Annotated in this window: 15 protein-coding genes and 1 pseudogene; 8 read left to right on the top strand and 8 right to left on the bottom strand. The window is 66.6% G+C overall.

What is annotated here, in order from left to right:
• The 6 genes from K675_RS33730 to K675_RS0121150 all read right to left on the bottom strand — a co-directional run.
• Window positions 1-7,097: non-ribosomal peptide synthetase (locus tag K675_RS33730; RefSeq protein ID WP_017905472.1), on the bottom strand; the 7,097-nt coding region annotated here is incomplete at its 3' end.
• A gap of 15 nt (window positions 7,098-7,112) precedes the next feature.
• Window positions 7,113-15,050, bottom strand: a complete 7,938-nt coding sequence (locus tag K675_RS0121170) for a non-ribosomal peptide synthetase (protein WP_017905471.1) — start codon at window positions 15,048-15,050, stop codon at window positions 7,113-7,115.
• Between the two features lies 1 nt (window position 15,051).
• Window positions 15,052-21,609 (bottom strand): non-ribosomal peptide synthetase, encoded by a 6,558-nt coding sequence (locus K675_RS0121165; RefSeq protein ID WP_026145401.1) that lies wholly within the window; start codon window positions 21,607-21,609, stop codon window positions 15,052-15,054.
• Window positions 21,610-21,646: 37 nt separating this feature from the next.
• Entirely contained in the window at window positions 21,647-29,479 is a 7,833-nt protein-coding gene (locus K675_RS0121160) for a non-ribosomal peptide synthetase (RefSeq protein WP_017905469.1), read from the bottom strand.
• The gene (locus tag K675_RS0121155; RefSeq protein ID WP_017905468.1) at window positions 29,476-32,889 is read right to left on the bottom strand and encodes a non-ribosomal peptide synthetase; all 3,414 of its coding nucleotides are present in this window, start codon (window positions 32,887-32,889) and stop codon (window positions 29,476-29,478) included. Before K675_RS0121155 ends, K675_RS0121160 begins: the two co-directional genes overlap by 4 nt.
• 167 nt (window positions 32,890-33,056) lie before the next feature.
• Window positions 33,057-34,040, bottom strand: coding sequence for a TauD/TfdA family dioxygenase (locus tag K675_RS0121150; RefSeq protein WP_017905467.1), 984 nt, complete (start codon window positions 34,038-34,040; stop codon window positions 33,057-33,059).
• 287 nt (window positions 34,041-34,327) lie between these two features.
• Here K675_RS0121150 and K675_RS0121145 point away from each other — a divergent pair, with 287 nt between their 5' ends.
• From K675_RS0121145 to K675_RS0121110, 8 genes and pseudogenes are all read left to right on the top strand, one after another.
• A complete protein-coding gene (locus K675_RS0121145; RefSeq protein ID WP_017905466.1) occupies window positions 34,328-35,536 on the top strand; it encodes a PepSY-associated TM helix domain-containing protein in 1,209 nt (402 codons plus the stop codon).
• Window positions 35,533-36,072 (top strand): hypothetical protein, encoded by a 540-nt coding sequence (locus tag K675_RS0121140; RefSeq protein WP_017905465.1) that lies wholly within the window; start codon window positions 35,533-35,535, stop codon window positions 36,070-36,072. The genes K675_RS0121145 and K675_RS0121140 overlap by 4 nt, the downstream gene beginning before the upstream one ends.
• Window positions 36,069-36,425 (top strand): hypothetical protein, encoded by a 357-nt coding sequence (locus K675_RS0121135; protein WP_017905464.1) that lies wholly within the window; start codon window positions 36,069-36,071, stop codon window positions 36,423-36,425. Before K675_RS0121140 ends, K675_RS0121135 begins: the two co-directional genes overlap by 4 nt.
• The gene (locus K675_RS0121130; RefSeq protein ID WP_017905463.1) at window positions 36,422-36,997 is read left to right on the top strand and encodes a DUF6162 family protein; all 576 of its coding nucleotides are present in this window, start codon (window positions 36,422-36,424) and stop codon (window positions 36,995-36,997) included. Before K675_RS0121135 ends, K675_RS0121130 begins: the two co-directional genes overlap by 4 nt.
• Window positions 36,987-37,968 (top strand): annotated as a pseudogene (locus K675_RS0121125) (metal ABC transporter substrate-binding protein). Before K675_RS0121130 ends, K675_RS0121125 begins: the two are co-directional and overlap by 11 nt.
• Window positions 37,965-38,717 carry a metal ABC transporter ATP-binding protein gene (locus tag K675_RS0121120; protein ID WP_017905461.1) on the top strand — a complete coding sequence of 251 codons (753 nt, stop codon included), beginning with the start codon at window positions 37,965-37,967 and terminating at the stop codon, window positions 38,715-38,717. The pseudogene K675_RS0121125 and the gene K675_RS0121120 overlap by 4 nt, the downstream one beginning before the upstream one ends.
• Window positions 38,714-39,613 carry a metal ABC transporter permease gene (locus K675_RS0121115; RefSeq protein ID WP_017905460.1) on the top strand — a complete coding sequence of 300 codons (900 nt, stop codon included), beginning with the start codon at window positions 38,714-38,716 and terminating at the stop codon, window positions 39,611-39,613. Before K675_RS0121120 ends, K675_RS0121115 begins: the two co-directional genes overlap by 4 nt.
• Entirely contained in the window at window positions 39,614-40,576 is a 963-nt protein-coding gene (locus tag K675_RS0121110) for a metal ABC transporter solute-binding protein, Zn/Mn family (RefSeq protein ID WP_017905459.1), read from the top strand.
• Window positions 40,577-40,635: 59 nt separating this feature from the next.
• Here K675_RS0121110 and K675_RS0121105 read toward each other — a convergent pair whose 3' ends face one another.
• Window positions 40,636-40,854: an MbtH family protein gene (locus tag K675_RS0121105; protein WP_017905458.1), complete on the bottom strand. Its 219-nt coding sequence runs from the start codon at window positions 40,852-40,854 to the stop codon at window positions 40,636-40,638.
• A gap of 83 nt (window positions 40,855-40,937) precedes the next feature.
• The coding region (locus K675_RS31195; protein WP_017905457.1) for an aminotransferase class III-fold pyridoxal phosphate-dependent enzyme at window positions 40,938-41,386 on the bottom strand (449 nt) is incomplete at its 5' end.

Genomic DNA, 41,386 nt, shown 5'->3' with positions numbered 1-41,386 from the left:
CCCCCCCCCATCCACTGCCGCTGCCACACGGCATAGTCGGCATATTGAATGGGCAGCGCCGGCAATTCGATCTCGCGATCCTGGCTGCAGGCTTCATACAACTGCACCAGCTCGTCGACCATGACCGGCATCGACCAGCCATCGGCAACGATGTGGTGCACGGTCAGCACCAGCACATGAGTCTGCGGCGCCAGGCGCAGCAGTTTCACCCGCACCAGCGGGCCGTGCTCCAGGTCGAATGGACGGCGGATTTCCTCATTGACGTAGCTGGCGATCTCCGCCTCGCCGGCCGGTTGCACGCCGGCATCGACCGCCAGCGAAAACGCGGCGGCGGGATGGATGACCTGCACCGCCTGCTCACCGTCCTGGTGGAACGTCGTACGCAGTACTTCATGCCGTGCGCACAGGGCCTCGAAACTGCGCCGCAGCGCCTCGACATCCAGCGCCCCCTCGAGCCGCAGGGCGGCCGGGATGTTGTAGGCGGCACTGTCCGGCTCGAGTTGCCAGAGGAACCACTGGCGCTGCTGGGCATAGGACAACGGCAGCGGCTGGTCACGCCCGATCGGCAGCAGCGCCGGTGCCCGGTTGAGCGTCCCCCGGGCAACCCGTTCGGCGAACCCGGCCAGGTTGTCGGCCTCGAACAGCGTGCGCAGGGGCAGCTCGACGTGGAGCCCCTGGCGTACCCGGGAAATCACCTGGGTCGCGATCAGCGAGTGCCCGCCCAGATCGAAGAAGTTGTCGCCCAGCCCAACCCGTTCCACCTTCAGCACCTCCTGCCAGATCCCGGCCAGGGCTTGTTCCAGCGGGGTCTGCGGCGCCTGATAGGCGAGCTGCGACAGGTTGGCCCGTGGAGCCGGTAGCGCCTTGCGGTCGACCTTGCCGTTCGGGGTCAACGGCAGCCGCTCCAGCAGGATCAGGTGGGACGGCACCATGTAGTCCGGCAGGCCGGCCTTCAACCAATCACTGAGCTCGCGCTGGAGCACGGCCTGCGCCGCCTCGTTCGCCTGGGCCAGGCTCGCCTCCTCGGGCACCAGGTAGGCGCCCAGTTGCCTGCCCGCCGGGCCGTCGATATCGATGACCACGGCCTCACGGACGCCGGCATGTTCCTGCAGCCGCGCCTCGATTTCGCCCAGCTCGATGCGGAAACCGCGGATCTTCACCTGGTGGTCCAGGCGTCCGGCGTACTCGATCACGCCATCGCCATGGTAGAGGGTCAGGTCGCCGGTGCGGTACAGCCGGCCTCCACCCACCGGGTCGAACGGGTCCGGGATGAACCGCTCGGCGGTCAGCCCCGGACGCTGGTGATAACCCCGCGCCAGGCCATCGCCAGCGATCAGCAGTTCACCCCGGGCTCCCGGTGGCAACACATCGAAATCGTCGCCGAGGATATGCAGGCGGGTGTTGGCGATCGGCCGGCCAAGCCGGATGTCGTCGCTCGAGGTCAGGTAGTGCCGCGCCGACCAGATGGTGGTCTCGGTGGGGCCATAGACGTTCCAGACATGCCCGGCCTGCTCGATCAGCCGCTGTGCCAGTTCTGCGCTCAGCGCTTCGCCGCCACAGAGGATCCGGCAGCCGGCCAGCCAGCCCGGCGGTGCACTGTCGAGCAACATGCGCCAGGTCGACGGCGTCGCCTGGATCATCGTGACCTGCTGCTTGCCGATGATCTCCAGCAAGGCCCGCGGGTCCTTGTTCTGCTGTTGACGCAGCAGCACCACGGCGGCACCGCGCATCAGGGTCAGGTACAGCTCCAGCCCGGCGATGTCGAAGGACAACGAGGTCAACGACAACACCCGGTCCGAAGACTCGATACCCGGCTGTTCGGCCATGCTGAAGAGGAAGTTCACCAGCGCCCCGTGGGGCACCGCGACGCCCTTGGGCTTGCCGGTGGAACCCGAGGTGTAGATCACGTACGCCAGGTTGCCCGGCTGTGCCAGATTGGCCAGCGGTGCGTCGCTGAACCCTTGCAGCCAGTCCTGCGACGGGTCGAGGAACAGGCTGCGCACTTCGTCCCCCACGGCCTGGTGGAGGCCCAGGTGGCTCTGGGTCAGCAGCAACGCCAGCCCGCTGTCCCGCACCATGTACACCAGGCGATCCGCCGGGAAATCCGGGTCCAATGGCACATAGGCGCCGCCAGCCTTGAGGATCGCCAGCAGGCCCACCAGCATCTGCGGGCCGCGTTCCAGGGCCACGCCGACCAGCACGTCCGGGCCGACGCCCAGCTCCCGCAACTGGCGCGCCAGTCGGTTCGAATGCCGGTCCAGTTGCTGGTAGCTCATGTCCGCATCATCGAACAGCAGGGCCGTCGCCTGCGGTGTTACACGGCTCTGTTCGGCGATCAGCTCATGAATGCAGCGATCGGTCGGGTAACGGGCCTCACTCCGGTTCCAGTCGACGATGATGCGCTGGCGCTCGTCGTCGCCCAGCATCGGCAGTTCGACCACGCGACGGTGGGCACCGCAGGCAATGGCCGCCAGCAGGTTGCGCCAGTGCCCGGCCATGCGCTCGATGGTCGAGCGGTCGAACAGTGCGCTGGAGTACGTCAGCGCGGCGCTCAGGCCCTCGGTATGCTCATGGGTGTCCAGGGCCAGGTCGAACTGGGCGACATGGCTGTCCCAGGACAGTCCCTGGACCGTCAGGCCGGGTAGCGTATGCAACTCGCCCGCGCCTTCGGCCTGGTGGTTGAACATCACCTGGAACAACGGGCTGTGGCTCAGGCTGCGCTCGGGCTGCAACGCCTCGACCAGTTGCTCGAATGGCAGGTCCTGGTGCGCCTGGGCCTCCAGGGCCGTCTGCCGGACCTGCTGCAGCAGCTCGCTGAAGGTCATGCTCGAGGTGAACCCGGCACGCAGCACCTGGGTATTGACGAAGAAGCCGATCAGGCGTTCGGTTTCGACCCGGTTGCGGTTGGCGATCGGCACCCCGACACGGATGTCGGCCTGCCCGCTGTAGCGATGCAACAGGGTCTGGAACGAAGCCAGCAGCAACACGAAGAGGGTGACCCCCTGCTGCCGGGCCGCGACCCGCAAGCCATCGGCCAGGCCGGGCGGCAGATCGATGGCCAGGCGCTCGCCGACTTGGCTGCGCAGGGTCGGTCGCGGACGGTCGGTGGGCAGTTCGAGCACCGGCTGTTCGCCTCCCAGTTGCCCGGTCCAGTAGTCCAGTTGGCGGGCCTGTTCGCCCTCGGCCATCCAGCGCCGTTGCCACTGCGCGTAGTCGACGTACTGCACCGGCAGGGCCGGCAGGTCGACAGCCACGCCCTGGTGGTAGGCGCTGTACAAGCGCACCAGCTCGTCGACCATGATGGGCATGGACCATCCGTCGGAGACGATGTGGTGGACCGTCAGCACCAGCACATGTTCGGTGTCCGCCACCCGCAGCAGGCGGACGCGCAGCAGCGGTCCCTGCACCAGGTCGAAGGCACACGCGGCTTCACGCTCGACGTAACCGCGAATGGCCGCTTCGCGCCCGGCCGCCGGGGTTTGCGCCAGGCGTTCCACCGGTAACTCGAAGGTTGTGGCCGGATGAATGACCTGCACGGTCTGCTCGCCCTCCTCCCGGAAGGTGCTGCGCAGGCTTTCATGGCGGGCGATCAGCGTCTCGAAGCTGCGCCGCAAGGCCTCGACATCCAGTGTGCCGCGCAGTTGCAGGGCCGCCGGAATGTTGTAGGCCGCACTGTCCGGCTCCAATTGCCAGAGAAACCACTGGCGCTGCTGGGCATGGGAGAGCAGCAGCGGCTGGCTCCGGTCGACCGGTTCGATGGCCGCGACCGCAATCGGGGCGGCGCCGCCATCCTCGACATTGCGCACAAACGCCGCCAGGTCCTGGGCCTCGAACAGATCACGCAACGACAGCTCCAGTTCGAGGCCCTGGCGAATCCGCGAGATGACCTGGGTCGCCAGCAGCGAATGGCCGCCCAGTTCGAAGAAGTTGTCGTCCAGCCCGACCCGCTCGATCTTGAGCACTTCGGCCCAGATCTGCGCCACCTGCTGCTGCACGGTGGTCACGGGGGCCACATGGCTTTTCTGCGTCTGCGCAACGTCCGGTGCAGGCAAGGCCCGGCGGTCCAGCTTGCCGTTGGCGGTCAGGGGCATCTGGCGCAGCAGGACCCAGTGGGCTGGCACCATGTAGTCGGGCAGCACGGACTTGAGGTGTTCGCGCAGGTCACGTCGCCATTGGCCCTGGACCTGCGGATCCGCCTCCAGCAGCGCCGGATCGCTCGGCACCAGGTAGGCCACCAGCTGCTTGCCGCCCGGGCCGTCGATATCGATGACGCTGACTTCCCGGACAGCGGCATGCTCGCGCAGCCGGGCGTCGATTTCGCCCAGCTCGATGCGGAAACCGCGAATCTTCACCTGATGGTCCAGGCGCCCGATGTATTCGATGCAATCGTCGCCCCGATAACGGGCCAGATCGCCCGCACGGTACAGTCGGCCACCGCCCTGCTCGTCGAACGGATCAGGAACGAAACGCTCGGCGGTCAGTGCCGGACGCTGGTGATAGCCGCGTGCCAGGCCGGCACGGCCGACATGCAGTTCCCCCCTGCAGCCCTGGGCCACAGGGTTGAAATCGGCATCCAGCACGTACCACGACAGGTCGGGGATGACCTCGCCGATCGGGCTGACGCCCGCCTGCAGCAGGTCTTCGCGGCTGATCGGTCGGTAGGTCACGTGCACCGTGGTTTCGGTAATGCCGTACATGTTGACCAGTTGCGGCTGATGATCGCCAAAACGCTCGAACCAGGGCCGCAGGCTGCCAACATCCAGGGCTTCGCCGCCAAACACCACGTAGCGCAAGGCCAGCGGCGAAGGCGACGGCGGTGCCTCGCAGGCCACCCGGATCAGTTGCTTGAACGCCGAAGGCGTCTGGTTCAGCACCGTGACCCCTTCACTGAGCAGCAGCGGGTAGAAATCCTGCGGCGAACGACTGATATCACGCGGCACGATGACCAGGCGGCCACCGTGCATCAACGCCCCGAAGATCTCCCAGACCGAGAAATCGAACGCATAGGAGTGGAACATCGTCCAGACATCCCGCGGCCCGAACCCGAACCATGCGTCGGTGGCCTGGAACAGCCTGAGAATATTGTGGTGCGGCAGCAGCGTGCCCTTGGGCTTGCCGGTGGAACCCGAGGTATAGATCACGTAGGCGAGGTTGTCGGGGTCGGTCAGCGTCGGCAGGTTCTGTTGTGGATAACCTTCCAGCCAGTCGCCTTCCTGGTCCAGGCACAGGCTGCGCACGCTGTCGGGGACCGGCAGGCGACCGGCCAAGTGGCTTTGCGTCAGCAGCAGGCGGATGTTGCTGTCCTGGATCATGTACGCCAGGCGATCCTCGGGGTAATCCGGGTCCAGCGGCACATAGGCCCCCCCGGCCTTGAGGATGGCCAGCAGGCCGATCAGCATCTCCAGGCCCCGCTCCACCGCCAGCCCCACCAGCACATCCGGGCCGACGCCACAGGCGCGCAGATGGTGCGCCAGCTGGTTGGCACGACGGTTCAACTCGCCATAGGTCAGGCTGCTGGCGCCATGGGTCACCGCCACTGCATCCGGCGCCTTCAGGGCCTGGGCCTCGATCAATTCATGCGCACAAGCACTGCCCGGGTAGGCCACAGGGGCCGGATTCCAGGCCTGGATGGTCTGTTGCTGCTGCGCCGCGTCCAGCATCGGCAGCGCGGCGATACGCTGCCGCGGATCCCGGCCGATGGCTTGCAGCAGGTTGCGCCAGTGCCCGGCCAGGCGCTCGATGGTCGCGGGGTCGAACAGGTCACTCGCATAGGTGAAGGCCGCTCCCAGACCTTCGTCGCTTTCGAAGGTGTCCAGGGTCAGGTCGAACTGCGCGGTACGTTTTTCCCAGGACAAGCCCTCGACACGCAAACCGGCCAGTTCGCGTGCCTCGCCACGCACCTGGGTCTGGTGGTTGTACATCACCTGGAACAGCGGCGTACGGTTCAGGCTGCGCTCCGGCTGCAAGGCCTCCACCAGTTGCTCGAACGGCAGGTCCTGGTGGGCCTGGGCATCGAGTGCGGTTTTCTTGACCTGTTGCAGCAACTGGCTGAAAGGTGCCTGGGCATCGATCTCGGCCCGCAGGACCTGGGTGTTGACGAAGAAGCCGATCAGCCCTTCGGTTTCCACGCGGCTACGGTTGGCAATGGCGACGCCAACGCGGATGTCGGTCTGCCCACAATAACGGTGCAACAGGGTCTGGAACGATGCCAGCAGCAACATGAACAGGGTCACGCCCTGCTGCCTGGCAACGGCCTTGAGGGACTGGGCCAGTTGCGGCGCCAGGTCGATGGCCAGGCTTTGTCCGGCCAGGCTCTGGTGGGTGGGGCGCGGTCGATCGACGGGCAGTTCCAGCACCGGTTGCTCGCCCCCCAACTGGCCCTTCCAGTAACCGAGCTGGCGTTCCTGCTCGCCCGCCTCCATCCAGTCGCGCTGCCACTGGGCGTAGTCGGCGTACTGGATCGGCAAGGCGGCAAGTTCGACCTCGCGGCCCTGGCGGAAACCGTCGTACAGGCGGACCAGTTCGTCGACCATGATCGGCATCGACCAGCCATCGGAAACGATATGGTGCAGGGTCAGGATCAGTACATGGTCTTGTTCGGCGATCTGCAGCAGCCGAACCCGCAGCAAGGGACCTTGCTCCAGGTCGAAGGGCCGCTGCACTTCGTCCTCCACGCAAGCGCGGATCTGTTCGTCGAGGTCTTCGCTGATCGGGGTCGCCAGGCGCTCCGGCGCCAGCGTGAAAACATCGGCCGGATGGATCACCTGCAGCACCTGTCCGGCGTCCTCGCGCAAGGTCGTGCGCAAGGTTTCGTGGCGCCGGATCAGCGCCTCGAAACTGCGTCGCAGGGCTTCGGTGTCCAGGCTGCCCTTCAGGCGCAGGGCCGTGGGGATGTTGTAGGCGGCGCTGCCCGGCTCCAGCTGCCAGAGAATCCACTGGCGTTGCTGGGCGTAGGACAGCGCCGAAGACGACTCTGACTCCCGCCTGAAAATCGGGGTCACCCCGTACAGGTTCACCCCTTGTCGCTTGAGCAACGCCGAGAGCGCCTTGCGCTCGCGGATGGACAGCGATTTTACGGAGTCGAGCAGCTCTTGCACTTTGATGTTCTCCCGCTATGCGATCAAATTATCGATTTCCTCCGCAGTAAGACGTTTGAGGGCAGCCAGCGATTTAGCCAATTCATCCTGTGCCTGGTCACTTTGGCCGGTTTTCTGCCGGACCGCGCGACTGAAGTCCGCCAGCACCGGCAGCTCGAACAACTCGTTGAGCGAGACCTCGACATGCAGTTGGTCACGAATGCGCACCATCACCTGCATGACCAGCAGCGAATGCCCGCCCAGCTCGAAGAAGTGGTCGTTCATGCCCACCCGCTCGACCTTCAGCACGTCGGCCCAGATAGCGGCCAACTGCTGTTCCTGCTCGGTCTGCGGCGCCACATAGTGGTGCTGCAACAGGCTGACGTCCGGCTTGGGCAAGGCCCTGCGGTCGAGCTTGCCGTTGGCGGTCAGCGGCATGCGCTCGAGTACCACCAGGTGCGTCGGCACCATGTACTCCGGCAGGTGCTCGCGCAGATGCTCCTTGAGCTGCTCGCGCAACGCCGGGACATCGTCCGCCGTCCAGCCGCTGTCCCTCGGCACCAGGTACGCCGCCAGCTGCCGGCCGCCAGGGCCGTCGATGTCGACCACCACGGCCTCGCGCACCGCGCCATGCTGCCGCAGGCGCACCTCGATCTCGCCGAGTTCGATACGGAAGCCGCGAATCTTCACCTGGTAGTCCGTGCGCCCGACATACTCCAGCACGCCATCGGCAGCCCGGCGACGAACCAGGTCGCCGCTACGGTAGAGGCGCTCGCCCGGCGTCAGACCGAACGGGTTGGGCACGAAGCTCAGTGCCGTACGCTTCGGATCGCCCAGGTAGCCACGGCCAACTCCCAGGCCGGCGATATGCAGTTCGCCCGTGGCGCGCTCCGGCATCGGTTCGAGCAGATCGTTGAGAACGCTCAGCCGGTTGTGATCGGTGTCCAGGCCGATCGGCAGGTAGGCACGCTCGCGGTCCTGCAACTGCACCCGGTGCAAGGCCACGTCGTCGGAACATTCGGCCGGGCCATAGGCGTTGATCAATGGAATATCCGGATACTGGCGCAACCAGCGCTCCGCCAGCGCCGGGGCCATCGCCTCGCCCGTGGTCAACAGATAGCGCAGGCTCGCCAACCGCGCCACGGGCTGGTCGAGCAGCCCCTGGATCAGGGCCGGCACCACCTCGAGCACGGTGATGCCCGTCTGCTCCACATGCCTGAGCAGGGCGGCCGGGTCCTGGACGATGGGCGAAGGCACGATCTCGACGCGGGCCCCGCAGAGAGCGGCGGTCAGCAGTTGCCAGACGGAAATGTCGAAACTCTGCGAAGCGGTCTGGGCGATCACATCCTGCCCGGTCAGTCCCAGGTAGGGCACCTTGCTCAACTGGTTGTTCAGCATCCCGCCCTGCTCCACCATCACGCCCTTGGGCAGGCCGGTGGAACCCGAGGTAAAGATCACATAGGCCAGGTGACGAGCCGTGACCAGAGGCAAGGCCGCCGGTGGTGCGGCGGGCGCATCCTGCTCCAGCACCTGGTCCCAGACCAGCAGCCGTGGCCGGGCCTGGTCGTCGATACGCGCGAGCAACTGCCCGGCCAGTTCCCGGCAACCATGGCTGCAGACCAGCACACGGCTGCCGCTGAGAGTGAGGATATCCGCCAGCCGTTGGGCCGGCAGCGCGGGATCCAGACCCAGGTAACCGGCGCCGGCCTTGAACCCGGCGACCACCATGCCCAGCAGGGGCAGGCCGCGCTCACCGAGCACCGCCACCAGGTCGTCGGCCAACACCCCGGCAGCCTGCAATGCCTGGGCCATGCGGGTACTGTGCCGATCCAGCTCGGCGTAGGTCCAGCCCTGCCCCTGGCAGGTCGCCGCCACCTGCTGAGGCACCCGCTGCACGGTCCGCTGGAACAGCTGTGCATAACCCAGGTCGAGATCGCCAGCGGGTGTGTCGCCCGCATCGTTGCCCGGCGCCAGCGGCGCCTGCAATGTCGCCACCAGGTCCTGGAAGTCCAGCTCGATACCCTCGGCAAACGCCTGGAGCACCTCACGCAAGTCAACGAGCAGGCGCTCGACGGTTGCCTGTTCGAACAGACGCTGGTCATAGGACAGGTGCAGGCCCAGGCTGGAGCCTGGGTAGATCACCACGGTGATCGGATAGTTGGTGTGGGTCCGCGAGGAACCGGACTCGATCTTCAGGCTATCGGCCTGTTCACCGATGCTGTCCTCGATCGGCGCGTTCTCGAACACGAACAGGCTGTCGAACAGCGCCTGGCCCTTGCCGACCTCGCTGCCACCCTGGATGGTCACCAGGTGCAGGTGCTCATGCTCGCGCAACTCGAGGTTGTGTTCCTGCAACCCCTGCAGCCAGGCCTTGACCGTCTGCGGGTTCTGCGCGCCGGGAATCCGCACGCGCAGCGGAATACTGTTGATGAACAGCCCGACCGTGGCCTGCATCTCGGGGAACTCCACCGGACGCCCGGAAACCGTGACTCCGAACAGTACGTCGCGATGACCGCTGTAGCGGTGCAGCACCACCGACCAGGCCGCCTGCACCAGGGTGTTGAGCGTCAGTTGGCTGGACTGGGCGACCCGGGACAACTGCCGGGTCTGTTCGTCACTGAGGCGCGTCAGGCAGTCACCGGTCGACGAGGTCCCGGCATCGCGACTGATCAACCGGTCGAACGGCAAGGCGGTCGGCTGTTCGAAACCGGCCAGCTCGCGTTCCCAGAATGTCCTGGAAGCCTGCTCGTCGTGCCCCTGCAGCCAGGCGATGAAATCCCGGTAGCGCGGTGGCAGCGGCAGGTGCGTGGTACGGCCCTCGACCTCGGCCGCGTACAGTTCGAAGAACTCCGCCACGATCCCCATGCGGCACCAGGCATCGAGCAGGATATGGTGATTGCTCAGGACAAAACCATAGCGTTGCGGCCCCAGCTGGATCAGCCGCAGGCGAAACGGTACTTCGCCGGCCAGGTCGAAGCCCTGTTGCAGTTCGGCGCTCAGTTCGGCCTTCAGGCGGGCCTCGTAGTCGGCGGCGTCCACGCCTTGCCAATCCATGAAGCGGATATCCGGGGCGACATTGCGCCGCACGATCTGCACGATCGTGTCGCCGATATCCCAGCAGAACGAGGTGCGCAACACCTCATGCCGTTCGACTACCGTGCACCAGGCACGAGTGAAGGCCTCACGGTCGATATCATGGTCGATCAGGTAGCAGTACTGCATCAGGTAGATGCCCGAACCGGCTTCGCGCAGGGTGTGCAGCAACAACCCTTCCTGCATCGGCGACAGCGGATAGATATCGGCAATGTCCCGCGCTGCCACCGGCAGGCGCTGCAGTTGCTCACGACCCAGGCGAACCAGCGGGAAATCCGATGGCGTCACGCCCTGGCCGGCAGCTGCGGCGCAGTGGACGATCAGCGCCTCCAGCTCCCGGGCATACTCGTCGGCCAGGTGCTGCAGGGTGGACGTGTCGAAGACCTCGCGACTGAACTCCCAGTGCAACTCCAGTTCGCCGCCCTGTACCTGGCCATTGATGCTGATCAGGCTGCCCAGCGGTGCGGCCTGGTCCTGGCCCTGGCCGCTGTCCTCGCCAGCGAGCTGGAACAGGCCATTGTCGCGATCGCCGCCCTGCTCGACCTGGCCCAGGTAGTTGAAGACGATGCTGCCCTCGGCCAGGCCTTGCAGGGCCTGGCGCGCCGACGGCGTACCGAGGTAGCGCAACAGGCCGTAGCCGATGCCCTTGTTCGGCACCGCACGCAGTTGTTCCTTGATGGCCATGATCGAGCCACCCAGCGAATCCTCGGGGCTCAACCGGACCGGGTAGAGGGTACTGAACCAACCGCTGGTGCGGCTCAGGTCCAGCCCCTCGAACAAGTCTTCACGACCGTGCCCTTCAAGGCGGATCAGCGCATCGGGCTGCCGCGTCCAACGGCTGATGACCCGCGCCAGGGCGGTCAACAACAGATCGTTGATCTGGGTGCGGTAGGCCGCGGGGGCCTGCTGGAGCAACTGCCGGGTCAGCTCGGCGCCCAGTCGCGTCTGCACGGAGGCGGCATGGCGCCGCTGCTGGCCGCCGTCGGGACGGTCGCAGGGCAAGGTATCACTCACACCGCGCAACTGCTCCTGCCAGTAGGCCAGTTCCTGCTCCATCAGCGGGCTGCGCACATGCTGGTGCAAATGCTCGGCCCAGGTCTTGAGCGAGCTGCCACGGGCCGCCAGTACGGGCGGCTGGCCCTGGGCAATGGCCGTGTAGGCCGTTTGCAGGTCCTCCAGCAACACGCGCCAGGACACGCCATCGACCACCAGGTGGTGGATCACCAGCAACAGGCGTTGTTCACCAGCCGGCAGGTTCACCAGCACCGCACGCAGCAACGGCCCTTGCGCCAGGTCCAGGCTGCGCTGTGCCTCGTCCAGCAGCCCGGCCAGTTCGGCGGACGACGACAGATCGCGCACCCACAGCATGCCGCCGGGCTGATCCGCCCGGTAGCGGGCCCGCCAGCCGTCGGCCTGCTCCTCGAAGTTCAGGCGCAGGCCGTCGTGTTGCCCGACCAGGGTCGACAGTGCCTGCTCGACATGCGCGGCATCCAGGGCTTCACGGGCCTTGAGCAGCACCGACTGGTTCCAGTGATGACGCTCGGGGATCTGCGTTTCGAAGAAGCGCATCTGGATCGGCAACAACGGCTGCTCGCCGCTGACCTGCCGCGGCGCCTCGACGGCGGCCTTCTTCTCGATCAGCTTGGCCACCGTCGCCAGCTGGGCGATGGTCTGCTTCTCGAACAACTGCTTGGGACTGAGCTTGATGCCCTGGCGCTTGGCCCGGGCGATGATCTGCAGGCTGAGGATCGAGTCGCCGCCCAGTTCGAAGAAATTATCCGTGCTGCCGACCCGCTCCAGCTTGAGCACATCGGCCCAGACGGCGGCCAACTTCTCCTCGATCTCGCCAACCGGCGCGACATAGCGCTGCTGGGTCGCGCCCGGCACGGGCAGAGCCCGCTTGTCCAACTTGCCGTTGGCGGTCAACGGCAGGCGCTCCAGCATCAGGATATGCGCCGGTACCAGGTATTCCGGCAGCCCGGCCTGCAATTGCTGGCGCAAGGTTTCGCCACTCAGGCTGGCGCCTTGCGCGGCCACGCAGTAGGCCACCAGTTGCAGGCGCGTGGCATCACTTTCCAGGGGCAGTGCGAGCACCACCGCTTCGGCCACGCCCGCAAGCCCCAGCAGCCACTGGGCGACTTCTCCCGGCTCGACCCGGTAACCGCGAATCTTCACCTGGTCGTCGGCGCGCCCCAGGTATTCCAACCGGCCATCGACCCAGCGCGCACGGTCGCCAGCCCGGTACAGGCGTTCGCCCTGGCGCGATGCGGGGTCGGGCACGAAACGCTCGGCGGTCATGGCCGCATGCCCCAGGTAGCCCTGGGCCAGGCCCGCGCCACCCAGGTACAACTCACCCGGCACACGCTCGGCCACCGGGTTCAGGTAGGCATCCAGCACCTGCGCGCGGTCGTTGGCCAGCGGCAGGCCGACCGGCACGCCGCGACAACCGTCCAGACGCTCATGCACTTCGTGGGTCAGGATGCCCACGGTGGTTTCGGTCGGGCCGTAGTGGTTGATGATCCGGCAGTCCGGCGCCAGTTGGCGGACCTGCTCGACCAGCGCCCAACTGCTGGCTTCGCCGCCGAGGATCAGCAGTTGCCGTGGCAGCACATCCGCCGCACGACCGGCCTGCAACAGGCCCTGCAAGTGGCTGGGGACGATCTTCAGCACATCGACCTGGTGTTCGCGCATGTAGGCGGCGAAGCTGTCCGGGTCGAAGGCATGCTCATGGGACATCAGGTGCAGCAACCGGCCGGTGGCCAGGGCACCGAACAGTTGGGTATGCCCCAGGTCCGCGGCAATGGTCGAAACCAGCGCCAGGCTCGCGCCGGGTGCCAGTTGCAGGCGCTGCAACACCGCCTGTACGTAGTTGGCCAGGCCACGCTGGCTGATCAGCACGCCCTTGGGCTGCCCGGTGGAACCGGAGGTGTAGATGATATAGGCCGGCTGCTCGGGATCGACCGCCAGGCCGAGTGCCGAATCGTCCTGCCCGGCCCACTGCTGCTCGACCGGAACCAGCGCCGGGCACACGCCCAGGCCGGCCGCCAGGCTATCGCCCGGAGCGTGGATCAACAGGGCCGCGGCACTGTCCTTGAGCAGTTGTTGCAGGCGCTCGACCGGCTGGCGGTTATCCAGCGGCAGGTACACCGCACCGGCCTTGAGCACCGCGAGCAGGCTGACCACCCAGTCGATGGAGCGTTCCTGGCACAGCGCGACCACGGCCCCGGCCGCAATGCCCTCGGCCTGCAGCAGGCGCGCCAGTTGGTTGGAGCGGCGCTCCAGCTCGTCATAGTCGATCACTTGCGTCCCGCAGCGCAGCGCCGGCCTGCCGTGGCCGGCCCGCAGGCCCTGCTCCCAGAGCGCGAGGAAATCGCCGCAGGGGAACGCTGCCTGGGCGGCGGCCGGGTAATCGGCCGCAACGCCTGGCTGCTCCAGCAAGGGTGCCTGGGCGGCATCGACCATCTGTTCCAGCACCTGCTGCCAGGCCTGGGCCAGGCGCTCGATGGTGCCGGCCTCGAACAGGTCGGTGGCGTAGGTGAACTCGGCCTCGATCCCCTCCGGGGTATCGGTGAAGTCCAGGGCCAGGTCGAAACGGGCATCGGCCACGCCGATGGCGAAGGCCTCGACGCTCAGGGCCGACTGTACCGGAGCACTTTTGCCGCGCGCGGCGAGCACGTTCTGGTTGATCTTGACCTGGAACAGCGGATTGTGGCTCAGGTTGCGCTCCGGGGCCAGGGCATCCACCAGTTGTTCGAACGGCAGTTCCTGATGGGACTGCGCACCACTGACCACCTGCTTGACCTGCTCCAGCAACTGTTCGAGGCTGTCACGCTCATCCACCTGGATGCGCAGCACCTGGGTATTGATGAAGAAGCCGATCAGCCCTTCCAGTTCCTCGCGATTGCGTCCGGCATTCGGCGCGCCGATGCGGATGTCCGCCTGGCCACTGCTGCGTGCCAGCACCACGGCCAGGGCCGCCAGGGCCTGCATGAAGACGGTCTGGCCATTCTGCCGGGCCCGGGCCTTGAGCTGGGCCGAGAGTGGCGGCGGCAGGTTGGCGTGGACGATGGCCCCACGATGACTGGCCACCGCCGGGCGCTCATGGTCCAGCGGCAGCTCCAGCAGTGGCTGCTCCTCGCCCAGTTGCTGCTTCCAGTAGGCCAGTTGGCGCTCACCCTCGCCGGCTTCCAGCCAGGCACGTTGCCAGATCGCGTAGTCGGCGTACTGGATCGGCAACGGCGCCAGCCCTGCCGGTTGGCCGCTGACTTCGGCCAGGTAGAAGCGGATGAACTCCTGCACCAGCAACTCGCCCGACCAGCCGTCCGAGACGCTGTGGTGCATGCACAGGGTCAGCACGTGCTCATGCTCGTCCAGGCGCCAGAGCCGGACCCGCAGCAACGGCCCCAGCAGCAGGTCGAAGGGGGTGGCCAGTTCGGCCGCCACCCGCGCCTGCAGGCGCGCCTCGCGGGTCTCGACAGGTTCAACGGCGATGTCCACGCGCTGCAGGAGCACCTGCGACTCATCGAGGATTTCCTGGTGGAACTCGCCCTCGACCGAGACGAAGCGGGTGCGCAAGGCCTCGTGGCGGTGCACCAGCAGGGCCAGGGCCCGGCCCATCGTCGCCTCGTCCAGGATTCCCGTCAGGCGTACCGCCATCGGCACGTTATAGGCGCTGTTGTCCGGGTCCAACTGCCAGAGGATCAACATCTGCTGCTGAGCGTAGGACAGTGGAATCCGTGCAACGTCGTGACGGGTTTCGGCGATCGGCAACAGCCGGAAGCTCTGCCCGGTCTCACTCATTTTCTGCAGGATCTGGCGGCGCTGTTCCAGCGGCAGGCCAACGAAGCGCTGGGCAATCCGTTGTGCTGTGGTCTTGTCCATCTCAGGCCTCCGCCATTTCGTTCATCATGCGTTCGATGTCGGACAGCCCGTCATCGGTCAGGGCCAGGCCTGCGTCTTCAAATGCTTGGGAAAATTCGTTCAATTGCGGTTTCTCGAAAATAAGTCGCAGAGGAATGTCGACGCCAAGACTCGAATGAATCCTGGAGATCACCTGGGCCGCCAACAGTGAATGGCCACCCAGCTCGAAGAAGTTGTCGTGCAGTCCCACCCGCTCGACCTGCAGTACCTCGGCCCAGATCGCGGCCAGTTGCTGCTCCCGCTCGTTGCGCGGTGCCACGTAGTCCTGCTGCCAGAGACTCGGGTCCGGCTTGGGCAGTGCCTTGCGGTCCAGCTTGCCGTTGGGGGTCATGGGCATCTGCGCCAGGACCAGCAGGTGAGCCGGGACCATGTAGTCCGGCAGGCCCGCCTTGAGGTAGTCACGCAGTTGTCCACGCAGGGCCTGCCGGGTAGCGGCATCCGCCGTGGCCAGCGCCGGATCGTGCGGTACCAGGTAGGCCGCCAGCTGCTTGCCGGACGGTCCATCGATATCGATCACCAGGGCCTCGCGAACCTGTGCATGTTCCCGCAGGCGCGCCTCGATCTCGCCCAGCTCGATACGGAAGCCACGGATCTTCAGCTGGTGGTCGATGCGCCCCACGTACTCGATCAGGCCCTCGTCGCGATAGCGGGTGACGTCACCGGTGCGGTACAGCCGGCCACCACCCTGCTCGTCGAACGGGTCCGGGATGAAACGCTCGGCGGTCAGCGCCGGCCGCTGGTGGTAACCACGAGCCAGCAACGCGCCGCCGATCAGCAGCTCCCCACTGCCACCCTGCACCGCGGGGTTGAACGCCGCGTCGAGGATGTACATGCGCCGCGCGCCCAGCGGCCGGCCGATCGGCATCAGCACCGGCCGGGGCCGCTCGCCACGCACGTAGGGCGCGCATTCCAGGTAGCTGGCGGTGATGGTGGTTTCGGTCGGGCCATAGGTGTTGAGCAGGCGGATGTGTTCGAGACCCGCCTGCTTCCACAGGTTGATGCCCTCGGCCGGCATTGCCTCGCCGGTGGCGCTGACCTGGCGCAGCGCACCGAAGTCGCGTAGCCCCAGGCGACAGAAGTCCTGGGCCAGCAGGTACCAGTAGGCCGTGCTCAGGTCCGCCACGGTGATACCCGAACGCAGTACCTCGCGCTGGAAGGTGGTGCTGTCCCAGACCTCGTTGCCCCGCACCACCACGCCCGCCCCACGGCACAGTGCCGGGAACAGCTGCTCGACGAAGCCATCGAAGTTGAGGGTGGAGAACAGCAGCACGCGGTCTTGCGGCACCAGGCGGAAATACTCGATCGCCACCGGGCAGTGGGCACTCAGGGCGTGGTGTTCGATAGCCACGCCCTTGGGCTTGCCGGTGGAGCCGGAGGTGTAGATCACATAGGCCAGGTTGTGCAACCGGGCCAGGCCTGGCAGTGGTTGCTCGTCGTAACCCCGCAGCCAGTCCGCGGCCCGGTCCAGGCACAACACCGGCAATCCCGCCGGCACCGGCAGTTGCGCCAGCAACGGGCTGTGGCTGAGCAACAGGCGAATGTCGCTGTCCTGCATCATGTAGGCCAGGCGGTCCTCGGGGAACTCCGGGTCCAGCGGTACATAGGCACCCCCGGCCTTGAGGATCGCCAGGAGCCCGACCACCATGTCCAGCCCGCGATCGACCGCGATCCCCACCGCCACTTCCGGACCGACGCCCATGTCCCGCAGCTTGTGGGCCAGACGGTTGGCCTGGCCGTCCAGCTCGCGGTAGCTCATCTGCAGCTCGCCAAAGACCAGCGCCACCGCATCGGGAGTGCGCCGCGCCTGGGCCTCGATCAGTTCATGCACGCACTGCTCGGCCGGGTAGTGACCCTCGATCCGGCTCCAGTCCTGCAGCACACGCTGTGTTTCCCGGGCATCGAGCAATGGCAGCTCGGCGACCGCCTGCGCCACGCCGCCGCTGACGAGGGCCCGCAGCAGGTTGCGCCAATGCCCGGCCAGGCGCTCGATGGTGTCCGCGTCGAACAGCGCGGTGGCATAGGTCAGCGCCGCGCGCAGGCCATCCTCGCTTTCGAAGGTGTCCAGGGTCAGGTCGAACTGGGCGGTATGGCTGCCGCTGTCCAGCGCCTCGATCTCGAGACCCGGCAGCGGTCGCACGGCCCCCTTGAGTTCGGTCTGGTGGTTGTACATCACCTGGAACAGCGGGCTGTGGCTCAGGCTGCGTTCCGGTTGCAGGGCCTGCACCAGGTGCTCGAAGGGCAGGTCCTGGTGAGCCTGGGCCCCCAGGACCGCCTGCTTGACCTGCTGCAGCAGTTGGTCGAAACGGGTGTGCAGGTCGAACTCGGCACGCAGCACCTGGGTATTGACGAAAAAGCCGATCAGACCTTCGGTTTCCACCCGGCTGCGGTTGGCCACCGGCACGCCAACGCGGATGTCGTTCTGTCCCGAATGCCGATGCAGCAGCGCCTGGAACGAGGCCAGCAGCAGCATGAACAGGGTCACACCCTGCCGCCGGGCCATACCCTTGAGTCCCTCTACCAGGACACGATCCAGCTCGACCTGGGTACGGGCACCGGCATGGCTTTGCAACGAAGGTCGAGGCCGGTCGGTCGGCAGTTCCAGCACCGGCTGGTCGCTGCCCAACTGGTCACGCCAGTAGGCCAGTTGTCGCGCCTGCTCGCCGGCCTCCATCCAGTCGCGCTGCCATTGGGCATAGTCGGCGTACTGGAACGGCAACGGCTTGGGCCGTGGCGACTGGCCCTGGCTGAAGGCCACATAGGCCTCGATCAGCTCATCGACCATGATGGGCATCGACCAACCGTCAGACACGATGTGGTGCAGCGTCACCACCAGTACATGGCGTTCCTCGCCAAGGCGGAACAGGCGGGCACGCAGCAACGGCCCCTGCCGCAGGTCGAAGGGGGCCAGCACTTCATGGTCGATACGGGCCGCCAGGGATGCGCTGTCGGCGCCCTCCAGCAGCTCGATCGGCAGCTCGAAGCTCGCCACCGGATGCACCACCTGCACCGCCTCGCCATCCTGCTGGGCGAAGGTGGTGCGCAGGCTTTCGTGACGCGCGACCAGGGCCTCGAAGCCGCGGCGCAGTGCCGGCACATCGAGTCGACCGTTGAGAGCCAGGGCGGCAGGAATGTGATAGGCGCTGTTGTCCGGTTCCAGTTGCCAGAGGAACCACTGGCGTTGCTGGGCATAGGACAGGCGCAGGGGTGCCTGGCGATCGGCGGCGACGAACGCCGGCGCGAACGTGCCGTCCCCCTGCCCGGCACTGGCGGCAAAGGCGGCCAGGTCGCGGGTTTCGAACAGGCTGCGCAGCTCCACGTCGATACCCAGGGCCTGACGCGCGCGGGCGATCACCTGGGTTGCCAGCAGCGAATGCCCACCCAGCTCGAAGAAATTGTCGCCCAGGCCGACCCGCTCGACCTTGAGCACCTCGCTCCAGATCGCCGCCAGTTGCTGCTCCAGCGCGCTGCGCGGCGCGACATAGGCCTGCTGCAACAGCGCGGTGTCGGGGGCCGGCAGGGCCTTGCGGTCGAGCTTGCCGTTGGCGGTCAGCGGCAGTGCCGGCAAGAGCATCAGGTGGGCCGGAACCATGTAGTCGGCCAGGTGCAGCTTCAGATCGTCGCGCAACGCCACGCGTAGCGCGGCCTGACGCTCGGCATCGGCCAGCAGGGTCGCGTCGCTCGCCACCAGGTAGGCCACCAGTTGCCCGTCCAGGGCCAGTACCGCCGCCTCGCGAACCTGGTCATGCGCCTGCAGCCGCGATTCGATTTCACCCAGTTCGATCCGGAAACCACGGATCTTGACCTGCTGGTCGCGCCGGCCGATGTAATCGATCACCCCGTCGCTGCGCATGCGCGCCAGGTCGCCGGTGCGATAGAGCCGCCCACCCCGCGGGTCGAAGGGGTTGGCGACGAAGCGCGTGGCCGTCAGCCCCGCCTGGTTCAGGTAACCGCGCGCCAGGCCCGCACCGGCAACATACAACTCGCCGATGCAGCCCGTTGGCGTGAGGTTCAGTGCATCATCCAGCAGATACCAGGACAGGTCGACGATCGGCTCGCCGATCGGGCTGCCCGCCGCCTGGTCGAGGTCGGCCAGCGACAATGGCCGATAGGTCACGTGCACGGTGGTCTCGGTGATGCCGTACATGTTGACCAGGGTCGGCGAGTGCTCGCCGAAGCGCTCGAACCAGGGGCGCAGGCTCTGCACCTCCAGGGCCTCGCCACCGAAGATCACCTGGCGCAGCGCCAGTTCACGCGGTGATCCCAACGCTACCGCCATCAGCGACTTGAAGGCCGAGGGCGTCTGGTTGAGCACCGTCACGCGTTCCTCGCACAGCAACGCGTGGAAGGCCTCGGGCGAACGGCTGACCTCGTGCGGCACCACGACCAGCCGGCCGCCATGGAGCAAGGCACCGAAGATTTCCCAGACCGAGAAATCGAAGGCGTAGGAATGGAACAGCGTCCAGCTGTCCTGGCTGTCGAAGCCGAACCAGTGCTGGGTGGCGTCGAACAGGCGCAGCACGTTGCGGTGGGGCAGCAGCGCGCCCTTCGGCTTGCCGGTGGAACCGGAGGTGTAGATCACATAGGCCAGGTTATCGACGTCGACCCGCGCCAGCGGGTTGTCCTGCCGGCCCTCCACGTCGGTGCCCCCCAGGTCCAGGCACTCGACATCCACCGGCACCGGCAGGCGCTCCAGCAGATGCCCCTGGGCCAGCAGCAGCTTCAGGCCACTGTCCGTGATCATGTAGCGCAGGCGTTCCTCGGGGTAGGCCGGGTCCAGCGGCACGTAGGCACCCCCGGCCTTGAGCACCGCGAGCAAGGCCACGATCATCTCCAGCGAACGCTCGGCCGCAACCCCCACCAGCACATCGGCGCCCACCCCACGGGCGATCAGCCGATGGGCCCAGCGGTTGGCCCGGGTATTGAGCTCGGCATAGGTCAGTCGCTCACCGGCGCAGACCACGGCGACGGCGTCCGGACGCCGTTCGGCCTGCTCCTCGATCAGCTGATGCAGGCAACGCCCGACCGGATGCACCCGCGGAGCCGGGTTCCAGCGCGCCAGCACCTGTTGCTGTTGCGTGGCGTCCAGCAACGGCAATTCGGCGATACGCTGGCGCGGATCGCTGACGATCGCCCGCAGCAGGCTCGCCCAGTGCTGCAGCAAGGCTTCTACGGTCGCCGGCTCGAACAGGTCGGTGGCGTACTTGAATACCGCCTCGATGCCATGGGGCTGCTCGTGGGTGTCGAGCACCAGGTCGAACTGGGCGGTCTGGCTTTGCCACTGCAGCGGCTCGATGCGCAGGCCGTCCAGCTCGGTACCGGACTTGAGCCGGCTCTGCGCCTGGTGATTGAACATCACCTGGAACAGCGGGCTGTGGCTCAGGTTGCGACCCGGCTCCAGGGCCTCGACCAGTTGCTCGAAGGGCAGGTCCTGGTGGGCCTGGGCCTCCTGCACCGTCAGCCAGACCTGGTGCAGCAGTTGCTCGAAGGACTGTTGCCCGTCGACCTCGGCCTTGAGCACCTGGGTATTGACGAAAAAGCCGATCAGGCGCTCGACCTCAGGTCGTTCGCGATTGGCCACGGGCACGCCGACACGGATATCGGCCTGGCCACTGTAGCGATGCAACAGGGCCTGGAATGACGCGAGCAACACACTGAACAGGCTGACACTCTCGCGCCGGGCCAGGGCCTTGAGCCCGTCGCCGAGCGCCAGGTCCAGGGTCAGGTTGCAGCTCGCCCCGGCAAAACTGCGGGACACGGGACGAGGATGGTCGGTCGGCAGCTCCAGCACCGGCTGCTCACCACCGAGTGCCTGCCGCCAGTAGGCCAGTTGGCGCTCCTGCTCGCCCGCCTCCATCCAGTGACGCTGCCACAGCGCATAGTCGGCATACTGGATCGGCAGGGCCGGCCATTCCAGAGGCAGGCCCTGGCTGAGGCTCTGGTAGCACTGCACCAGCTCCTCGATCATCACCTGCAGCGACCAGCCATCGGCGACGATGTGGTGCAGTGTCAGCACCAGCACGTGCTCGTCGTCCGCCACCCGCAACAGCGCGGCCCGCATCAACGGACCCTTGCGCAGATCGAAAGGTGCCTGGCTGTGTTCGAGCACGAACGCCTGGACCCGCGCGTCACCCTCGCCCGCGGCCAGGCGCTCGACCGGCAGCTCGAACGCCCCGCTCGGCAGCACCACCTGCAGCGGCTGGCCGTCGGTCTCGGTGAACACCGTGCGCAGGGGCTCGTGACGCGCTACCAGAGCCTGCAGGCTGCCCTGCAACGCGGTCACATCGAGCCGCCCCTGCAGGCGCAGGGCCATGGCAATGTTGTACGCCGCACTGTGCGGCGCCCATTGCCAGAGGAACCACTGGCGCTGCTGAGCGTAGGACAGGCGCAGCGGCTCATCAGCCGCACGCTTGAACACCGGCGCGATCTCGAACAGGTTGATGCCCTTCTGCTTGAGCAGAGTGGCCAACCCCTTTCGCTGCATCGCCGAAAGTTGCCCTACCGACTCGATTAACTCCCGCACGCCTTGTTCCCTCTCAAAAAATCAGTCAAGAAACCGGTCAGGAAACCAGTTTTTCCAGATCGTCGAGGGATAGACGTTTGAGGGCCTCCAGCGATTTAGCCAATTCATCCTGAGCGGGTGACAAACCACCGCGCAGGGCCTCGATGCGCTCGCAGAAAGCCTGCAGCGTCTGCGCGGCGAACAACTCCTTGAGCGCGATCTTGTCGCCCAGGCGCTCGGTAATCCGCGTCACCACCAGGGTCGCCAGCAACGAATGACCGCCCAGCTGGAAGAAGTTGTCGCCCAGGCCCACCCGCTCGACCTCCAGCACTTCCTGCCAGAGGCTGGCGACCTCGCGCTGCAACTCTGTCTGCGGCGCCTGGTAGTGGCTCTGCAACGGATTGCCGCCCAGGGCGATCAGCGCCTTGCGATCGAGCTTGCCGTTGGGGGTCAGCGGCAGGGCATCGATCAGGTGCAGGTGGCTCGGCACCATATGCGCGGGCAATTGCCCGGCCAGCGCCGTACGCAAGCCGTCGGTAAAGGCTCGCGCATCATCGTTGGCCTGCGTCGCCACGACATAGCCGTGCAGATGCTTGCCCGCCGCCCCGTCCTGGGCCAGCACCACGGCCTCGCGCACCGACGGCAGTTGCAGCAGGCGCGCCTCGACTTCGCTCAGTTCGATCCGGAAACCACGAATCTTCACCTGGTGGTCGGCCCGCCCGATGTATTCGATCTGCTCCCGCTCGCCCTGGCGTACCAGGTCGCCGGTACGGTACAGGCGTTCGCCAGCAACCCCGAACGGGTTCGGCACATAACGCTCGGCGGTCAGTCCCGGCCGCATGAGGTAGCCACGGGACACCCCGGCACCGGCCAGGTACAACTCCCCCGCCACCCCTTCCGGCACCGGCAGCAACTGGGTGTCGAGCAGGTAGGCGTCGGTGTTGTCCAGCGGCCGGCCGATATTCGCCGAGCCCTGGGCGGTGCGCAGGGTGAAGGTCGAGTAGGTGGTGTCCTCCGACGGACCATAAAGGTCGTAGACCTGTTTGACCGGCGTGCTGGCATAGAGGGTGTCCACCAGCGTCTGCTTCAGGGGTTCGCCGGCCAGGTTGATGGTGCTCACCGACGCCGGGATCTGTCCGGCGCGCTGCAGGGCGGCAATCGCCGACGGTACGGTGTTGATCAACCTGACCCGCTCGCGCTGCGGCAGCTCGGCCAGGGCCAGGGCGTTGTCCGCCAGCACCAGGTAGCCGCCAGCCGCGAGGGTGACGAAGATCTCCCAGACCGACAGATCGAAGCAGATCGAGGTCGAGGCCAGTACCCCGCGCAACTGCTCGATACCATAGACGCCCAGGGACCACTGGATCAGCGCCGCCAGGTTGCCGTGACTGATCGCCACCCCCTTGGGCTTGCCAGTGGAACCGGAGGTGTAGATGACGTAGGCCAGGTTCTGCGGCAGGATCGAAACCGCTGGGGCCTGGGCCGGATAGGCCTGCAGCCAGTCCTCACCCTCCTCCACCAGCAACACTCGGGACGACAGGTCCCGTGGCAGGTACCGCGGCAGGCGCGACTCGCTCAACAGTACCGTCGCACGGCTGTCCTCCAGCATATGCAGCAAGCGCTCCTGCGGATACTCGGGGTCCAGCGGCACGTAGGCGCCGCCGGCCTTGAGAATCGCCAGCAGGCTGACGATCATCCGCGGGGTGCGGCTCAGGCAGACACCGACCCGCACTTCCGGCCCCACACCGAGCTCGCGCAGCTTGTGGGCCAGGCGATTGGCACGGCGGTCGAGGCTCGCATAGTCCACTTCGTGTTCGGCGAACAGGATCGCCGGGGCCTGCGGCTGGGCCAGTACCTGGGCATCGAGGCGGGTGAGCACGTCACGCGGGTCAGTCGCCGTGGCTGTGCCCCTGCCCCAGTCCAGCGCCGCCTGGCGCGACGCGCCAACCCGCAGTTCCAGGTTGCCCAGCGCCTGTTGCGGCTCGGCCATGAAGGCCCGCAACAGGTGCTCGAGCTCATGCCCCAGGCGCGCCACGGTCGGGGCATCGAAGCAGGCCCGGTCATAGCTCAGCCCCAGGCTCAGTTCGGCGCCCGTGACCGCCACCAGCGTCAGCGGGTAGTTGGTCTGTTCCTGGCGACGGATAGCGGTGAATTCGAGGCCCGTTTCCGAAGCCTGGCCAAGAGCTTCGGCCATCGGGTAGTTCTCGAACACCAGCAGGCTGTCGAACAGCCCGCCCGCACCAAGCCCGGCCCAGCGCTGGATATCGTAAAGCGGGGTATGCTCGTGCTCGCGCAGCGCCAGGTTAAGGTCCTGCACCTGCCGCAACCAGGTCGCCACCGGCAACTGGGCAGAGGGTGCAGCGACCACCGGCAGGGTATTGATGAACAGGCCGATCTGCTGCTCCACCCCGGCCAGGTCGGTCGGTCGACCCGCCACGGTGGCGCCAAAGGCCACGCAGTCCTGCCCGGTGTAGCGCTGCAGCATGACCAGCCAGGCTGCTTGCACCAGGGTGTTGAGGGTGACCTTGTATTCGCGGGCGAAGCGGTTCAGGTCGGCGGTCAGGGCCGCGCCAAACCGGTGTTCGTGCTCGCCATGTCCGGCCGTCAGCCCCTGCCGGCAACCCACGGCATTCGCCAGGCGGGTCGGTTCCTGCAGCTCGGCCAGGGCGTTGGCCCAGAAAGCCTGGCTGGCCTGGGCGTCACGCTGGCCGAGCCATTCGATGTAGTCGCGATAGCGGCCAGCCCCCTGGGGGACGGCGGCACCGGCATAGCGCTGGAGCACTTCGCCGAACAGTTGCGACGTGCTCCAACCGTCCATCAGGATATGGTGGCTGGTGTGGATCAGGTGGTAATCGCTGGCCGTGGTGCGTACCAGGATCAAGCGCAACAGCGGGGCCTGGCCCAACTCGAAACCTGCCGCCAGGTCGTCTCGTGCCAGTTGCTCGAGGGCTGCCGGCAGGTCGCTGCGTCCGCGCCAGTCATGCACCACCAGCGGGATCCGCGCCTGGCGCCGAACGACCTGCAACGGTGCCGCCAGGTCCTGCGGCCAGACGAATACCGAGCGCAGGACCTCATGGCGGTCCAGGCCCTGCTGCCAGGCCGCGCGGAACCGCTCGACGTCCAGGTGCCGCACATCGACCCGTAGCTGGTTGGTGTAGGCCGCGCCATCCGGCTCGTCGACCGCATGGAACAGGATGCCCTGCTGCATCGGCGACAGCGGATAGATGTCCTCGATATCCGCCATGGCCACCGGCAGGCGCGCCAACTGAGCCGAGGTCAGTGTCACCAGCGGGAAATCGGACGGCGTCACGCCCAATTGGCCGCCCTGGCTGCAGTGTTCGACCAGGCGGCCCAGTTCCTGCTCATAGGCGCGGGCCAGGGCCTCGATGGTCGCGGGCTGGTAGAGCGCGCGACTGAACCCCCAGTCCAGCTCCAGTTCGCCGTCGAATACCTGACCATTGAGGCTCAGCCAGTTGGCCGGGCGCTCTTCGGCCTGGTTGGCACCGCTGCTCTCGCCACTGGGCACGAACAGTGCGCCCTCGGCCTGATCGAAGCTACCGTCGAACTGCCCGAGGTAGTTGAAGGTCACCCGTGCTTCAGGCAAGGCCTGCAACTGACGGGAGAAATCCGCATCCGCCAGGTAACGCAGGAGGCCATAGCCGATCCCCTTGTTCGGTACCGCCCGCAGTTGTTCCTTGACCGTACGGATCGAGGCGCCCAGGTCCGCCTGTGGGGTCAGGCGCACCGGGAACAGGCTGCTGAACCAGCCGACCGTACGGCTCAGGTCGAGGTCATCGAACAGATCCTCGCGACCGTGGCCTTCGAGCTGGATCAGCACCGACGGCTGCTCGCTCCACTGGCACAGCACCCGCGCCAGCGCGGTCAGCAGCAGGTCGTTGACCTGGGTGCGATAGGCCGCCGGGGCGACGCTGAGCAGTTGCCGGGTCAGTGCCTTGTCGAGCCGCGAGGTGGCATGGCCGACACCAGGGAGCGGATGCTCCAGGCGATCATCGGGCAGTGGAGCAATGACGCCCCCCAGGTTGTCCAACCAGTAGTCACGCTCGGCCGCCAGCGCCTCGCTACGCGCATGGGCCTGCAGGCGCTCGCCCCAAAGCTGGAACGCACTGCTCCTGGCCGGCAGTTGCACGGCACGACCGGCCGCAGCGGCGACATAGGCGCTCTGCAGATCCTCGAGCAGTACCCGCCAGGACACCCCGTCGACCACCAGGTGATGGATCACCAGCAGCAGGCGTTGTTCGCCCTCGGGCAGGTGAACCAGCAGCGCACGCAGCAGCGGGCCGTCCTTGAGGTCGAGGCTGCGCTGGGCCTCGTCGGCCAGGGCGCTGAGCCCGGCGACGTCCTCCAGCGCCCGCGACCACAGGACGCCGGCGCGGGCAGGCTGATAACGCGCCTGCCATTGTCCCTGTTGTTCGACGAAGCTCAGGCGCAAGGCATCGTGCTGCTCCAGCAGAGCGGCCAGCGCCGTCTCCAGGTGGGCGGCCTGCAGCACCTGGAGCGGCTTGAGCATCACCGACTGGTTCCAGTGCTGGCGCTGGGCAATGTCCATTTCGAAGAAACGCGCCTGGATCGGCAGCAACGGCTGCTCGCCGCTGACCTGCCGCGGCGCCTCGACGGCCGCCTTCTTCTCGATCAGCCTGGCCACCGTCGCCAGTTGCGCGATGGTCTGTTTCTCGAACAACTGCTTGGGACTGAGCCTGATCCCCTGGCGCTTGGCCCGGGCGATGATCTGCAGGCTGAGGATCGAGTCGCCGCCCAGCTCGAAGAAGTTATCCGTGCTGCCGACCCGCTCCAGCTTGAGCACATCGGCCCAGATCGCCGCCAGCTTCTCCTCGATCTCGCCCACCGGCGCGGTGTATTGCTGCTTGACCAGCCCCGGTTTGGGCAGCGCCCGCTTGTCCAGCTTGCCGTTGGCGGTCAGCGGCAGTTGCTCCAGCAGCAGGATCTGCGCGGGAACCATGTAGTCGCTCAGAGAAGCCTGCAGGCGCTGGCGCAATTCCTCGACCTGCAGCACCTTGCCGGCCGCCGGTACGCAGTAGGCCACCAGTTGCAGGCGCGTGGCGTCGTCTTCCATCGGCAACGCCAGGACCGCAGCCTGGGCGACCGAGTCGAAGCCCTGCATCAGCCGGGCGACTTCCGCCGGTTCGACGCGGTAGCCGCGGATCTTCACCTGGTCGTCGTTGCGCCCCATGAACTCCAGCAGGCCCTGGCGGTTGCAGCGCACCCGGTCACCGCTGCGGTAGGCCCGGCTGCCCGGCTCGCCATAAGGGTCCGGCAGGAAGCGCTCGGCCGTCAGCCCCGGTTGCCCCAGGTAACCCAGGGCGACACTGGCACCACCGATGTACAACTCTCCCGGCACCTGCACGGCAGCGATGTTCAACACATCGTCCAGCACCAGGGTCCGGGCACCTGGCAGCGGCTGGCCGATGGCAATGCCACGGTCGATGGCTGCGGCGGCGGACACTTCGTGGGTCAACACGCCAACGGTGGTTTCACTGGGACCGTAGTGGTTGATGAAACGGCAGCCCGGCTTCAGCTCGCGAACCTGGCGCACCAGCGCTGGCGAGCAGGCTTCGCCACCGACGATCAGTGCGTGTTCCGGCAGGACATCGGCCGCACGGGTCGCCTGCAACAGGGCCGAGAGGTGCCCGGGAACGATTTTCAGGATGCCGACTCGGTGCTCGCTCATGTACTGGGCAAACCCATCCGGGTCGAACCCCAGCGCTTCCGGCAAGACATGCAGGGTGCGGCCGCCGCACAGGGCGCCGAACAGCGTGGTGTGCCCGAGGTCGGCGGCAATAGTCGAGACCAGAGCCATGCTGGCGCCTGGCGCCAGGTCCAGGCGCTGTGTCAGGCCCTGCACGTAACTGGCCAGGGCACCATGGCTGACCAGCACGCCCTTGGGTTGCCCGGTGGAACCGGAGGTATGAATCACATAGGCCGCAGACTGGGCCGACAGCTCCAGTCGTGGTGCAGTGGCCGGCTGCTCGCGCCAGTCGGTCGGGTTGAATGCCTGGGCGGCGCAGCCGGACGGCACCAGGCCATCCAGTCGTGTATCGTCCTCGCTGCCCAGCAACAGTCGCGCACCAGCCCGTTCGAGCATCTGCCGCAGGCGCTCATCCGGGGCCTTGGTATCCAGCGGCATGTACACCGCACCCGCCTTGAGAATCGCCAGCAGGCTGGTCAGCCAATCCAGTGAACGCTCCATCAGCACCGCGACCGGCTCACCGATGCCCACGCCCCGCCTGCGCAGGTGATGGGCCAGACGGTTGGCAGCCTGGTCCAGTTCGGCGAAGCTCAGGGTTTGCCCAAGGCAACGCGCGGCCAGCGCTTCGGGCTGGCGACGAACCTGGGCATCCCAGTGTTGCAACACCAGCGGCGCGCTCTCCAGGCTGGCTGCCGGCAGTGCTGGCAGCGCTCGGTTCAGGCTGAACAGCGGAGCCTGCGGGGCCTGCAGCAATGCATCGAACAGCTCGAGCAACGCCGGGACAAAGCCCTCGACCGTCGCGTGTTGGTAGAGGTCGCTGGCATAGGTCAGCTCGCCATGGATCAACGTGCCGTCGTCGGTGATGTCCAGGGCCAGGTCGAAGTGCGTACCGTCCTTGTGCAGCGGGTACTCGGCCACGCTCAGGCCCGGCAACTGCATCGAGCGCTGCTTCTGCATGCCGACGTTCTGGTTGAACTTGGCCTGGAACAGCGGGTTGTGGTCCAGGTTGCGCTCGGGCGCCAGGGCGTCCACCAGTTGTTCGAACGGCAATTCCTGGTGGGCCTGGGCGCCAAAACTGCTTTCGCGCAGATGGCCCAGCAGGTCGAGGAAACTCTGGCGCTCGTCGACTTCGCAACGCAGTACCTGGGTGTTGACGAAAAAGCCGATCAGGCCTTCGACTTCCGGGCGGCCGCGGTTGGCGTTCGGCACGCCGACCCGGATGTCACGCAGGCCGGACTGGCGCGAAAGAAACAGCGAGTAGCCGCCCAGCACGAGCATGAACAGGCTGATGCCCTGACCGCGGGCAAAGGCCGTCAATTGACGCGAGCGTTCGGCACCGAAGTCGAACTTCAGGGTCCGCCCTTCGAAACTCTGCACGGGCGGCCGCGGGAAATCGGCGGCGACGTCCAGCAACGGCTGCTCCTCGCCCAGTTGCCGGCGCCAGTAGTCCAGCTGCCGTTCCCCCTCGCCGGCCTCCAGCCAACTGCGTTGCCAGATCGCATAGTCGGCGTACTGCAGCGGCAGGTCGGCCAGGCCCGGTTCGCGCCCCTGGCTGAACGCCTGGTAGGCCTGGACGAACTCTCTGACCATCACATCCATCGACCAGCCGTCGGAAACGATATGGTGCATGCTCACCACCAACACCCATTCGTCCGCAGCCAGGTGGATCAGGCTGGCCCGCAGCAGCGGCCCGTTGAGCAGGTCGAAGGGTTGCGCGGTGATCGCCCCCACCCGCTCGGCCAGCTCGGTCTCACGCGTCTCGTTGGCGCAACCCGACAGATCCAGCCGGGTCAGCGGCACCGCCAGGTGCCCGAGGATCCGTTGGCAGGGTTGCTCGCCATCGATCAGGAACACCGTGCGCAGGACTTCATGGCGCTCGACGATATGCTCGAAGGCACGCTGCAACGCCGACTCGTCGAGCTGGCCGTGCAGGCGCAGGCCCGCCGCCATGTTGTAGGCGGCACTGGTGGGGTCGAGCTGCCAGAGGAACAGCAGGCGCTGCTGGGCATAGGACAGGGGAATCCGCGCCACATCATGGCGGCTGACCGGCATCGGCAACAGGCTGAAGTCCTTGCCCTCCTCGCTCAGCTTCGCCAGGAACCGCCGACGCTGCTCCAGCGGCAGGCCGATGAATCTTTTGGCGATACGTACCGCAGGGTTGCCACTCATGCTCCAAACTCCTCCAACGAACTCATGAACTGTTCCATGTCGGCCCAGTCGTTATCTGCAGCGCCCTGCCCCAGCGTCGCCAGCTCGGCGGCCAGTTCGCTCAGCAGCGGTTTCTCGAACAGGCTGCGCAGCGGCAGGCTGACCTCCAGGCGCGTCTTGACCCGGGCGATCACCTGGGCCGCGAGCAACGAATGCCCACCCAACTCGAAGAAGTGGTCGTCGAGCCCGACCCTCGGCACCTGCAGCACCTCTTCCCAGATCCCCGCCAGGCAGCGCTCGGTGTCGGTCTGGGGCTCGCGGTAGCTGGCCTGCAACTGGCTCGGATCGGGAACCGGCAGGGCCTTGCGGTCCAGCTTGCCGCTGGGGGTCAGCGGCAGGCGTGGCAATACCAGCAGGTGCGAGGGGATCATGTAGTCCGGCAGCCGGCCCTGCAGGGACGCCTTGACCTCAAGTCGCCAGACGCTCTGCTGCGCAGGCTCCAGGATCTGGTCGGCCACCAGGTAGCCGACCAGTTGCGTGCCACCGGCCAGGGGCAGCGCCAGGACCGCCGCCTCACGCACACCGGGACACTGCAGCAGGCGCGACTCGACCTCACCCAGTTCGATGCGAAAACCGCGGACCTTGACCTGATGGTCGACCCGGCCGATGTACTCCACCGCGCCATCCTCACGCAGGCGCGCATGGTCACCGGTGCGGTAGAGCCGCTCCCCCGGGGTGAAGGGATCGGCGATGAAGCGCTCGGCAGTGAGGGCCGACTGGCCCTGGTAACCACGGGCCAGGCCCGGGCCACCGATGTACAACTCGCCGATGGCGCCTTGAGGCAGTAGTTCAAGATCGCCATCGAGCACCAGCAGGCGCCGCCGAGCCAGGCCGAAACCGATAGGCACACCGCGCCAGGACACCGTTTCGGCCGACAGCCCGGTGCAGTCGTAGGTGCTGGAGACCACGGTCGCCTCGGTCGGGCCATAGGTATTGACCAGGCGCACGCCACCCAACCCGGCCTGCCGCCACAGGCGCAGACCGTCGACGGCCATGGCCTCGCCACCGATATGGATCTGGCGCAGGGCGCCATAGCCGACGGGTGGACGGGCCGCCCAGTCCTGTACCAGCAGGTGCCAATAGGCCGCCGGCAGGTCGGCCAGGGTGATGCCATGACGCAGGATCGCTTCGTGCAGCGTGGCGCTGTCCCACAGCCGCTCGTCACGCAGCACCACGCAGGCTCCCAGGCTCAGCGGCGGGAAGAACTGCTCGACAAAGCCGTCGAAGCTGCTGGTGGCGAACTGCAGAACCCGGTCGCTCGCCAGCAACCCACTGTACTCCGTGGCCCGGGCGACGAACTCCGTCAGCGCCTGGTGACTGATACCGACGCCCTTGGGCCGTCCAGTGGAGCCTGAGGTATAGATGACATAGGCCAGCGACTGCGGGGCCGGCGCCAGTTCCAGGTCGGCCTGGGCATAACCGCCGGCGTTGATACGGTCCAGGCACAAGGCCTCGACATCACCCAGCGGCGGCAGGCCGTCCAGCCACTGGCTGTGGGTCAGCAGCAGTTTCAGGCCACTGTCCTGCAGCACATGGGCCAGGCGCGCCGGCGGCATTTGCGGGTCCAGCGGCACATAGGCACCGCCCGCCTTGAGCACCGCCAGGATGGCCACGGCCAGATCCAGCGTGCGCCCGATCGCCAGCCCCACCAGCACCTCCGGACCCACCCCGTGCCCACGCAGCAGATGCGCCAGGCGATTGGCCCGGCGATTGAGTTCGGCATAGCTCAGGCTCGGCGCCTGGGCCGCATCGGCCAGGACCAGCGCGGTCGCCTCGGGACTGCGACGGGCCTGGGCCTCGAACAGTTGCACCATCGACAACGGACTGTCCGCAGGCGCCACGCTCTCGTCACCTGCGCCCAACAGGCCAGTGACTTCCGCTGCCGACAGCATCGGTAACTGGCCGATCGGTCGCTGCGGGTCCTGGCACACGGCAACCAGCAGGTTGCGCCAGTGCCCGGCCAGACGCTCGATGGTCGCCCCGTCGAAAATATCGGTGGCATAAGTGAAGGCCGCGAACAGCTGCTCGCCTTCCTCGCGGGTTTCCAGCATCAGGTCGCTGGCGGCCGCGTGCTGGCGGGCCTCTCCAATACCCTGCTCGTCGTCCAGGTGGGCGACCCGCAACCCGCTCGCCAATTGCCGGCCCTGTACGTCGGTAACCAGCGGCTGGTGATTGAACATCACCTGGAACAGCGGGTTGTGGCTCTGGCTGCGGGCCGGCTGCAGGGCTTCGATCAGGGCGTCGAACGGCAGTTCCTGATGCGCCTGCGCGCCCGAGGAGGCTTGGCGCAGGCTCTCCAGCAACTCGACGAACGGAGTCTGGCCGCGGACATCACTGCGCAGCACCTGGGTGTTGACGAAAAAGCCGATCAGCCCCTCGGTCTCGCTGCGGGTGCGGTTGGCGATCAGGCCGCCCACGCGGATATCGCTCTGGCCGCTGTAGCGATGCAGCAGGCTCTTGAACGAGGCCAGCAGCACCACGAACAGCGACACCCCCTGGCGCTGGGCCAGGGCCTTGAGTCGCTGGCGCAGCTCGCTGTCGACCCGTACTTCCAGGCGTGCGCCACGATGGCTGGCCTGGGCCGGATGCGGCCGGTCGGTGGGCAGTTCGAGAACCGGATGCTCTTCTCCCAGGTGCTCACGCCAGTAGGCCAGTTGCCGCGCCTGCTCGCCGGCTTCGAGCCAACTGCGCTGCCACAGCGCGTAGTCGCGATAATGCACGGCCAGTGCCGGCAGCTCGGCCGTGGTGCCGGCCACGCAAGCGTCGTAACAGCGACTGAACTCCTCGATCAGGATGTTCATCGACCAACCGTCGGCAATGATGTGGTGCAGCGTCAGCAGCAGCACGTGTTCCTGTTCGTCCAGGCGCAACAGGCGGATGCTCAGCAGCGGCCCCTGCTGCAGGTCGAACGCCTGCCCGGCTTCCTCGGCCATGATCTGCCGTGCGCGAGCCCGCCGCCGTGGTTCGTCCAGGGCCTGCAGGTCGTCTACCCGCACCGTGGCGGCTGTCGCCGGGGCGACGCGCTGGAACGCCCGCTCACCGTCCTGGCCAAAGGTCGTGCGCAGGCATTCATGCCGGGCCACCAGGGCACTGAAGGCCTGCTCGAGCGCCGCCAGGTCCAGCGGCCCATCCAGGCGCACCGCCATTGGCAGGTTGTAGGCCGCACTGTGGGGATCGAGCTGCCAGAGAAACCACATGCGCTGTTGTGCGTGGGACAGGCCGTCCCGCTCGGCGACGCCCTCGCAGGCGGCGATGGGCAGCAGCGAGAAATCGACGCCCTCCCGGTCCATGGCAGCCAGGAAGATACGGCGCTTGTCCTGGGGCAGCTCGATGAAACGGCGAGCGAGTTTCTGTGCGTCTTGGGGCTTCATGTGAGAGGGTCCTTGCTGATCGGCGGCACGGCCGGTGGGGCCTGGTCGTATCAACAAGGACGAACCGCCAACCCGAGGATTTAGCGTGCCGACAGGCGGTTTCTCGGGTATGGCGAAGCAGAGCGGTAAAAATCTGCGGATCGGCGTGGCAATGGCGACGAGTGAGGTCAGTCGGCGGGCGGCGAATAGCCCTCAGCCATCGCCACCACCACCTTGCGCTTGCCGGTAAACGGCGAGCGGGCGTGGGCGGCGAGCATGTTGTCGAGCATCAGCACATCGTTTTCCTGCCAGGGGAAACTGATGGTGCATTCGTCCAGCACGCCACGCACCTCGTCGAGCAGGTCGACCTCGATGGCCGAGCCGTCGCCGTAGTAGACGTTGCGCGGCAGGTCCTCCTCGTCCACCACCTCGAGCAGCGCTTCGCGCACCTCCGGCTGCAGGTTGGAAACGTGGAACAGGTGCGCCTGGTTGAACCAGACCATTTCCCGGGTCACCGGGTGATGCGCCACCACCTGGCAACGCTGGCGGGTACGCAACTCGCCATCATCCTTCCATTCGCACTCGATGGCATGGGCCCGGCAGTAGGCCTCGACCTGCGCTTCATCCTCGGTATTGAAAACCTGGCTCCAGTCCACATCCAGGCCGTTGCCGTAGTTGCGCACGTACATCAGGCCCTTGCTGACCAGCCGCTCGCGGATACGCGCCGGTATCCGGCGATAGACCTCGCGGCTGTCGCAGATCGGCGTCTCGCCACCGGTCTGGGCCGCGATCACGCTGTAGAACCAGATCTTCATCGGCCACTCGAGGGTATAGGCCTGCTCGTTGTGCAGCGGAATGCTCTGGTGCGCCGGGTATTCGGTGGAGGTGTAGACCCCCTTGGTCACGTTGCTGCGCGGAGTCGAACCGAACTCATAGTTGAGCAGCGGGTGACCGAAGGCCGCGGCGAATTCGCGAAATGCCTCGGCGCCACCGACCTCGAAGCCGCGCATCAGGACACCACCAGCCCGGTAGAGGTGCTGATCGATCAGGTCCTTGCACTCGGCAAACGCCTCGCGCAGGTCAAGCCCGGGCTCAGGCGCCTGGATCAGCATGGGCAAGGTGCCCGAACCGGTCAGCAGCGGCCGGATATCCAAACTCAACGCATTGTTCATGACGACTCTTCTCCCTTGATCCTCGGCCGCCGCCCCAACGCCCGTACGTGGGGCACAGCGGGTTTCACAGGAGGGAACGGATGGTCGAGGGGGAAAATTAGCCGGTGCCGGACACCGGCTGTCGGCCACTGAAACATTTACTTTCATATAGCCCTGCGTTTTTTGCCCGCTCATTCGTCTCATTTAGATGCAGCCGTTCGCGTAGGCAAAAGCCACGACCGGTTTTTTCGGGCGCGCGGTCCCTCTCAGGCCCCGCACCCTCCTCCGATGTCGAGAATCCGCTTTCCATGTCCAAGAAGTCCCGCTCGAAAATCTGGTTCCTGGTCCATAGCTGGCTGGCGCTACCCATCTGGTTCTTTGTCCTGATCGTCTGTGTCACCGGCACCCTGGCGGTGGTCAGCCAGGAGATCGTCTGGCTGGCCAACCCCGACATCCGCGCCAGCAAACCCTCCGATGACGCGCCCTTGCTCAGCTACGACCAGGTGCTGGCCGCCATCAGGAAGAATGAGCCCGAGCTGATCGTGCAGTCGATCCAGCGCCCGGACGAAAGCCACTTCGCCCTGCTGGCCGATATCGGCTATCCGGACGGACGCTCGGTGACGGTCTACGTCAATCCCTACACCGGGGTGATCCAGGGCATCAGTCCGCAGTTCAACTTCAAGAACTTCACCCGGGCCTTGCATGGCTGGTGGCTGGTACCGTTCACCAACGGCCACAGCTGGGGCTGGTACCTGGTATCGCTGCTGGGTATACCGATGCTGGCCTCGCTGATCACCGGCCTGGTGGTCTACAAACGCTTCTGGAAAGGCTTTCTCAAGCCAACCCTGCGCTTCAACCACGGGGCCCGGATCTTCTGGGGAGACTTCCATCGCCTGAGCGGGATCTGGTCGATCTGGTTCATCGCGGTGATCTCTATCACCGGCACCTGGTTCCTGATCCAGGCGATTCTCGCCGACAACCAGATCAGCATCGCCACCCGGCCCATCCCGGCCATCATCTCCCACGACAGCGCACCGTTGACGGCCGATGGTCGAGCGGCCCCGAGACTCGGTGCCGACGAAGCCCTGCGCATCGCCCAGCAACAGGTACCCGGGCTCGATGCCAGCTTCATCAGCCTGCCGGGCAACGCCTACAGTGCCATCGAGGTCGGCGGCCGCAGTTGGTACCCGCTGATGTACCAGACCCTGGAACTGAACCCCTACAACGGCAAGGTCGAACAGTCGCGCCTGCTGTCGGACCGCACGGGCCTGGAGTTCGTCACCGAGTCCATGCGACCGCTGCACACCGGTGACTTCGGTGGGCTGTGGGTCAAGCTGATCTGGTTCTTCTTCGGCCTGCTGCTGAGCATGATGGTGCTCAGCGGCCTGCTGATCTGGAGCAAGCGCACCGTGCTGGCCACGCTCAATGCCCTGAAACGCAGCCACAAGGCCGAGCGAGCCGAAAAGGCCAGGCCCCGTACCACCCTCGGCGCCGAAACCCCGGAGGTCAACCTGTGAGCAAGGCTGAAGCGGTACAACCGATCTCGCCCCTGAACCGCCTCTGGCACAAGTGGCGCTTTCATCTGAACATTCTGCTGGTGCTGATCCCGCTGGGCTTCATGCCGCGCTACTTCTCCGACGCGGCACTGTTTCGTGGCGACAGCGGATTGGGCCAGCACGTCCAGACGTTGCAGGCCGGCCCCTGGAGCCTGCAACTGGCCGAACTGTGGGACGAGGCACCGCGCCGCGATGGTCCCGCCGGCTACTTCAAGAGTTTCAATGCCACGCTCTGCGCCGCGTGCGGCGAACAGGTCAAGGCCACCTACCTGCGCGTCGGCAAGCCGCGCAGCCTGCGGGCCGCCGGGGTGATCTTCTTCGGCACGCCCTACCGCATGGGCGCCGTCGTGCCGATCCCGCAAAACACCGCCGACGACGCCGAGCTGTGGGTCACCCTCGAAGGCTGGGACGGCTCGGTCCACCAGGCCTCCGTCCCCCTGAGCAAGGCCTCGCCACTCACCATTGCCTGGCTGAAAAAACAAGGTGCCCGCCCATGAATCCATTGCCTCGTTTCCTCTCGTCGACAACCCCGCGACGGCTGCTGAGCCGTGCGCTGCTGCTGACAGCCAGTGGCCTCAGCCTGAATGCCTGGGCCCATAACCCGATGTGCGAGTGCAAGCAGATCGACACCGAGCAGATCCAGTGCAAGGGCGGTTTTTCCGATGGCAGCGGCGCCGCCGGCGTCACCCTGGACGTGATCGGCTATGACGAAACCGTGCTGCTGCCCGGCAAGCTGGGCGATGACTCGACGCTGACCTTCAAGAAACCCGATGGCGACTTCTACGTGCTGTTCGACGCCGGCCCCGGTCACGTCGTGGAAGTGGACAAGGCGGACATCGAAGCCCCATGAGTACCTCTACCAGCCAGGTTGTACGCCCCGCCGGTGCCGGCCACGAAACCCTCTACGTCCTGCTGTTTTGCCTGGTCGTGCTGCTGGTCGCCGGTTGCGTGGTGGCCCTGCACGGCGAGAAACAGGATGTCGCGCCGGTCGCGGCCCACCAACTGGATGCCCGCCGCGACCTCACGCCGGGCGAACAGGGCATCTACGCCGACCTGCGGGTCACCCTCGACGAGATCCACCTGCTGCAGCAGGACCAGCAGGCCCTGCCCTCCCCCGCGCAACTGGCCGAGGAAGGCTTCGCGCCCTTCGCCCAGGATGCCAGCTCGGTCAGCCGCGGCGGCCACCGCTGGCAGTTGCTGGAGTCGCCCGCGTACCTCGGTCTGAGCCAGGTCCCGACGACAGCCGGCTCGTTCCTGATGCGGATCGGCAGTGACGCGAATGCCGCGCCGGATATCTGGCTCACGCGCAACGCCAACCCGACAGTGCCCGGCGACCTTGCCGACAGCGCCCTGATTGCCGCTGGCTGGCAGCAGGTGGTCGCGCAATTCGACGCCGGCGTGACCCGCCAGCATCGCCACTGAGCCGCTCCAAACACCGTTCACCCGGAGAAGATCGCCCCCTCATGTCCATTTCAGCCCTGTTCAGCCGCCGTCGCCTGCTCCTGGCCCTGCTGCTCGCGCCGCTCCTGTCGACCTTCCAGGTCCATGCCGACACCGCCAAGCGCCTGCGCATCGGCATCACCCTGCACCCCTACTACAGCTACGTGGCCAATATCGTCGGCGACAAGGCCGAGGTGGTGCCGCTGATCCCGGCCGGCTTCAACCCCCATGCCTACGAGCCACGGGCCGAGGACATCAAGCGCATCGGCACGCTGGACGTGATCGTGCTCAACGGAGTCGGCCACGACGACTTCGCCGACCGCATGATCGCCGCCAGTGAGAAACCACAGATCCCGCTGATCGAGGCCAACGAGAACGTACCGCTGCTGGCTGCCACCGGTATCGCCGCACGTGGCGCCGGCAAGGTGGTCAACCCGCACACCTTCCTGTCCATCAGCGCGTCCATCGCCCAGGTCAACAACATCGCCCGCGAACTGGGCAAGCTCGACCCGGACAACGCCAGGTTCTACACCGCCAACGCCCGCGCCTACGGCAAGCGCCTGCGCCAGCTGCGCGCCGACGCCCTGGCGAAACTGACCCAGGCGCCCAACGCCGACCTGCGGGTAGCGACGGTGCATGCGGCCTATGACTACCTGCTGCGCGAGTTCGGCCTGGAAGTCACCGCCGTGGTCGAGCCGGCCCACGGGATCGAGCCGAGTCCGAGCCAATTGAAGAAAACCATCGACCAACTGCGCGAGCTGGATGTGAAGGTGATCTTCTCGGAGCTGGACTTCCCGTCCACCTACGTCGAGACCATCCAGCGCGAGTCCGGGGTGAAGCTCTACCCGCTGTCGCACATTTCCTACGGTGACTACACCGCCGACAAGTACGAGAAGGAAATGAGCAACAACCTCAACACCGTGGTCAAGGCGATCCAGGAGGCGGGCGCATGACCGCCGCCGAGAGCATCGAGCGCATCGCCAACGGGCCGACCCTGGACTTCGACGGGATCAACCTGACCCTGGGCCGCACCACCATTCTCGACAATGTCAGCTTCCAGGTCCGCCCCGGCCACGTGCATGCGCTGGTCGGTCCCAACGGCGGTGGCAAAAGTTCGCTGATCAAGACCCTGCTCGGGCAGATGCCGCACCAGGGCCACCTGAGCCTGCAATGGCAGGGTGCACCGGGCACCATCGGCTACGTCCCCCAGGCGCTGGAGTTCGACCGTGGCCTGCCGATGACCGTCGACGATTTCATGGCTGCCATGTGCCAGCGCCGCCCGGCCTTCCTCGGCCTGTCGCAGCACTTCGCCGGGGCGATCGGCGAAGCGCTGGAGCGGGTCGGCATGCGGGACAAGCGCAAGCGGCGCATGGGTGCCCTGTCCGGTGGCGAGCGCCAGCGGGTGCTGCTGGCCCAGGGCTTGATCCCTGCGCCACAACTGCTGGTGCTCGACGAACCGATGTCGGCCCTCGACGAAGCCGGCATCCAGGTGTTCGAGCGCCTGCTCGGTGACTGGCGCCGCGCCGGCATCACCGTGCTGTGGATCGAACACGACCTGGAGGCGGTCAAGCGCCTGGCCGATCGGGTCACCGGCCTCAACCGGCGAATCCTGTTCGACGCCTCCCCTGCCGAGGCACTGACCCCGGAGCGCCTGCTGACGCTGTTCTCCACCCATCCACGCAGCGAGGGTGCCCGACCATGAGCTATGAAGCCTTTCGCCTGATGATCCAGGGCTGGGCCACCGACGGCCTGCTGCCAGCCGCGCTGGCCTACGGTTTCGTGATCAACGCGCTGCTCGCCGGCCTGCTGATCGGCCCGGTGCTGGGCGGCCTCGGCACCCTGGTGGTGGTCAAGCGCTTCGCATTCTTCTCCGAGTCGGTGGGGCACGCGGCGCTGACCGGCGTGGCCATCGGTATCCTGCTCGGCGAACCCTACACCGGCCCCTATGGCAGCCTGTTCGGCTACTGCCTGCTGTTCGGTGTACTGCTCAACTACCTGCGCAACCGTACCGGCCTGGCCCCCGATACGCTGATCGGGGTGTTCCTCTCGGTATCCCTGGCCCTCGGCGCCAGCCTGCTGCTGGTGCTCGCTGGCAAGATCAACGTGCACATCCTGGAAAACGTGCTATTCGGTTCGGTGCTGACGGTCAACGGCAACGACCTGCTGGTACTGCTGGTGGTCGGCACGCTGGTGCTGGGCCTGAGCCTGCCGCTGTACAACCGCATCATGCTGGCCAGCTTCAACCCGCAACTGGCGGCGGTGCGCGGCGTCGCGGTGAAGGCCCTCGACTACCTGTTCGTGGTGCTGGTGACGCTGATCACCGTGGCTGCCGTGAAGGTCATCGGCGCGATCCTGGTCGGTGCCCTGCTGGTGATCCCGGCCGCCGCCGCGCGCCTGCTCAGCCAGTCGCTCAAGGGTTTCTTCTGGATCTCCGTGGCGATCGCCACCGTCAGTACCCTGAGCGGCATCCTGCTGCCGATCCTGTTCGACCTGCCCGTACCGTCCGGTGCGGCGATCATCCTGATGGCCGGTCTCGGCTTCGCCCTGGCGGCGATCGCCCGCGGTACCGTGCCCAGTCTCAAAGGGAATATCGGATAAATGCCAAATCTTCGCCCTCTCGCCCTTGCCCTGCTGCTGAGCGGCCTCTACAGCAGCGCATCGTTCTCCAGCCAGGCACCGATGCCAATCACCGCCAACCACGGCCTGGGCACTGCGGCCCTGCACGCCAGCGGCGAGAAACAGAGCGTGCGTATCCTCGCCAGCCTGCCCGTCACCTACGGCCTCGGTGAAATCCTGCTCAAGGACAGCGGCGTCGAACTGCAACGCGCCGCTGACGCCAACCTGCCCGGCAGCCGCCAGAGCGCCTACTTCAGCGGCCGTGGCGCTCCCGCCCTGCAGAAGCTGGCCAACCAGGCCGACGCAGTGATCGGCCTGCGCTCGCTGTGGCCGGATGATCCGCTGTACATCATGGCCCGGCGCAGCAACGTGCGCATCGTCGAGGTCGACGCCGCACGCCCGGTGGATGGCGCCTTGCCAGGCATCGCGGTGCAACCAGGCCAGGGCACCGATGGCCTGAACAGCCAGCCATGGCTGTCGAGCAACAACCTGGGGCGCATGGCCGACGTGACCGCCGCCGACCTGGTGCGCCTGGCGCCTGCGGCCAAGCCGAAGATCGAGAGCAACCTGGCGACGCTCAAGCAGCGCCTGCTCAAGCTCAGCGCCGACAGCGAAACGCGCCTGGCCAGGGCCGACAACCTCAGCGTGTTCAGCCTCTCCGAGCGCTTCGGCTACCTGGTCGGCGGGCTCAACCTGGAGCTGATCCAGGTCGATGCGCGCAGCGATGAGCAGTGGACACCCGAGGCCCTGGCAAAACTGAGCGAAACCCTCAAGGACGCCGATGTGAAACTGGTGCTGGATCACCGCCAGCCGCCGGAAGCGGTGAAGGCGGCGATTGCCAAGGCTGGCAGCACGCTGCTGGTACTCGAAACCGAGAACGTCGATCCGTTGACCGGGCTCGAAGGGTCGATCAGACAAGTGCTGGATGCCCTGGCTCCGATCTAGCCCGGAAAACGCCCAATAAAAAAGGCACCTTCGCAGGTGCCTTTTTGGGCGCGCGACAATCAGGCCACCTGGGCGTCCATCTTCTGGCGCAGGCTCAAGGGGCGCATGTCGGTCCAGACCTCCTCGATATAGGCCAGGCACTCCTTCTTGAAGCCGCTCTTGCCCACGGCTCGCCAGCCATTGGGGATTGCCTTGTAGTCCGGCCAGATCGAATACTGCTCCTCGTGATTGACCACCACCTGAAAGACGATGTCGTCGCGATCGAATACTGAAGTCATTGCGGTTCTCCATGAGAGTGGGTTGAGGCCACGCCGTTTGCGTGGCACTCGTGTAGTTGAAAACGTTCGGCCCCGGCAAAAAATTAGAGCTGGGGCAGCGCAGCCTCCAGGGCCTGACCGAAGATCCGGGCCACTTCGTCGACCTGCGCGGCGGTGATCACCAGCGGTGGCAGGAAACGCACCACGCCGCCATGACGTCCGCCCAGTTCGAGGATCAGGCCGCGCTTGAGGCACTCACGCTGAAGCAGCGGTGCCAGTCGTGGCAGTGCTGGCGGGTGGCCCTGAACATCCGGTGCGCCGTCCGGATCGACCAGCTCGACCCCCAGCATCAGCCCGCGTCCGCGAACATCACCCAACTGCGGGAAATCGCGCTGCAGCAGGCGCAGGTGTTCGCACAGGCGCTCCCCCATGGCGTGCGCATGGGCGGGCAGATCGTGCTCCTTGAGGTAGCGCATGACCGCGGAACCGGTCGCCATGGCCATCTGGTTGCCGCGGAAAGTGCCGGCATGTGCCCCCGGCGCCCAGGTGTCGA

Source organism: Pseudomonas fuscovaginae SE-1 (assembly GCF_000364705.1).
GTDB classification, from domain to species: domain Bacteria; phylum Pseudomonadota; class Gammaproteobacteria; order Pseudomonadales; family Pseudomonadaceae; genus Aquipseudomonas; species Aquipseudomonas fuscovaginae_A.
This window is presented reverse-complemented; position numbering and strand designations above follow the sequence as displayed.

What these genes read in the sequence shown, in the direction of transcription:
- K675_RS0121170 (WP_017905471.1), bottom strand. Translation starts at nt 15,050, where the DNA reads ATGGACAAGACCACAGCACAACGGATTGCCCAGCGCTTCGTTGGCCTG.
- K675_RS0121160 (WP_017905469.1), bottom strand. Translation starts at nt 29,479, where the DNA reads ATGAGTGGCAACCCTGCGGTACGTATCGCCAAAAGATTCATCGGCCTG.
- K675_RS0121155 (WP_017905468.1), bottom strand. Translation starts at nt 32,889, where the DNA reads ATGAAGCCCCAAGACGCACAGAAACTCGCTCGCCGTTTCATCGAGCTG.
- K675_RS0121150 (WP_017905467.1), bottom strand. Translation starts at nt 34,040, where the DNA reads ATGAACAATGCGTTGAGTTTGGATATCCGGCCGCTGCTGACCGGTTCG.
- K675_RS0121145 (WP_017905466.1), top strand. Translation starts at nt 34,328, where the DNA reads ATGTCCAAGAAGTCCCGCTCGAAAATCTGGTTCCTGGTCCATAGCTGG.
- K675_RS0121135 (WP_017905464.1), top strand. Translation starts at nt 36,069, where the DNA reads ATGAATCCATTGCCTCGTTTCCTCTCGTCGACAACCCCGCGACGGCTG.
- K675_RS0121130 (WP_017905463.1), top strand. Translation starts at nt 36,422, where the DNA reads ATGAGTACCTCTACCAGCCAGGTTGTACGCCCCGCCGGTGCCGGCCAC.
- K675_RS0121120 (WP_017905461.1), top strand. Translation starts at nt 37,965, where the DNA reads ATGACCGCCGCCGAGAGCATCGAGCGCATCGCCAACGGGCCGACCCTG.
- K675_RS0121115 (WP_017905460.1), top strand. Translation starts at nt 38,714, where the DNA reads ATGAGCTATGAAGCCTTTCGCCTGATGATCCAGGGCTGGGCCACCGAC.
- K675_RS0121110 (WP_017905459.1), top strand. Translation starts at nt 39,614, where the DNA reads ATGCCAAATCTTCGCCCTCTCGCCCTTGCCCTGCTGCTGAGCGGCCTC.
- K675_RS0121105 (WP_017905458.1), bottom strand. Translation starts at nt 40,854, where the DNA reads ATGACTTCAGTATTCGATCGCGACGACATCGTCTTTCAGGTGGTGGTC.